Below are 44,108 nucleotides of genomic sequence, written 5' to 3'. Positions count from 1 at the left end.
CCGGGCGTGCGGCGATCTCGAGCCCGGCCTCGTAGCCGTGCTCGGTCGTCCAGCCGCCGCGGAACACCGGGGGGACCGGTCGACCGGCGGCCCCCGCAACGAGCAGAGGACGTCGGGCGCGAGCGCCCGACGTCCTCTGTGCTCACTCGACGCCCGCCGTGGCGTGCGCCGAGGCGCCTTGTCAGCCGATCGAGACGGCGGTCCAGGAGACCGGCGGGAGCTCGATCGTGACGGTGTCGCCCTCGCGGCGGACCGACTCGTTCGTGCGGAGCCCCACGCGCGAGGTGTTCTCCAGGTCGTTCACGGCGTGCAGGTCGTCGTCCCAGACGCCCTCGGCGTGGACGTCACCGGTCGCACCGATGCCGGCCAGGTCGATCGTCACCGTGGTCGGCTCGGACGGGTGGCGGTTGATCAGGAAGACCGCGGCCTTGCCGTCCTCGGACACGGTGGCGGCGGAGTCCACGACCGGGACCTCGCCGTGCTTGCCACCGTCGACCGTGTCACCCGAGGCCTTGACCTGCAGCGAGGTGCCCTGCGCCAGGCGCGAGGTGACCGAGAACGGGAAGAAGGTCGTCTGGCGCCAGGCCGGGCCACCGGGCTCGGTCATGATCGGGCCGATCACGTTGACGAGCTGGGCGAGCGAGGCCGAGGCGACGCGGTCGGCGTGGCGGAGCAGCGAGATGAGCAGGCCGCCCACGACGACGGCATCGGCGACGGTGTAGACGTCCTCGAGCAGACGCGGGGCGACGGGCCACTCGTCGAGCGTGAAGGTCTTGGCCTTCGCTTCCCACTTCTTGATCGACCAGACGTTCCACTCGTCGAACGAGATGTCGATGCGCTTGTCGGACTTCTTCTGCGCCTGGACGTGGTCGGCGGCCGTGGTGACCGTCTTGATGAAGTGGTCCATGTTGGCGCCCGAGGCGAGGAACGACGGCAGGTCGTCGTCCTCCTCGTAGTAAGCGTGCGCGGAGATGTAGTCGACGTCGTCGTAGGTGTGCTCGAGGACGGTGCGCTCCCACTCGCCGAACGTCGGCATCGACGCCCCGGAGGAACCGCAGGCGACGAGCTCGAGGTCGGGCTGGATCTGCCGCATGGCCTTGGCGGTCATGGCGGCGAGCTTGCCGTAGTCGTCGGCGTTCTTGTGGCCGAGCTGCCACGGGCCGTCCATCTCGTTGCCGAGGCACCACATCTTGATGGCGAAGGGTTCCTGGCGACCGTTCGAACGACGGTATTCGGACAGTGCGGTCCCGGCGTCGATGTTCGCGTACTCGAGGAGCTCGATGGCCTCCTGCGTGCCGCGGGTGCCGAGGTTCACGGCGAGCATGAGCTCCGAGCCGACCTGGTCGAGCCAGTGCTGGAACTCGTGCAGGCCGACCTCGTTGGTCTCGGTCGAGTGCCAGGCGAGGTCGAGGCGGCGGGGGCGCTGCTCGACGGGGCCGACGCCGTCCTCCCACTTGTACCCGGAGACGAAGTTGCCACCGGGGTAGCGGATGGCGGAGACGCCGAGTTCCTTGACGAGTTCGACGACGTCCTTGCGGAAGCCGTGCTCGTCGGCGGTCTCGTGGGTGGGCTCGTGGATGCCGTCGTAGACGTGGCGGCCGAGGTGCTCGACGAACCCGCCGAACAGGCGACGTCGCACCGGCCCCACGGTGAACGCGGCGTCGAGGACGAGGTGTGTGCGGGGCATGGATCTCCTTCGATCGTGGCAGTGCGGTTCGTGCGGGGAGCGGGTGGGGCCACGGACGGGAACCGAAGCGGGCCGTCACGAAAGTGAGCGCTCACCTGACCGAAACGCTACCGGGTTCCACGCCGTCGCGAAAGGGGTGGCGGATGCCGGGAGCGAGCGCTAATGTGAGCGCTCACGGAGCACCGAAGGTCGTTCCGTGTCCGGAGCAGCAGTGCTCCGGGTCCGGAGCAGCGATGCTCCGGCGGGAGCACCGACCCTGTTCCCGAGCCCGGCCCATCCCGATGGAGTGATGCCATGCCGATCCCACCCGCAACACCCGCGTCGCGCCTCTCGCGCCGGGGCTTCCTCGCCGCCGGTGCAGCGGCCGCGACGGTCCTGCCGCTCGCCGCCTGCTCGAGCCCCCTCGCCGCCGGCCTCGCCGGTAGCGCACTCAACCCCGAGACCCTCGTCTTCTGGAACCTGTTCGGCGGCGGCGACGGCGTCCGCATGCAGGCCATGGAGGACGGCTACGCGAAGCAGCACGGCGGCTCGAGCGCGCTGCAGGGCACCACGTTCGCGTGGGGCAACCCGTACTACTCGAAGCTGACACTGGCGACCGTCGGGAACAAGCCGCCGGACGTCGCGGTCGCGCACCTGACCCGCGCGAAGCCGCTCTGGGACGGTGACCTGCTCGACCCGATCACGTCCGACGACCTGGCGAGCGTCGGCCTGAGCGCCGCCGACTTCAACCAGAAGGCCTGGGCGGCGCAGAAGACCGACGGCAACAACATCGCGGTCCCGCTCGACACCCACCCCTTCGTCCTCTTCTACAACGTCGACGTCTGCAAGAAGGCCGGCCTGATCGACGGCGACGGCAACCTCGTCGACCTCAACGGCATGGACAACTTCGAGAAGGCCCTCGCCGCGGTCGCCAAGGTCACCGGCGGCACGGCGCTCAACGTGGCGAACGTCGTGCCGGAGACGGCCACCCCGTGGCGCTTCTTCTGGACCATGTACAACCAGCTGAAGGACGCCACCCCGTTCATCAGCGACGGCGGGTCGAAGCTCACCGTCAACGAGGACGCCTACAACGAGGTCACGAGCCGCACCCAGAAGTGGGTGAAGGAGGGCTGGCTGAACAAGGCGCTCGACTACGCCACCGCGCAGTCGCTCATGTTCGACGGCAAGGCCGGCTTCTTCATGCAGGGCGAGTGGGAGATCAGCACCGCGCAGTCGATCAAGGGCCTGAACTTCGGCATGGCGCCGATCCCCCAGCTCTACGACAAGCCCGCGACCCAGGCGGACTCGCACACGTTCGTCCTGCCGAAGAAGGACCGCACGCCGGAGCAGCGCAAGCAGCACATGCTCTTCATCAAGCAGATGCTCGAGCAGAGCCTGACGTGGGCCGAGGGCGGGCACGTGCCGGCCTACATCCCGACGTTCGACAGCGCGGCGTACAAGAAGCTCACGCCTCAGTCGAACTACGCGGCCGCAGCCGAGACCGCCGTGTTCGACGACGCCGCCTGGTACGGCGGGTCGGGTTCGACGTTCGAGGGCACGGTGGGCGCCCAGCTCGCCCTCGTGCAGCAGGGCAGCTCGTCCCCAGCGCAGGCCCTCAGCGCCATCAAGTCGCAGCTCGCGACGTACCTCAACACCCCGAGCCCCCTGTGACCCGGCACGCAACCACCCGGCCGGACCACGCCGGGCAGACGACTCCCGCGATCGCCGTGAACACCGCGCGAAAGGCACGATGACGTGACCACAGCACCTGTCCTCGACCGGCCGACCGACGCGGCCACCGCGCCGCGTCTCCGCCGGAACCGCTCCTACGGCTCCAGCGTGAACCGCGGCCAGGGCCGCAGCGGCTGGCTGTTCCTCGCCCCGTTCGGCCTGTTCTACGTGGCCTTCCTGCTCGGCCCGACGGTCTGGATGATCGTCACGAGCTTCTTCAACACCTCGACCGTCCGCACCGGGCTCGGCAGCTTCGCCGGGTTCGCGAACTACGCCGAGATGCTCGGGCGCAGCGACTTCTGGTCGTCGCTCTGGCACACGCTGCAGTTCACGCTGTACACGACCCCGCCGCTCGTCATCCTGGCGTTCGTGTTCGCCGTGCTGACGAACCGGATGAACCGCGGGCAGTGGTTCTTCCGTCTGGCGTTCTTCCTGCCGTTCATCCTGCCGTCGGCGACGATCTCGCTGATCTGGGTGTTCATCTTCACGCCGAGCACCGGTCTGTGGGCGAGCCTGCAGTCGGCGATCGGCATGACCCCCGGCTCCGGCATGCTGTCGAGCCCGAACACGGCGATGATCGGTGTCGCGATCGCCACGGTGTGGTGGACCCTCGGCTTCAACTTCGTGCTGTACCTGGCCGGTCTGCAGGAGATCCCGCGCGAACTGTACGAAGCAGCCGCCGTCGACGGTGCGTCGAACTGGCAGCAGATCAAGTCGATCACGCTCCCCCTGCTCGGCCGCACGACGACCCTGGTCGTCCTGCTGCAGATCATCGCGAGCCTGAAGATCTTCGACCAGGTCTACCTGATGACGAACGGCGGGCCGGGCATCTCGACCCAGGTCTCGCTGCAGCTCATCACCGGCGTCGGCTTCACCGACAACCGGCTCGGTGCCGCATCGGCCGCGTCGGTCCTCCTGTTCATCGTGATCGTGGCGATCGCGGTCATCCGGCAGCTCGTCGAGCGCGCTGCCGCCAAGCGAGAGATCGGGGCCTGACATGACCGCCACCGAGAGCATCACCACCGGCCGCAAGCTCCGCACCGGCGTCTCGTCCGCCGCTCCGACGAGCGCCGCGAAGATCGGCGTCAGCGGTCGCGGCTTCACGATCGCGTCGGGGATCGTCCTGACGATCTTCGCGATCATCTGGCTCATCCCGAGCGTGTTCGCCCTGAAGACGTCGCTGTCCGACAACGGCGTCGCCGCACTCGGCGCGAACGCGATCCTGTCGAACTGGAACCCGACGCTGCACTCGTACTCGTCGCTGTTCCAGGCCGGCGACATCTGGAACTGGTACCTCGCCAGCGCCATCACGAGCGTCGTCACGGCGGCACTCACCGTGCTGTTCGCGTCGATGGCGGCGTTCGCGCTGTCGCGGCTGGTGTTCCGCGGCCGCAACATCGCGTTCCTGCTCATCATCCTCGGGATCATGATCCCCACCCAGGTGCTGATCATCCCGATCTTCCAGGAGCTCAACGCGGTCGGCCTGCTCAACACCTACTGGTCGGTGATCTTCCCGCAGGTGCCCGCCGTGATCGCGGTGTTCATCTTCAAGCAGTTCTTCGACGGCATCCCGAAGGAGCTGGAAGAGGCGGCACGCATCGACGGCGCCGGCATCTGGAAGGTCTACTGGTCGGTCATCCTGCCGCTGTCGCGTCCGGTGATCGCGGCCGTGACGATCCTGACCTTCGTCGGGGTGTGGAACAACCTGCTGCTGCCGCTGTTCGTGCTGTCCAACCCGGACCTCATGACGATCCCGGTCGGGCTCGCCACGGTCCAGGGCAGCTTCGGGCAGCGCTACGCCGACATCCAGGCCGGTGCGATCCTCGCGGCGCTGCCGCTGATCATCCTCTACCTGATCTTCCAGCGGCAGATCGTGGAGGGCGTGACGGGCTCGGGCCTCAAGGGCTGACGCCACCCCACCACGGACGGGAGGCCCGGTGCCAGCTGGCACCGGGCCTCCCGTCCGTCCGTTGGTCGCGTCACGGGCGCGGCGCGGCTGGCGCTTTCGGGCCTACCTGGCAGAACCGGGCGTACCTGGTCGGCAGTTCTGTGGCGGTATGCCCGAAAGCACCAGGCATCGCGGGCGCCAGGGGAAGAACCGGGCGTACCTGGCGGGAACGGGCGTACCTGGCCGAACCGGGCGTACCTGCCGGAACCGGGCGTACCAGGGCAGAAGTTCCGTGGTGATACGCCCGAAAGCACCAGGCAGCGCGCACGCCAAGGGAAGGACCGGGCGCACCTGGCCGAACCGGGCATACCTGGCGGAACCGGGCATGCCTGGTTGGAAGTTCTGGAGCAGTACGCCCGAAAGGACCAGGCATCGCGCACGCCAAGGGAAGGACCGGGCGCACCTGGCGGAACCGGGCATACCTGGCGGAACCGGGCATACCTGGCGGGAACGGGCATACCTGGCGGGAACGGGCATACCTGCCAGGCAGCGCACGGGTCAGGCGGGGACGGAGACCTTCGTCTCGTGCTTCCAGAACCCGGAGAACGTGATGCGGGACTTCGGCAGGCCCGCACGGTGCAGGTGGCGGCGGCCCTCCGTTGCGAGTCGCGACTCCCCCACGACGAACGCGTACCCCTGGTCGTCGGACGGCACGTGCCGCTGCAGTTCGGCGAGGGCGCCGCTGCCGGGGACGGCGCCGGGCTGCCGGACGATCCAGGTCACCTGCACGCCGGTGGGGGCGTCGAGGTCGCGGATGTCGGCGGGGGTCGGGACCTCTTGGATGATGCGGCCGACGGTGTCGCGCGGCAACGAGGCAGCGATGCCGACGATGCCGGGCAGGCCGGTCTCCTCGGCGGCGACGACGACCTCGCTGGTGCCGGCGGGGACGTCGAAGATGCAGCCCTGGTCGAGCATCGCGAGCTCTTCGCCGGGGCGGGCGGCGCAGGCCCAGATCGCGGCACGGCCCTCGAGCTGACCGCGGTGGTCCAGGTGCACGACGAAGTCGATGTCGAGCTCGGCGGCGCCGTCGGCGAGCAGGCGGTACGCGGCGACTGTGTAGTTCGCGCAGTGCGGGCGGATGTCCTCGGGGATGCCGAGGAACGTCGGCCACCACTTCTTGCCGTCCAGGTCGGGCATCCGGAAGGCGTCCTGGTCGGGGCGTCGGACGAACAGGCGGAACCAGTGGTCGAAACCGAGGTAGCCGAACTCGTGCAGGTCGTCCCCGGTGACGGTGACGCGCTGCATCGAGGGGGTCACCCGCTGGGTCCGGAGGACACGGGCGCGGAAGAGCCGGGGGTTCGTCGGCAGGAGCCGCGGGGTCTTCGCCATGAGGCAAGGCTAACCTAAGATGACTTCCGTGCCAGCCCCCAATCCCGTTCTGGCTTCCGGTCCGGAGGCCCCCGAACCCGTCGCGTCCAGCGCCCGAGACGGCGACGCGTCCCGCGCCCTCGGTGTGCACCGGACCGCGATGCGGCGACGGACCGCGGTCATCATCGGCCTCGTCGTCGCCCTGGTGCTCGTCGCCGTGGCGAGCATGCTGCTCGGCAGCAACCGCATCGGTGTCGCGGACGTGTGGGCTGGGCTCACCCGCTCCGGGTCGAGCACCGACGAGGCGATCGTGTGGGGCTCTCGCATCCCGCGCACGCTCATCGGTGCTGCGGTCGGGGCAGCCCTCGGCATCGCCGGACTCCTCATGCAGGGACACACCCGCAACCCACTCGCCGACCCCGGCCTGTTCGGGGTCTCGTCGGGTGCGGGACTCGCGGTGGTGCTCGGCGTCTACGTGTTCGGGGTGACGAGCACGAGCGCGACCGTGTGGTTCGCCCTGGTCGGGGCCCTGGTCGCCAGCGTCGTCGTCTTCTCGGTCACCATCGCCGGCAGCGGCACCGCCAGTCCGGTGCCGCTCGCCCTCGCCGGGGCCGCGGTCTCGGCGCTGCTCGCCGCCCTGACCTCCTTCGTCGTGCTGACCGACCAGGCCTCGCTCGACGCGTACCGGCTCTGGGTCGTCGGGTCCCTCGCGGCACGTCAGCTCGACATCCTCAGGGCGGTGTGGCCGTTCCTGGCCGCCGGTCTCGTGCTCGCGGTGCTGAACGTCCGCGCCCTCGACGCCCTCGGGCTCGGGTCCGAGCTGGCGAAGGGGCTCGGCGAGAACGTGCTCGTCGCCCGGCTCGTCGGCCTCGGCGGGATCACGCTGCTCGCCGCCGGGGCGACCGCTGCTGCCGGCCCGATCGGCTTCGTCGGCCTGACGGTGCCGCACGTCGCCCGTGCACTCGTCGGCACCGGACACCGCTGGACACTGCCGGTGTCCGGTCTGGTCGGTGCCGCCCTCGTGCTGCTCGCCGACGTCATCGGTCGCCTGATCGGCGGGTTCTCCGAGGTCGAGGTCGGCATCGTGCTCGCCGTCATCGGTGGCCCCGTGTTCGTCGCCGTGGCCCGTCGCCGATCGCTGGTGTCGCTGTGAGCGGGGCAGCGGTGCGCAGCACCGGCAGCACGCCCGGCAGCGCGCCCGAGACCACCACGCCCGAGACCACCACGCCCGGCACGCACGCCCCCGCTGCCCGCACGCCCGGCCGCGCCGGCATCCGCATCGGCCCCGTCGGCCTCGCCTGGCGCCCCCGGGTGTTCTGGTACACGGTCGGGTCGCTCGCCACCGTCCTGGTGCTCATCGTCATCGGGACAGCGGTCGGATCGACGTGGATCGCCCCCGGGGTCGTCATCCGGTCCCTGCTCGGCATGGAGTCCGGGCCGGACGCCTTCATCATCACCACCCTGCGCCTGCCCCGCGTGCTCACCGGCGCACTCGTCGGCCTGACGCTCGGGGTCGCCGGCGCGCTCACCCAGACCTTCACCCGCAACCCCCTCGGCACCCCGGACATCATCGGTGTCACGGCGGGCGCGAGCGTCGGTGCGGTCGCGGCGATCGTCCTCGGCGGCGGGACGTACTCGGTGTCGTCCCTGGTGCTCGGTGGCGGGATCCCGGTGGCCGCGACGATCGGTGCCCTGGTCGCTGCGGTCCTGGTGTACGGCCTGGGCTGGCGCGGCGGCGTGCAGAGCTACCGGCTCGTGCTGGTCGGCATCGGCGTGAGCGCGACCCTCGACGCGGTGACGAGCTACCTGCTCGTCCGCGCGAAGATCACCGTCGCCACCGCGGCGTCCCAGTGGCTCGTCGGCAGCCTGTCGAGCACCTCGTGGGAGAGCGTCTGGCCGCTGCTCGTGGTGGCGGTCGTCGCGGTGCCGATCGCGCTCGCGACGAGTGCGGCCCTCGGCATCGGGCAGCTCGGCGACGAGGTCGCGACGGGCGTCGGACTCGGCGTCCAGCGGCACCGGCTGCTCGTCATCGCGCTCGCGGTCGTGCTGACCGCCGCCGCCGTGGCAGCCGCGGGACCGGTCGGCTTCGTCGCGTTCGTCGTCCCGCAGGTCGGGCTCCGGCTCGCCGGCACGAACCGGCCGCCGCTGCTGCTCGCCGGTGCCCTCGGCGCCGTGCTCGTGCTCGCCGCCGACCTGCTGTCCCGTTCCGCGTTCCCGTGGCAGGTGCCGGTCGGCATCATCACCACCGTGATCGGGGCGCCGTACCTGATCTGGCTCCTCGTCCGTCACCGCAAGGAGATGTCCCGATGACAGCACCACACCAGCACCAGCACGACAGCCCCGTCCTCGAAGCCACGGGCCTGTCCGTCGGCTACGACCGCCAGCCCGTGCTGCGCGACCTGGACCTGCGCATCGAACGCGGCACCGTCACGACGTTCCTCGGCGCGAACGGCTGCGGCAAGTCGACCCTGCTCAAGGCGTTCGGCCGCGTGCTCAAGCCGCAGGCCGGCGAGGTCATGCTCGACGGCACCCCGATCCGCAGGGAGCCGAACCGCCAGGTCGCCCGCAAGCTCGCGATCCTGCCGCAGTCCCCCGTCGCCCCCGCGGGCACCAGCGTGCTCGACCTGGTGATGCGCGGCCGGAACCCGCACCAGTCGTGGGCGAAGCCGTGGACCGCCGAGGACGCCGCCGTCGCCGAAGAGGCCATCGCCGCCACCGGCCTGACCGAGGTCGCCCACCGCGACGTCACGAGCCTGTCCGGCGGGCAGCGCCAGCGCGCCTGGATCGCCATGGTCGTCGCGCAGCAGGCACAGACGCTCCTGCTCGACGAGCCGACGACCTACCTCGACCTCGCGCACCAGCTCGAGGTCCTGCGGCTCGTCCGGCGGCTGAACCGCGAGCAGGGGTCGACGATCGTCATGGTGCTGCACGACCTGTCGCTCGCGGCGCGGTACTCCGACCGGCTCGTGGTGCTGCACGACGGCGGGGTCGTGGCCGACGGCACACCCCACGACGTCCTCACCCCGGCACTGCTCGAGCACGCGTTCGGTCTGCACGCCCGGGTGTTCCCCGACCCGGTGACCGGTGCACCGATGATCGTGCCCGAGGCGGACGAGCACGACCCCGTCCCGAGTGCCACGACGGGGCACACGGTCCCGAGTGCCCCGACCGAGCGCACGGTCCCGACGAAAACCGAAGACGTGCTGGCGAGTACCGCGAACTTAGGTTAGCCTCTCCTAACGTGAAGACCTCCCGACGTGGCCACCTGCGCGCCGCCCTCCTGACCTCCGTGACCGTCTCGGCACTCCTCCTGACCGGCTGCTCGAGCACCGGCAACTCGAACGACTCCGACGGCGGCACCGCCGCGTCGAAGGCATGGTCGTACGAGGACGCCACGGGCGCCACCGTGAAGGTCGACCACACGCCGAAGCGCGTCGTCGTGCTGAACGACATCGCCCTGTCGTTCATCGAGTACGGCCTGAAGCCCGTCGGCACCTTCGGGCAGCTGACGATGGCGAAGGACGCCCGGTTCACGGGTCTCGACACCGACGGCATCACGCAGCTCGGCACTGCCTACGGCGACATCGACCTCGAGCAGCTCGCCGCGCTCAAGCCCGACCTCGTCGTCACCTCGGTCTACCCGACCGACGCCAAGGGCACGCTCGACACGAAGCAGCCGGGCTACGGCTTCAAGGACAAGGCGCAGGAGAAGCAGATCGAGGCCATCGCGCCGGTCGTCCAGGTGAAGTGGGGCGGCAAGGGCGAGGACGTCATCGAGAAGATCGCCGAACTGTCCGAGTCCCTCGGCGCGAAGGAGTCGACGGTCGACGCCGCCGAGGAGCGCTTCGACACCGCGGCCGACGAGCTCGAGAAGGTCTCGAAGGAGCAGGACCTGTCGGTCGTCTCGATGTACGCCGACGGTGACGGCGCGTACGTCACCCGCCCGACCGACGAGCCGTCGCTGCAGATGTACGCGTCGTACGGGGTCGACTTCGTCAACCCGAAGCCCGAGGGCTTCTACTGGGGCATCTACTCGTGGGAGAACGCCGGCCAGATCACCGGTGACGTGCTGCTGCTGTCGCAGCAGGGCTACCAGGTCGCCGATCTGGAGAAGCAGCCGACCTTCGCCGACAACGCCGCGCTCGAGGCGGGCCAGGTCCACAGCTGGACGTTCCCGGCCCTGGACTACGCGTCGCAGGCCGACTACATGACCAAGCTCGCGGGCTGGCTCGAGGACAGCAAGAAGCTGTCGTAGGACGCAACCGAGAACCGGCCTGGAGGCGCGGTGCCAGCTGGCACCGCGCCTCCAGGCCGTTGGTGGTTGCGTTCCGGGCCGTCAGCCGGCCGGCAGCGCCGCGTTCACCGCGGTCTGCGCGTCGCGCCAGACGGCCGCGCGCGATCCCGCGTAGGTGCCGCCCTGACCGTTGGAGAACGACCGCAGGTTGTGCTTCGCGCCGTCCGTGTTGCCCTGCCAGTAGGCGGTGACGGCACGCGAGGTCCCGCCCACCAGCCACACCTGGTCGGCCGCGTCCGTGGTGCCGGTCTTGCCGAACAGGGTCGCGCCGTCGGGGGTCTGCCCGCCGCTCGCCGTGCCGCCGCGGAACGCGCCCTGCATGACGTCGAACGCGGTGGCCGCGGTCTGCGGCGACACCGCCTGCGTGCACGTGCGGGGTTGTCCGCCGAGTTCCTCGCCGTCGGGTGCAGTGACCTGGTCGATCACGACGGGTGCGCAGAACCGCCCGCCGTTCGCGATGCCGGCGTAGGCCGACGCCATCGTGAGCGGGGCGATGCTCTCGGTGCCGAGCAGGGACCCCGGGTTCCAGGGCAGCTCGCCACCGGTCGCCAGGTGCACCCCCAGCCGCTCGGCCACGTCGCGGATGTCGCACAGGTCGAGCTGTTCGGCCATCGACTGGTACGCGGCGTTCACGGACTGCGCCGTCGCCGACCGGACCGAGTACGGACCACGCTGCCCGGGTGAGTCGTTCTTCGGCTGCCAGAACGCCGAGGCGGGTCCACCGCAGGCGGTCCACTCGCTGTGCGGGTGCGGTGTGCCGTTGACGACGGTGTCCGGACTGCGGCCGGCCTCGATCCACGCCAGCAGGGTGAACATCTTGTAGGTCGAACCGGTCTGGAAGCCCGTCGAGCTGCCGTCCGCCTGGTCGGTGGCGTAGTTCAGCGAGGTCGCGGTGCGGGGCGCGTCGGACGACCGGTCGTGGTCGGTGTTCTGCGCCATCGTCAGCACACGGCCAGTCCCGGCCTCGACCGTGTTGAACGTGGCCCCCAGCGCCAGCCGCGTCTCGGTCTTCGGGTCGTACCGGTCGAGCAGCCGCTTCTGTTCCGCGTTCAGGTCGAGGTCGAGCGTGGTCTGGATCCGGTACCCGCCGGTGCGCCAGGCGTCCGCCCGCTGCTGCTTCGTCGCGCCGAGCTGCGGGAGCCGCTGGGCGATGGTCTCCGCGTGGTCGCAGAAGAACTCCGCGCCCACCTCGACCGCCTCGCACCCCTGCTGCGGGGCCGTCAGGTGGACGGAGTCGGCGACGCGGGACAGCCGAGCTGTGCGGTACTCCTCGGTCGACAGGTGCCCCTGCTCGTGCATCGACCGCAGGATCACGTTCCGCCGCGCGGCGTTGTCGCGGTGGTGGTCCGGCGTCGACAGGTCCCGTCGCTCCGGCCACTGCACGATCGCGATGAGGGACGCCGCCTCGGCCGGGGTCAGGTCGGTCGCCGACTTGCCGTAGTAGTGCTGCGCCGCCGACTGCACCCCGTAGGTCTGGTCGCCGAAGTAGGCGATGTTCAGGTACGCCGCCAGGATCTGCTGCTTCGTGTACTGCTTCGCCAGGCTGATGGCGAGCTTCATCTCGGCGAGCTTGCGCTGCGGTGTCCGCCGGGTCGCGTCCTCGTACGCGGCCTCGCGCTCCTCGGCCGTGGGCAGTTCGCTCGCCTGCTGGATCTTGATGTTCCGCACGAGCTGCATCGTCAGGGTCGAACCACCCGACCCGCCCTCGGTCCCGGACGTGGCGACGCTCACGAGCGACCGGACGACGGACGTCGCGTCGACACCGCCGGTCTCGTAGAACCGCTTGTCCTCGCCGTCCACCGCGGCGTGCTCCAGGTGGTCGCTGATCTGGTCGAGCGTGAGCTCCTGCCGGTCCTGGTCCCACACGTTCGCCAGGTGCACCGGCTCGCCGCCGCGGTACGCCCAGATCTGGTTCCGCTGCGGCAGCTGCCCGATCTCGATGTCCTCCGGCAGTGACTCGAACACCCCGATCGCCGAGGTCGTGCCGACGCCGGCGACCGCGATCACCGGCGTCACCCCGACGCTCACCAGCAACCCGGCGAGCACACTGCCACCCACGAAGCCGAGCGCGGCTCCCCCTGCACGTCGCATCGTCATGTCGTCAGTTCCCCCTCGACCGCACCGTCATCGGCGCGGTCCGGAGAGGCTCGCAGTCCTGCTCGGGCGGTCGCCGTGACTTCCCCGCGGAACACCGTCGTGTCCGCTGGGAAAGTGCCGGTGCGATCCGCTCCCCACCGCCGCGCTACGATCCGGGCATGACCCCGCTCGCGCCACGTGTGCTGCACATCCTCTGCACGGCGTTCCTCGTCGTGGCGTTCCTGGCATCGTTCGTCGGTGGGTACGCGAACGCGAACGACTCCGGCGAGGGCGGCGCGAACATCGGTGCCGGGGCGCTGATGTTCTTCGGTGCACTCGCCGGCGTGGTCGGCATCGGGCTCGGCGTCGCGGCGCTCGTCTCCGGCCTCGTCGCCGCCCGGCGCAGCGCGGACTGACCACCGGTCGCGCGCCGTTCGGAGCACCACGGTCGCGGTGGTGGCGGGATCGCCAGGACCGGAGGATCATCGGCCCATGGAGTACTCGACGGCGATGCTCACCGAGGAGACGTGGCCCGACTTCGCCGCGCTCGTGACCCGCAGCAACGGTGTGTGGGGCGGGTGCTGGTGCATCGGTTTCCACCCGGACGGCCCACGCGGGACGCCCGACCCGACGGTGTCCCACCAGGAGGCGAAGCACCGCCACGTGCGGAACGGCACGAACCACCAGGTGCTCGTCTACGCCGACGGCGCGGCGGTCGGCTGGTGCCAGTTCGGGCGGCCGGTCGAGCTGCCGACGATCCTGAACCCCGGCGCGTACGCCCGCGACGCCTCGACGCCGCCGGACTGGCGGATCGGCTGCGTGTTCGTGGAGTCCCGACACCGGGGTCAGGGGGTCGCACGTGCCGCGGTCACGACCGCACTCGACCAGATCCGGCGTGCCGGCGGCGGGACGGTCGAGGCCTACCCGGAGCAGACGGTCGAGCGGAAGCCGCAGCGCGGGGCCTACCTGCACACCGGGCCGGAAGAACTGTTCACGCAGTTCGGGTTCGTGCGCGACCGCCGCATCGCCAAGTGGCGGTGGGTGATGCGCACCACGGTGTGACCGGCGTACCCGCTCGACGTCGCGCTGCCAGCCCGGCGCGCGTACCGTGAGAACCGTGACACGCACCGCTCCGGTACGACCGCACCGCCTCGCCCTCATCGGCGCCGCCGTGGCCCTGGTGATCGGGGTCGGACTGCTCTTCACCCCCTGGGACGGGCCGGTCATCGTGCTCGCCTGGGCGCTCATCGTCGCCGCGGTCGTCCTCGGCGCCATCACGCTGTTCCTGGTGCGGGCTCCCCGCAGCTAGGCCGCGAGCCACGGCCAGCGCGACGATCTGGCGTGCCGCGCGACATCCCCGCACCAGCACCGCCCGCAGCAGCGCCGGATACGCTCGGCGCATGACGGACCAGGGGTGGCACGAGGACGTGCTCGGAGCACCGTACGAGCGGCTCGAACTGCCGCTCGGCACCGACTCCGAGGGACCCGTCGTCGCCACCCTGGTCCGCCGCCGGCACACCCCGACGGACCTGCTGCTGCACGGTCGCGGGCCCCTGCACGGGGTCGACGTGCTCTACGTGCACGGCTGGTCGGACTACTTCTTCCAGGTGGAGCTCGCCGAGCGCCTCGAGCGGCTCGGTGCCCGGTTCCACGCGCTGGACCTGCGGAAGTACGGTCGGAGCCTGCGCCCGTACCAGACCCCGGGCATGGTCGACGACCTGGCGGTGTACGACGAGGACATCGCCGCGGCGCTCGACGCGATCTCGGCCGAGCACCCCGGCTCGGACCGCCGCCGACTCGTCCCGATGGGCCACTCCACCGGCGGCCTGACCCTGTCGCTCTGGGCAGCCCGGCACCCGGAGCTCGTGCACGGCCTCGTGCTGAACAGCCCGTGGCTCGAGTTCCAGGCCACCGCGGTCGGCCGGGCCATCGTCGCACCGGTCATCAAGCTCGGTGCCCGTCGGAACCCCCTCGCGCCGATGCCCGCCGTCGACCCCGGCTTCTACACCCGCACCGTCTCGGCCGAGGGCGAGGGGTCGTGGACCTACGAGCAGCAGTGGCGGCCGGAGCGCGGCTTCCCCCTGCACCCCGGGTGGCTGGCCGCGGTGTTCGACGGCCAGGCACAGGTCGAGAAGGGCCTCGGGATCGGGGTCCCGACCCTGGTGATGCTGAGCGACAAGAGCATGCTCCAGCCGCGGTGGGACCCTGGGATGGCGCGGGCCGACGTCGCCCTGAACGTCGACACGGTGGCGCACCGCTCGCTCTCCCTCGGCGAGGAGGTCACGGTCCGCCGACTCGCCGGCGCCCTGCACGACGTGGTGCTGTCCGCGCCGGAGGTGCGGGAACGCGCGTACGACACCATCGGGCGCTGGGCGACCACACTCCGGTAGTCCCGCGACGCCCGCGACGCCCCACGACGCGGGCGACTCAGTCGGACAGCCCGGCCACCGCGGTGCGGGTCGCCGCGGCGACGAGCGCGTCCGACGACTCCGCACCGGGATCGGACCGGCTCGTCATCACCACGAGCACGACGGGGTCGCGCCCCGGCGGCGTCACGATCGCGATGTCGTTCCGCACCCCGTAGGACGCCGTGCCGGTCTTGTCGGCGACCCGCCACGACGGGTCCACCCCGGCGCGGATCGTCGCGTCCCCGGTCGTGTTGCCGAGCATCGCCTCACGGAGCACCCGCCGGTCGGCGGCGTCGAGCGCGTCCCCGAGCAGCACGGTCCGGAGGTCCGCCGCGAACCGCTCCGGCGTCGTCGTGTCCCGCCGGTCACCCGGGATCGCCTGGTTCAGGTCGGGTTCGACCCGGTCGACCCTCGTCGTCCGGTCCCCGATGCCGCGCAGCCACCGCTCGACGGCGCGCGGCCCGCCCAGCCGTTCCACCAGCAGGTTCGCCGCGGTGTTGTCGCTGGAGCGGAGCGCCGCGTCGATGAGCTCGCGCACCGTCATCCCGGTGTCGACGTGCTCGCTCGTCACGGGCGCGTACTCGAGCAGGTCGCCGCGGTCGTAGTGCACGACGGTCGCCAGGTCGGCGTCGGACGAGGCGTCGAGGACCGCCGCCGCGATGAACACCTTGACCGTCGACGCGAACGCGAACCGCTCCCCCGCACGGTGCGCGATCGTCCGACCGCTCCCGGTGTCGATCGCGGCGACCCCGAGCCGTGCGTCGTACCGCCGCTCCAGCGCCGCGAAGGCCCGCGCGGTGGCAGGGTCGGTCGACGGCGCCACGGACTCGGAAGCCGACCCAGAACCAGAAGCCGTTGCAGAAGCCGACGCCGACGCCGACGACGTCGGCCCGGTCGACGCCCCGCCCGGGCCGCCGGAGCACCCCACCAACCCGACCAGCACCAGGGCCGTCAGGGCCGCGGCCGTCGTCCTCGTCCCACCTCGCACGCCCCGAGCCTGCCCGACGACCGTGCAACTACCCTGAGCGGCATGCCAGCTCCCGCCGTCCGCCTCACCCGCCTGGACCCCACCGGCACCGACCGCCAGGAGTTGCTCGCGTTCCTGACGTCCGAGGAGTTCCCGTTCCACGTCCGACGCCGCATCAGCGCGGCCGACGCCGCGAGCGCCGTCGACTCCGGCGCCTACCGCGACGACGAGCACGACACCTCCTGGCTCGACCACGACGAGCACGGGCGGATCGGACTGGTCCGTCTCGAGGACCTGGCGGACCCCGTCCCCCTGTTCGACCTGCGCCTGGCCGGTCGCTTCCGGGGTCGGGGCCTCGGCGTCCCCGCCCTGCGTGCGGTGACCGACCACGTGTTCACGACGATGCCGGCGATCACGCGCTTCGAGGGCCAGACCCGCGAGGACAACACCGCCATGCGCCGGGTCTTCGTCCGTGCCGGTTGGGTGCAGGAGGCCCACTACCGCGAGGCGTGGCCCGTCGACGGCGGCCCGGCCGTCGGGTCGGTCGGCTACGGCGTGCCGCGCCGCGACTGGGAGACGGGCGAGACCACCCCGGTGCCGTGGGACGACGTCGCGCGGTGAGCGGCTGACGGTTCTGGTTCACGATCCTCGGGGTTCGCGAACCGGAACCGTCATCGCGCAGACACGAACCGCCGTCCCGCGCCCGTCACGTGGGCAGCAGGCGGACGGGAGGCCCGTGGCGGCGCCGCCACGGGCCTCCCGTCCGGAGGCCGGTCGCGTCTCAGGACCGTGACAGGCGCTCCACGGTGGCGTGCGCGCCGTCCGCGATGAGCCCGTCCAGAGCGTCGCGGTACGCGGCGACGAACCGTTCGTCGTCGACCAGGTCGCCGAAGACCTGGCGGTTCGCGATGAAGGCGAGGCGGTCGTCGCGCTGGGTCAGGGCGATGCGGTGCAGGGGCTCGGCGAGCCGGTCGACGATCTCGATGGGCTCACCGGACTCGTCGGTGCCCTCGTCGTAGCGGGCCCAGGACGCGACGATGCCGGCGGACAGCGTGACGGGTCGGCCGGCCGCCAGGTTCTCGCGCACGACGGGGAGCAGCCACTTCGGGATCCGGTCGCTCGACTCGGCGCAGAGCCGGGCGAGGGTGTCGCGCACCTCGGGGTTCTGGAAGCGCTCGATCAGGGTCGACTTGTAGTCCTCCAGGTCGATGCCGGGCACCGGGTGCAGTGTCGGCGTGCCCTCGTCGTCCATGTAGCGGCGCAGGAAGGTCGCGATCGCCGGGTCCTGCGTGGCCTCGTGCGCGTAGCGGTACCCCGACAGGTACCCGAAGTAGCAGAGCCCCTGGTGGCTGGCGTTGAGGAGCCGGAGCTTCATGAGTTCGTACGGCTCGACGTCGTCGACGAGCTGGACGTCGGCGTCCTCGTAGGGCGGACGGCCGGCGGGGTGGTCGTCCTCGAGCACCCACTGGAAGAACGGTTCGGCGACGACGGGCCAGGCGTCGTCGATGCCGAGCTCGTCGCGGACCCAGGCGCGGTCCTCGTCGGCGGTGACCGGGGTGATGCGGTCGACCATCGAGTTCGGGAACGCCACGTGCTCGTCCATCCAGTCCGCGAAGGCCGGGTCCTGCAGCCGGGCGTAGGCGGTGAACATCGACCGTGCGACGTGCCCGTTGCCCTGGATGTTGTCGCAGGACATCACGGTGAACGGGTCGAGGCCGCGGTCCCGTCGGCGGCGCAGTGCCGCGACCACCAGGCCGAACACCGTGCGGGGCGGGCCGTCGCCGCGCAGGTCGGCCGCGACGCCGGGCTCGTCGGCGACGAACTCGCCGGTGACGTGGTCGAAGTTGTAGCCGCCCTCGGTGATGGTCAGGCTGACGATCCTGGTGTCCGGGTGCGCCATCTTCTCGACGACCGCGTCCGGGTCGTCGACGGCGAGCAGGTACTCGACGATGCTGCCGACGACGCGTGACTCACGGGTGCCGTCCGGGTGCTTGAGGACGAGCGTGTACAGGCCGCCCTGCTCGGCCATCGCGGTCGCCATCCGACGGTCCTGCTCGAGCACGCCGACGCCGCAGATGCCGTACTCGCGGGCCTCGCCTCGCTGCAGGAGCCGGTCGATCACCATCGCCTGGTGCGCGCGGTGGAACCCGCCGACGCCGAAGTGGACGATGCCGGCGGTGATGCCGTCGCGGTCGTAGGTGGGCACGGCGACACCGCTCGCGGCGATCTCGTCGAGGGTCTCCGGGGACAGGCGGACGGGCATCGGTACTCCTTCGTACGGTGGCGGATCCGCGGGCGGTGACGCAGCGGTTCGTCCCGCCAGTCTGGCACCCGGCACCTCCGACTGAACAGTGGTGCAGCACAGACGTTCTGCGCCGGGGGACGAACCTGGGGATGCACTCAACCTAGTTGCACCGAGTGCATCGATGCACCTAGTGTTCCATCTCGTGACCATCGCGACCGACCGCCGTGCTGCCCTGAAGGCGAAGCACCGTGCGGCGATCCTGCAGGCCGCTCGCGACCTGATCGACGAGCGCGGCGGCCGGGACTTCAGCGTGGACGACCTCGCCGCCCGGGCCGACATCGCCCGGCGCACCGTGTTCAACCACTTCGCCTCGCTCGACGAGGTCCTGCTGGCCGTGTGCGAGCAGGAGCTGTCCGTCATCATCGACCGGTTCCTCGCCGACATGGCCCGGACACCGGTGGGCGACGGCAGCCGGGCGTCGATGTTCGACGAGCTCGAGTCTGCCGCCCGCGGTGCCGACCTGGCTCCGGCGATCGCCAGCATGTACCGGATCCTCGGCGACCCCGGCAAGGACGACCCGAAGGCCGCGGTGCTGACGCAGACAGCGTTCTCACGGGTGACCGAACGGCTCCGCCACGAGGTCGCCCGGCGCTACCCGGCCGCCGACCCCCTGGACGCTGCACTGCTCGTCGAGTCGCTCATGAGCGGCATCGTCGTCATCGCGGAGCACTGGCTGGCGACGTCCGGCCCCGAGCTCGACCAGCCGGCGCTCGACGCCTGGGACGACCTGCTCGCACGACTCGTGCACAGCGTCCGCAGCGGCTACATGGCCGACGACTGACACCGCCACACCTCCTCATCCCCCAGGGGTCCACCGGCGCACCCCGCACCACCAGCACCTGACACGAAAGGACCGCAGGCAACCGCATGGCCGGTCTCCTCTACCGTCTCGGACGGTTCTCCGCACGACGCCACTGGCTCGTGATCATCACCTGGGTCGTGATCATGGCCGTCGCGGGCGTCACGTACACGCTCTTCGCCGGCACGATCTCGTCGTCGATCACGATCCCGAACACCAAGACCAGTCAGGTGCAGGACCAGCTCGCCGACAAGTTCCCGTCGGCGAACGGTGGCAACGGCACGATCGTCTTCGAGACGAAGGACGGCAAGGCGTTCTCGTCGTCGCAGCAGTCCGAGATCGACGACTTCCTGACCAGCCTCGAGAAGCTCGACGGCGTCAAGGGCACGACGAGCGGTTTCGCCACCCAGGACCAGCTCGACGACCAGCGGCAGAAGATCGTCGACGGCCGTGACCAGATCGAGTCCGGTCGCGCGAAGATCGAGACCGGCCAGGACCAGCTCGACGCCCAGAAGGCGCAGCTCGAGTCCGGCAAGCAGAAGATCGAGGACGCCCAGGCGCAGCTCGACGCGCAGAAGGCCCAGGCGCAGGCAGCCGGTGGCGCAGCCGTCCCCGCCGCACAGGCGCAGGCAGCGGCCGCCCAGCTCCAACAGGCGCAGGCGCAGATCGACGCCCAGCAGGCCCAGATCGACGCCGGTGAGCAGCAGATCGCCGACGCCCAGAAGACGATCGACACGAACAAGCAGAAGCTCGACGACAACGAGCAGGAGCTCGAACAGGGCTCGGACCTGCTCGACCTGTCGAAGGACATCCGCTTCGTGTCGGACAACGGCAGCGCCGCGATCGGCACCGTGCAGTTCACGACGTCGACCTACGAGGTCCCCGCGGACACGAAGACCGCCATCGCGGACGACGCCGAGTCGGCGGACATCCAGGGCGTCAACGTGTACGTCTCGAACGACATCGCACAGGGTGTGCCGTCGATCCTCGGCCCGGGTGAGATCGGCGGTGTCATCATCGCCGCGATCGTGCTGCTCCTGATGCTCCGCACGGTCATCGGCGCCGCGGTCCCGCTCGTCAGCGCCGTGCTCGGCGTCGGCGTCGCCTCGCTCACCGCCCTGTCGTTCTCGAGCGTCGTCGAGTTCATCTCGGTCACGCCGGTCCTGGGGGTGATGCTGGGCCTGGCGGTCGGCATCGACTACTCGCTGTTCATCCTGAACCGACACCGGACCCAGCTGAAGCAGGGGATGCAGGTGCACGAGTCGATCGGGCTCGCCAACGGCACCTCGGGCAACGCCGTGGTGTTCGCCGGTGCGACGGTCATCGTCGCGCTGCTCGCGCTGAACATCACCGGCATCCCGTTCCTCGGCCTGATGGGCACGGTCGGCGCGGTCGCGGTGCTCTTCGCGATCCTCATCGCGACGTCCTTCACCCCGGCCCTGCTGTCGCTCATCGGCATGCGGATCCTGCGGAAGAAGGAGCGCGCGAAGATCGGCAACACCGACTCCACGCGGATCCCGAACAAGCCGATGTCGAGCTGGCGCGCGGTCATCACGCTCGTCCTCGGCGTCGCGGTGCTCGGCACCATCGCCCTGCCCGCGACCCAGATGCGCCTCGGCCTGCCGAGCGGTTCGTCCGAGGCCGTCGAGTCGAGCCAGTACAAGGCCTACAAGACGCTCGAGAAGGAGTTCGGCGCCGGGCAGAACGGCCCGCTGCTCGTCGTGGCGACCCTGCCGGAGTCGATCAGCAAGAGCGACGTCACCGCGACCGAGGTCACCATCGGCCAGGCGATCGCGAAGAACGACGACGTGAAGGCCGTGCTGCCCATCGGCGCCTCGAAGGACCGCGACATCGTCGCGTTCCAGGTGAAGCCCGCCGGCGGCCCGGACAGCGTCTCCACCGAGAACGTCGTGAAGGACCTGCGCGAGCAGACCGTCTCCACCGACGACGGCAAGGTCACCCTCGGCGTCGCCGGCAACGCGTCGGCGAACATCGACGTGTCCGAGAAGCTGTCGAACGTGCTGCCGCTCTACCTCGTGGTGGTCGTCGGGCTGTCGCTGATCATCCTGATCATCGTGTTCCGGTCGTTCCTCGTGCCGATCACCGCCACCGCCGGGTTCATCCTGTCCGTGCTGGCGTCGTTCGGTGGGCTGACCGCGATCTACCAGTTCGGCTGGCTCGGCTCGGTCTTCGGTGTGCACGACCCGGCACCGATCCTGAGCTTCCTGCCCATCATCGAGATCGGCATCCTGTTCGGTCTGGCGATGGACTACCAGCTGTTCCTGGTGTCCGGCATGCGTGAGGCCTACGCCCACGGCGCGAGTGCGAAGGTGGCCGTCCAGCGCGGTCTGCACGCGGGTCGCGCGGTGGTCACGGCGGCGGCGATCATCATGATCTCCGTGTTCGCGGGCTTCATCTTCTCGGACTCGTCCACCATCAAGCCGATCGGCTTCGGGCTGGCGTTCGGTGTGCTGATCGACGCCTTCGTCGTCCGCATGCTGCTCATCCCGTCGGCGATGCACCTGCTCGGCAAGAGCGCCTGGTGGTTCCCGAAGTGGCTCGACCGCATCGTGCCGGACGTCGACGTGGAGGGCGCGAAGCTCGAGCGCACCCACCCGGTCGCCGGCCACGAGGACACGCACACCGGCACCCACGCGCTCCCCGTGGAGCCGGACGCGAACGCGCACGACTCGGGCCACCCGCCCGCGCACCGCGCGTAGTCGACGCACCAGCGCCACCACCCTGGAGGCCCGGTGCCGGTCCACGAGACCGGCACCGGGCCTCCAGGCCGTTGCGCCCACCGCCCCGGGTCGCGACCACACCACTTCGTGCACGAACGAAGTACCCTGAACGCATGACCCAGACCGCACCGGACCCGCTCGCGCTCGACCGGCAGCTCTGCTTCGCACTCGCGGCGACGAGCCGCAGTGTCATCGGGCTGTACCGCGACCTGCTCGAGCCGATGGGCCTGACCCACCCGCAGTACCTCGTGATGCTCGCCCTGTGGGAGCGGGACCCGCGGTCGGTGCGCGAGATCGCGGGCGAGCTGCGACTCGACTCCGCCACGCTGAGCCCACTGCTCAAGCGGCTGGAGGCCTCCGGCTACGTCCGCCGCACCCGCAGCGCCGCCGACGAACGCCAACTCGAGGTGTCCCTGACGACCGCCGGGCACGCCCTGCGCGACCGAGCCGAGGCGGTCCCGCTCGCCGTCGCCGACCGGCTCGGGTGGCCACTCGCCCGACTCGAGTCCCTGAAGGACGAGCTGACCGAGCTGCTGGAGCGCGTCGACCAGGTGTGATCCGCGGGCCATCAGTGCCATAATGATTCGTGCACGAACGAAAGGATGCACCGTGGGACGCTTCGGCCAGTGGTACGAACGGTGGAACACGACGCTCATCAACAAGATGGGCCCCTCGCAGATCGGCGCCGGTCGCCCCGAGGGCATCGACGACCGGACGATCGACCGGGGCTGCCCCCTCTGCGGCAAGCCCCTCTCGCAGCACCAGGTGATCCGACCCGAGGGCCAGGTGCGCTCGTCGACGCTGGTGTGCCCGCGCGACTGACCGCGCTGCCTGAAGAAGTGCTCCGAGGTGGAATTGCATGGGACAACTCGTCGTTCGCCCTGACGTGAAGCTCTTCGAACCCGCCTCCATCGGCGCCCTGTCCCTGTCGAACCGCGTCGTCATGGCCCCGCTCACGCGCACCCGCGCCGGCGAGCACGGCGTCCCGAACGACCTGCTCGTCGAGCACTACCGGCAGCGCGCCGGACTCGGCATGATCATCACCGAGGGCACCTGGCCCGTGCAGGAGGGCCGCTCGTACCCCGGGCAGCCCGGCATCGAGACCGACGACCAGATCGCCGGCTGGCGCCGCGTGACCGACGCCGTGCACGCCGCCGGCGGCACGATCGTCATGCAGCTCATGCACGGTGGCCGCGTCTCGCACACCGACATCTCGCAGACCCCGCGCATCGTCGCCCCGTCCGCCATCGCCGCCCCCGGGCAGACGCACCTGGCCGACGGCTCGAAGGCCGACATGCCCGTCCCGCACGAGCTGACCACCGCCGAGGTGCAGGAGGCCGTGCAGGGCTTCGTGCAGGCCGCCCGCAACGCGATCGCCGCCGGGCTCGACGGTGTCGAGGTCCACGGCGCCAACGGCTACCTGGTGCACGAGTTCATGTCGCCGGTGTCGAACACCCGCACCGACCAGTACGGCGGCTCCCCCGAGAACCGCGCGCGCTTCGCGATCGAGGTCACCACGGCCATCGCCGAGGCCATCGGCGCCGACCGCACCGGCATCCGTCTGTCGCCCGAGCACGGGATCCAGGGCGTCATCGAGGACGACGCCGACGACGTCCGCGCCACCTACACCGCCGTCGCCGAGGGCCTCGCGCCGCTGGGCCTCGCCTTCGTCGACGTCCTGCACGCCGAGCCGACCGGTGACCTGGTGCAGCACGTCCGCCGTACCGCGGGCGCGCCGTTCATCGTGAACTCGGGCTTCTCGTCGCTCACCACCCGTGACGAGGCCATCGCGATCGTCGACGGCGACCACGCCGACGCCGTCGCCGTGGGCCGCGCCGCGATCGCCAACCCGGACCTCGCGCACCGCTGGGAGCACGACGCCGAGCTCAACGAGCCGCGTCCGGAGCTCTTCTACGGCGCGACCGCCGAGGGCTACACCGACTACCCGTCGCTGGCCGAGGCGCGCGCGACCGTCGCGTAGTCGACGCACCGACAGGTCAAACGGGAGGCCCGTGGCGACACCGCCACGGGCCTCCCGTCCGTACCGGGGCCACGTCGCAGGCGTGCGCCGACGGTCAGTGGTCGAGGACCGAGAGCGAACCGACCACCGCGACGGCCAACGGTCCGCTGTAGGACACGCAGACGACGCCCATCCACACGGCCCCCGCCCACGTCGCTCGCAGACGGCTCTTCCGCCGGTCGCGGAGCACGAGGCGACGCCCCGCGGCGGCGATCGCGTCGGCGTGCCCGTCCTCGAGCAGCGAGCGGTCGTCCTGGTACCGGGAGGCGGCGCGCACGACACGGGGCACGACCTCGCCCAGGACTGCCTCGACCTGCATCCACGGCGCAGGGCGCGACCAGTCCGCGGTCCCCGGCGCCGAGAAGACCAGCCGGTCGTCGACCATCTCGACGTTCCAGCCGGCCGCGTGGTCGACGAGCGCCGCCATCACGTCAGGGGTGAGGACGTACAGCGCGTCCCGGCCGTAGTCCTCCGGCGCCCACACCCGGAAGTGCCGGTCGAAGTCGCCCTCCAGGGACATCCGCTGCCGGTGGCGGAGCACCACCGGCAGGTCGCTGCGACGACCGTCGTTCGCCGTGGCGTCGAGGAGCAGGTGCGGCAACGTGCCGGGCAGCCGGACGGTCAGGTACGTCCAGTCCCGCGAGGCCATCCAGCGCCGCAGGACGCAGCCGAACTCGACGTCCGGGACGCCGTCGACGTGCACGGGGGCGGCGCCGAACCGGGGGTGGACGCGGATGCCGGAGTAGCGCGGGGTGATCATCGAGTCGAGCGGCTTCGGACGGACCGGACGCGCCGGGTACCCACTGGCCTCCCCCGTCAGCACTGCCCGAGCCTCGTCCGGACGCAGGGGCCGAGGTCGTTCGCCCCGGACCAGGAGCACGACGAGCCCGACCACACCGGCGACGAGCACCACGAACCAGGCCACCCAGTGGACGACGTCGCCGACACCCGCGCCGTTGTGGACGAGCCCGGTGCCCCAGATCACGAGCGCGGACGCGAGCCACGCGAGCGGGACCTCGATCGCCAGGAGCAGCGCGTTCCACCACCGCGGAGCCTGTCGCGGGCGGCGCATCCGCGGTCGTCGCGCCGCCTCCGCCGCGAACTCGTCGTCGGACGCGGTCAACCAGCGCAGATCCATCGGCCCCCCTCTGGAGAAGGATCGTAGCGTCCGCGTCGAGAACGCCCGGCGGAGCCGTCCACGTCTCCTAGGATCGACGCAGTGAGTACAGCAACGCCGGGCGAGCGGGGCCCCGCGCACCGAGCGCGCGACACCACGCGGTGGGACATCCAGGGCCTCCGCGCGTTCGCCGTCCTCGCGGTCGTCGTCTACCACCTGTGGCCGGGCGCCCTGCACGGCGGGTTCGTCGGCGTCGACGTCTTCTTCGTGATCTCCGGCTTCCTGATCACCGGGCTGCTGCTGCGGGAACAGCTCGCGACGGGCACGATCCGGCTCGGACGGTTCTGGTCGCGCCGGGCCAAACGCCTGCTGCCGGCCGCGTTCCTCACCATCGTCGTCACGGGCATCGCGGTGCTCGTCGCCGTGCCGAGCGCGCTGTGGGGGCAGTACGGGCGTGAGCTGATCGCCTCGACGGTGTACCTGCAGAACTGGGAGCTCGCGGCGAACGCCGTCGACTACCTGGCGTCGGCCGACGCCCCCTCACCGTTCCAGCACTTCTGGTCGCTGTCGGTCGAGGAGCAGTTCTACATCCTCCTGCCGCTCCTGCTGCTCGGCGTCGGGGCACTCGCACGCCGTCGGTTCACGCCGCTGGCGACCGCGCGGCTGCTGCTCGGCAGCGTCGTCGTGCTGTCCCTCGTGTGGAGCATCGTGCAGACCGCCACCGACCCCGGCGTCGCCTACTTCTCCACCGGCACCCGCGCGTGGGAGTTCGCACTCGGCGGTCTCGTCGCCACCGTGTACCTGCCCGAGGTCCGCACCGAGGTCGCCCGACGGGTCCGCCTGGTCGCCACCGGCATCGGCGTCGTGGCCCTCGCACTGTCCCTCGTCGTGATCACCCCGGAGACGGCGTTCCCCGGGATCGCGGCGCTGCTGCCGGTCGCCGGTGCGGCACTGGTGCTGCTGTTCGGTGCGGGGACCGAGTTCGAGGACGTCGGTGCGCTGCGGCCCGTCGCCTTCTTCGGTCGGATCTCGTACGCGCTCTACCTCTGGCACTGGCCCCTCGTCGTCATCCTGCCGATCATGCTCGGCCGTCCGCTCGACTGGGCGACGAGCTCGGCGGTGCTGCTCGTCGCGATCGGTCTGGCCACCGTGACGACGATCTGGTTCGAGGAACCGGTCCGGTTCTCGACGTGGCTGCGGGACCTGCAGCCCCGGGGCGTCGTCTCGCTCGCCGTCATCTGCAGCTTCACCGTCGTGACGCTCGGGGCAGCCACCCTGACCGCCGTCTACGTGCAGGAGGTCAACGCGACCACGGTCACGAAGCAGGTCACCGCGGAGCAGGAGGACGACGACGAGTCCTGCTTCGGTGCCGCCGCGCGCATCGGGTTCGCGGACCCCTGCGTCGACCCCGAGCTCGCCGACGTCCGTGTGCCCGCTCCGGCCGTGGCCAAGGACGACGACGACAACCGCGCCGAGTGCTGGAGCGGCACGTTCCGGCCCTGCGTCCTCGGCAAGACCACCGGCTGGTCGAAGCACCTCATCGTCATCGGCGACTCGCACAGCAACGCACTGCTCGGTGCGTACGAGAAGATCGCCGACGACAACGGCTGGCGGATCGACCTGGCCGGCGCCGGCGGGTGTTACCTCACCACCGCGCAGCAGGACTCGCTGAGCCCCTCGTCGATGCGGGGCTGCAACTCGTGGAAGCACGCCGCCATCGACTACGTCCGCGAGCACCGCGACGCCGACGCCCTGGTCGTCACCCACTCCACCACGCAGATGCCGGTCAGCCTGCCGCCCGGACCGGCCCGCGACAAGGCCACCCGCAACGGCCTGGTCGATGCGTGGGAGCAGGCGGCCGGTGACGAGCTGCCCGTCATCGCGGTCCGTGACAACCCCGTGCCCCGCCCCGACGTCGTCGCCTGCCTGAGCACGATGTCCGGGCCGACGACGGACGCCTGCGACCGGTCGCGCGCCGAAGCACTCGGCCTGACGGACTCGTCGGTCGAGGCCGTCGCCGCGTTCCGGGCAGCCGGGGGCAGGGCGGCGTCGATCGACCTGAGCCGCTACTACTGCACCGACACCACGTGCCCGGCGGTCGTCGGGGGCGTCCTGGTCTACCGGGACAGCACGCACATCACCGCGACGTGGGCGTCGTCGCTCGAGCCGTACCTGGAGCGTGCGCTGCAGGACCGGTTGGCGGCCTTCGCGCGCTGAGCCGGACGCCCCGGAACGGGCGGACTGAGCGCTTCATCAGACGATCGTCTGCCGAATTGCAGGACCGTCCCAAGTTGAGGGACGAAGTTGCTCGGACCATGCCGCGGCCATCAGCATCGCACAGTGCGATCAACGGCCAGCGGACGCTCGAGGCAACTGAAGGGGCACCCCCGTGCACATCTCGCGCCGAACTGCGCTCATCGGCATCACCGCCACCGTCCCGCTCGTCACGACCGCACTCGCGGCCCCGGCAGACGCCGCCACCCCGTCCGGCGCGGCTGACTCAACCGGATCGACCGGCTCCTCCGGTACCTCCGACTCGGGCGTGCTCGCCGTGCAGCGCTGGCTCAACACGACCTTCGGGCACCTGCACGGGTGGGTGCACGTCGACGAGGACGGGCTGACCGGCAGCGGCACCGTGCTCGGGATCGTGCAGGCCACCCAGTCGCTCCTCGGCATCTCCCCCGTCGTCGCGACGCTCGGGCCGACGACCCGTCGGAAGCTCGAGCAGCACGGTGACGTCGGGGCCGAGACTGGATCCGACGCCGCGACCTGGTGCCGGCTCGTCCAGGCCGGACTCGTCTGCAAGGGTGCGGCGACCGTGACGCTCACCGGCGAGTACGACGCGGCCACCGTCGCGGCCGTGCAGGCGCTCCGCTCCGACCTGGGTGCCGAGCCCGGCGCACTCCCGCTGTCGGCCCACCTGTTCGGCGCCCTCCTGACCGTCGACCCGGTCCGGCTCGCCTCCGGCGGATCCCGAGCGGTGCGCGCGGTGCAGCAGTACCTCAACCGCACCTACGCCGAGGCGTCCGGCGGCGCGTACGGCAGCACGAGCGGACTCGTCGACACGAGCACGTACTCGGCGGCGATCCGCGCGGTGCAGGTCGCGGTCGGCGTCACGGTCGACGGCGCCTGGGGACCGGGGACGGCTGCCGCGCTCCGTGCCGCGGGACCGAGCGTCGTCGGGGTCGGGGCCACTGGCGCTTGGGTGCTGCTCGTCAAGGCGCTCCTGGTGCTGAACGGCGAGCGCGTCGTGTTCAGCAGTGCCTACTCGGCGGCGGACGCCGCGGTGGTCCGTGCGTTCCAGCAGTTCCAGGCGTTCCCGCCCGCCGAGCAGACCGGGACGTGCGACGCCGGCACCTGGGCAGCCCTGGCGGCGAGCACGGGTGACCCGGACCGTGCGACGACCGGTGCCGACACCGCGGTGCGCCTCGACGACGCCCGCGCGGCCGCCGTCCGGGCGTCCGGTGCCACCAGCGTCGGCCGGTACCTCACGAACCACCAGCGTTCCGGGGCACTCGACAAGGCCCTGACCCCCGAGGAACTCCGTGTGATGGCGAGCGCCGGCCTTGGGCTGTGGCCGATCTTCGAGGAGGGCGGGTTCGCTGCCTCGTGGTTCACGGAGGAACAAGGCGTCCGCGACGCCCACCGCGCCCACGACGCGGCCCGGAAGCTCGGGATCCCGAAGCAGACCACCGTCTACTTCGCCGCCGACTTCGACGCTTCGGCGGCGCAGGACGAGTCGCTCGTGGTGCCGTACTTCCGTGGCGTCGCCGCCGGCCTGCGGGACCGCGGGAACCTGTACAAGGCGGGCGTCTACGGCTCCCGCGCCACGTGCACCGCCGTGAGCAGCGCCGGACTCGCGCACTTCTCGTTCGTCGCCGGGATGTCGCCGGCCTGGGCGGGCAACCAGCTCGAGCCCCTGCCGGGCAACTGGTCCCTCAACCAGATCCAGAACCGCACGGTCGGGTCGGGCAACGGATCCACCGAGATCGACGCCGTGGTGGACTCCGGGCGCGACCCCGGCGTCCCCGCGGCTCGGCTGGTCGGCTGACCGGCTGCCGACCGGGATCGAGCACCGCCGTGACCACCACGACCCCGCGTGACGACGAGCCGCACGCCGCGTTCCCGCACCGTGCCACCTACGTCTTCTCGAACTTCGAGGAGGCGATCTCGATGGACTGCTACTGCGACGAGGGCGCCGACCACTTCGGCGTCTACCCGTTCTACGACGAGGTCATCAAACCGATCATCGACGATCTGACCCGACGCGTCCGGCGCCGGTTCGGGAAGGAAACCCCGTGAACACCGCACACCCCACCACCCCGACCACCGCCCGGCACCGCAGCCGTCGGACCGCCGCGACGGCCCTGACCCTCGGGCTGCTCGCGGCGGGCATCGCCCTGCCGACCACGGCGGCGAACGCCGATCCCCTGCCCACGTCCGCCGAACCGACGGGTTCCACGATGACCATCTCCCACGACGGTTCCCGTCCCGCGGCGTCGACGGCAGAGCTCGACACCATCGGCGCGCTCATCCTCCGACGGCTGGAGCTCGCCGACCCGGTGGCGGAGTCGAAGTGGCTCAGCGGCAAGCCGGTCGCCGACCCGGTGCGCGAACAGGCCGTCGTCGACGAAGCGGTGACCCTGGCGGAGCAGCAGGGCGTCGACCCCGTCCTGGTGACCCGGGTGATCCGCGCACAGATCGCCGCGAGCAAGGTCGTCCAGCGCGGCCTCATCAACCACTGGACGCACAACCCGTGGACCGCACCCACGACAGCCCCGGACCTGACGACCATCCGCCCCCAGCTCGACGCCATCGACACCGACCTGGTGACCGCGCTCGGCCAGGCCCAGACCGTCGCCCAGGACCACCGGTGCGCACACCTGGTGGACGCGGAGCGGAAGCACCTCGACGTCGGACTCGACTCGCTGCACCGGAAGGGGATCGACGTGGCCTGGCACACGTTCTGCGCCGCCTGACGCGGGCAGGGGACGGGTCGTCATCGTGAGCGGCCCTAGGATGTGGTGTTCACTGATCGCTCAGCTCCGGGCGAGGAAGGACACCGCGCCAGATGAACCAGCGGCAGCTCGCCATGGAGGCCTCTCGACGAGCCATCATCGATGCCGCAGGGCAGCAGTTCGCCGCCTTCGGCTACGAGGCGACCACGTTCTCCCGCGTCGCCGAGGCGATGGGGAAGCCGAAGTCGGCGATCGGGTACCACCTGTTCCCGTCGAAGAAGGACCTGGCGACGGCGGTCATCGAACTGCAGCAGCAGCGCTGGCGTGCACTCTTCGACGCACTCCCCGCGCAGCCGGGCATCGAGCGGCTGACGGTGTTCCTCCTGACCACCGGGATGGACGTCCGCCGGGGCTCGGTCGCGGGCGGCGCGGTCCGGCTCCTGCACGAACTCGGCAAGGCCGGCGTGCCGGTGCCGCGCGGTTTCGACTGGTTCGAGATGACGCGGGGCGAGCTCGTCAGCGCCGGGGTCGCGGCGGCGGACGTCGACGCGGCCGCGGTCCAGCCGTCGGTCCTGCTGCTCCTCAACACGACGCTGGGCATGGTGGACGGTTCGACGCAGCTGACCGACGACGAGCTCGTGGCGCAGCTCAAGGCGCTGTGGGCACCGCTCTTCACGTCGTTCGGCATCGCCGGTGCGTCCGAGGTCATCGAGGCGGCCCAGCCGTACTCCCCCGGGTCCTGACCCGGGTCGTTCAGTCGCCCTGCCGCGGGACCTCGTCGCGGAGCGTCCGGCTCGGCGACCGCCCGTAGGCCTCGCGGTAGGCGGCGGAGAACCGCGTCGCGTTGCTGAACCCCCACCGCAACCCGATGGACGCGACCGTCGCTCCGGCGTCCGGATCAGCCACCAGCAACTCGAGGTGTGCCTCGGCCAGCCGCACCCGCCGGACGTAGGCTGCCGGGCTCACCCCGAGCTCGCGCTGGAACGCGGACTGCAGTCCGCGGGACGACACCCGGGCGGCCGTGGCGATGTCGGGGACCGAGATCGGTTCGGTGAGGTGGTCGTCGATGTACTGCACGGCGCGGCGCACGACCCCGCCAGCGGCCGCCGAGGTCGGGACGATCGCGTCCGGCTCGATGTGCACCGGGAACACCTGGAAGGCCGCTGCGGCGACGTGGCGGAACACCTCGGCGCGCACCAGGTCGTTCCCGAAGGCCCGCTCATCGCTCGTGACCGCGTGCGCGTGCCCGATGACACTCGCCCAGTAGTCCGCCAGTTCCGGACGAGGCGCCCGGCCGTCGACGACGAGCCGCCCTCGCTCCGCGCCCTGCTGCTGCAACCCGACCCCCAGCAGGACCGACACCGGCAGGCTGACGACGCTGAAGTCCACGTCGAGGGTGTCGTTGTGGACCATGCCGAGGCCGTGCAACGACCCGTTCGGCACCCCGCCCGTCCCGCGCGGGGCGAAGTCGCCACTGTGCACCTGGACCGACACCAGCGTGTCCGCGATCTCGGCGGTCGTCTCCATCGTGCCGCCGAAGTGGTGCCGTTCGACGGTCATCACGCCGTCGCCGCGGACGTGCTGCTCGTACCGGAAGAGCGGGCCGACGTCACGGATCTCCGGGCGGTCGTACAGCGCCCCCAGGGCCGTGGCGGCCACCTCGGCGTCACGGGTCGCGAAGTCGATGGACAGCACAGGCACCTCGTTCTCCGATCGGGCGGACCGAATCACCATCGTCACCCCGTCGACCGGGGAACGCCTGCGAAGACGCGCCGCCGGGGAACGACGAAGGGCCCCGGTGGAATCCACCGGGGCCCTTCGTCGTTCTGCTTGCCTGTGCGCTCGAAGGGACTCGAACCCCCAACCTTCTGATCCGTAGTCAGATGCTCTATCCATTGAGCTACGAGCGCGTGGCCTTGCGGCCGTGGAAGACTCTACAACAGGTGCGGCCCGGGCGCCAATCGAGGCCCTCCGGCCCCCGTGCTCGGCGTGTCGCGAACGGTCTCCGACGGCCGCACCGTCACAGCGCCGCGGGCTCCTCGTCGAACACCTCGGCCAGGAACACCCGGAGCGCCTGCCACGACCGGCGGTCGGCACGCTCCTGGTACTGCGCGCCGTGGTCCGGGGCGTCGGTGCCCGGCACGGCGAACGCGTGCATCGCGCCCGAGTACGTCACGACCTGCCAGTCGACGTCCGGCGCCGCCCGCATCTCGTCCTGCCAGGCGTGCACGGCCTCGTCCGGCACGACGGGGTCGGCGCCCCCGGTGAGGACGAGCAGCTTCGCCCGGATGTCCGCTGCGTCCGAGGGGTCGTGCGCGATGAGGCCACCGTGGAACGCCACGGCACCGACCAGGTCGGCCCCGGTCCGTGCGAGCTCGAGTGCGGTCGAGCCACCGAAGCAGTAGCCCATCACCACGACACGGGCGGGGTCGACGTCCGGGTCGGCGAGCAGTCGCTCGAACCCGGCAGTGGCGCGGGCGCGCAGCAGGGGCAGGTCCTGGTAGAAACCGCCGGCGACCTGGGCCGCGGTGTCGTCACCGGGCCGGACGCCGGCTCCGTAGATGTCCGCGCCGAACGCGACGTAGCCGAGCCGGGCGAGCATCGTCACCCGGGCCTCGACGTGCTCGTTCACGCCGTGCCAGTCGTGCACGACGAGGACGGCCGGACGACGGCCCGCGATCGCGGCGTCCTTCGCGAGCACACCGAGCAGTTCGGTGCCCTCGTGGTCGTAGCGGACGTCGTCGACACGGATGTCGGCGCCGGCGGGTTCGGGAACGGTCTGCAGGACGTCGTCGGTGGTGTTCACGTCGCCCGACGCTACGCCGCCGCTCGGGCTCAGGCCTCGATGTTGTCCCAGCCGCCGGGGCCGACGGACCCGGCGGCGTACTCGTCGAGGGGGGCCTTGCCGGCCTTCCACGCGTCGAGGAACGGCCCGACGACCTTCCAGCCCTGCACGGCGCTGTCACCGCGGACCGACAGCGTCGCGTCGCCCTCGAGCACGCCGGCCAGCACCTCGCCGTAGGCACTCAGGCGCCCGGGGTTGAACGTCACCTCGAGGCTGGTGTGGTCGATCGTGTACGGGTCACCGGCGCCGTTGACGTTGAGCTCGAGCTGCATCTCGTCCGGGGCGATCCAGATGCGCAGCCGGTCGGGCAACTCGGTGCCGGTGAGCCCCTCGGGCACGTGCGGGGAGTCCTTGAACGTGATGACGATCTCGCGGCGCTGTGCGGCGAGCGCCTTGCCGGACCGCAGGGTGAACGGGACGCCTGCCCAGCGCCAGTTCGCGATCTCCAGGGTGAGCTGGGCGAGGGTCTCGGTGCCGAGCGACGGGTCCACGCCGTCCTCGTCGACGTACGACGGCAGCTGGCGGTCCCCGACGGTGCCGGCGGTGTACCGGGCGCGCTTGCCCGCGGTGACGACGTCGCCGCCCCACGGTCGGACCGCCCGCAGCACGAGCTCCTTCTGGGTGCGCAGGTCGTCGGCCTTGATCGAGGCGGGGGCCTCCATCGCGACGACGGCCATCACCTGCAGCAGGTGGCTCTGGATCATGTCGGTGAGCGCCCCGGCCTTGTCGTAGTAGCGCGCCCGACCCTCGAGACCGAGGGTCTCGTCGTAGACGATGTCGACGCGCTCGACGTGCTGCGACGACAGCAGCGGTTCGATGATGCGGTTGGCGAAGCGCAGCCCGAGCAGGTTGAGCACGGTGGAGCGGCCGAGGAAGTGGTCGACGCGGTGGATGCGTTCCTCGGGGATGAACGAGTGCAGCAGGTCGTTCAGGTTCGAGGCGCTCTCGGCGTCGGTGCCGAACGGCTTCTCGAGCGCCAGGCGGGTGCCGGCGGGCAGGTCGAGGTGGGCGAGCTGCTCGCAGCTCTTCTCGGTGACCGCGGGCGGCAGCGCGAAGTAGATCGCGGGGTCGTGCTCGCACGCGGCGAGCAGTGCGCGCAGGTCGTCCGGGTCGGTGACGTCGGCCTTCCGGTAGGTCGAGGCGTCGACCACGGCCTGCAGCCGCTCCGGCAGCGATGTCTCACCCGAGGCGCCCTCGTCCTCCTCGTTCTTCGACGCCTGCGCGTTCTCGAAGGACTCGCGCACCTGCGCCTTCCAGTCGGCGTCGGACAGGTCCTCGACACCGGCCCCGACGAGCTGGACGTCCCAGTCGTCCTTCACCTGGAGCAGGGTGGCGAGGCCGGGCAGGAGCAGGCGCTTGGACAGGTCGCCGCTGGCTCCGAGGATGAGCAGGCTGGTCTGGAGGCTCGACATGCAGCAGACGGTACTCATCGGCCCCGGTGGATGACCGGGCCGCTACGGTGGTGTCAGTCCGGCGCGAGGGAGCACCATGAGCAGTGGGTACGAAGGGCGACGCCTCCGCGTCGCCGTGGTCGGGACGGGCATGATCGCCGGCGTCCACGCCCGGGCGGCCCGGGCCTCCGGCGCCGAGGTCCTCGGTGTGCTCGGCCGGAACGCCGCCCGGTCCGAGCAGGTGGCGGCGCAGCTCGACCTGCCCCGTGGCTACGCCTCCCTCGACGAGGTCATCGCCGACGCCCCCGACGTCGTGCACATCTGCACCCCGAACGACCAGCACCACCCGCAGGCGCTCGCGGTGATCGCGGCCGGCATCAACGTGGTGTGCGAGAAGCCCCTGGCGATCGACCCCGCGCAGGCCGCCGAGCTCGTCGCCGCCGCTGCCGAAGCCGGTGTCGTGGCCACCGTGCCGTTCGTGTACCGGTACCACCCGATGGTCCGCGAGATCCGGGCGCGCATCGCCGACGGGGAGCTCGGCCGGCTGCTCGCGGTGCACGGGCACTACCTGCAGGACTGGATGCTCGACGAGGACGCCTCGAGCTGGCGGGTCGACCCGACCTCGAGCGGGCTGTCCCGCGCGTTCGCCGACATCGGCTCGCACTGGTGCGACCTGGTCGAGTTCGTCACGGGTGAGCGCTTCGCCTCGGTGTCCGCCGCGACCGACATCGTCTACCCGACGCGGCCGGCGGCGTCCGGTCCGTCGTTCTCCGGCTCCCCCGACCCGGACCCGGTGGCCGACGCGGCCGAACGCGCCGAGGTCACCACCGAGGACACCGCCGTCGCCACCTTCCGCACCGCCACGGGCCGCATCGGGAACGTCGTGATCTCGCAGGTCGCGTCGGGCCGGAAGAACCGCCTGTGGTTCGAGGTCGACGGCACCCGCGGCAGCGCGGCGTTCGACCAGGAGCAGCCCGAGTCCGCGTGGTTCGGCAACGAGCGCGGCGCCCAGATCGTGGTCCGCGACCCGTCGCAGGGGTACCCGGACCAGCGCCGGCTGGCGATCGTGCCGGCCGGGCACCCCCAGGGGTACCTCGACGCCTTCGCGGCCTTCGTCGCCGACACCTACACCGCGGTCCGCACCGGAGTGGCCCCCGACGGACTGCCGACGTTCGTGGACGGCGCCCGCTCCGCCGACATCATCGAGGCCGTGATCGGCAGCGCGGCCGAGACGACCTGGCGGGAGATCCGGTGAAGCTCGGCATGCTGACCGCCTGCCTGCCCGGTTGGTCGCTCGACCGGATCGCCGGGTTCGCCCAGCAGCAGGGCTACGAGCGGCTCGAGGTCGCCGTCTGGCCGGGCACCGGCGGCCGCGACTTCGAGGCGGCGCACCTGCCGGTCGCCACGTTCACCGACGAGGACGCCCTGGCCACCCGCGCCCTGCTCGACCGCACCGGCCTCGAGATCTCGGCGCTCGCGTACTACGAGAACAACCTGCACCGGGACCCGGAGCACCGGGCAGCGGTGCGGACCCATCTCAAGCACGCGATCGACACCGCGCAGACGCTCGGCATCCCGTACGTCGGCACCTTCATCGGGCGCGACACCACGAAGTCCGTCCGCGAGAACATGGCCGAGGGGAACCGGGTCCTGCCCGAGCTCGTCGACTACGCCGGCGAGCGGGGCGTGCGGCTCATCATCGAGAACTGCGTGATGGAGGGCTGGCACCCCGACGGGTACCCCGGCAACATCGCGTACTCCCCCGAGCTCTGGGGCTGGGTGACCGGTCTGGGCTTCGGCCTGAACTGGGACCCATCGCACCTGACGTGGATCGGTATCGACCCGGTCGAGACGATCCTGCCGTTCGCCGAGCACATCGTGCACGCCCAGGCGAAGGACCTGGAGCTGTTCCCCGAGCGGCGCAACGAGTACGGGTTCTTCGGCAAGGTCGACAAGGGCGACGACCCGTGGGACATGGGCTGGTGGCGGTTCCGGGTGCCGGGCCGCGGTGTCGTGGACTGGCCGCGCGTCGTCGACCGCCTCTACGAGGCGGGCTTCGACGGCACGCTGAGCGTCGAGCACGAGGACCCGCTCTGGGGCGGCACCGACGACCGGGTGCTCGAGGGGCTGCGCATCGCGCACCGCACGCTGCGTCCGCTGATCGCGCAGGAGCAGTAGCGAGCACCCACCGGCAACGAGCACAGGGCCCTGGTCTGGAGGCCCGGATCACGTGACCGACGTCGGTCACGTGATCCGCGCCTCCAGTCCGGTGCCTGTGAACGGACCCGTGCGCGCCCGCGCACGCTGGTGCCATGAGCACGACCGTGAGCGACTTCGTCATCGACCGCATCAAGGCGTGGGGGGTCTCCCGCGTGTTCGGGTACCCCGGCGACGGGATCGGCGCCTTCGACGGCGCGCTCGGCAAGGCGGCCTCGAAGGGCGACGGCCTGGAGTACGTCCGCCCCACGCACGAGGAGATCGCGGCGCTGATGGCGACCGCGCACGCGAAGTTCACCGGCGAGGTCGGGGTCTGCGTCGCGACGTCGAGTCCCGGTGCCTTCCACCTGCTCAACGGGCTGTACGACGCGCAGATGGACAACCAGCCGGTGGTGGCGATCGTCGGCCAGCAGGGGCTCGCGGCGATGGGGTCGTTCACGCAGCAGGAGTCGAACCTGGAGCGCGTGTTCGCCGACGTCGCCTGCTACGTGCAGACGGTGGCCACGCCCGAAGCCGTCGGTGTGGTGCTCGACACCGCGTTCCGCACCGCGTCGCTGCGCAAGCAGCCGGCCGTCGTCGTGCTGCCCCACGACGTGCAGGCGATGGCGTACGACGCACCGCCGCTCGAGCACTGGGCCTCGCGGTCGAGCGACGTCCCCGCGTCGACCCGGATCACGCCGCCCGCCGACGAGGTCCGGAAGATGGCGGAGATCATCAACGCCGGGTCGAAGGTGACGTTCCTGGTCGGTGCGGGCGCGCGCGGTGCGACGGCCCAGGTGCTCGCCGCGGCCGAGAAGGCGGGTGCGGGGATCATCACGGCACTCCGCGGCAAGGACGTGATCCCGTCCGACGTGCCGTACCACTCGCAGCAGCTCGGGCTGCTCGGGTCGCTGCCGTCGCTGCACCAGATCCGCGACTGCGACACCCTCGTGCTGCTCGGCACGAACTACCCGTACGGCGAGTACATGCCGAAGACGGGGCAGGCCCGGGGCATCCAGGTCGACATCAAGCCGGAGCAGCTCGGCCTGCGGTACCCGACCGAGCTGAACCTGTGGGGCGACGTCGGCTCGACGCTCGACGCCGTGCTCCCGCTGCTCGAGCAGAAGACCGACAGGTCCTTCCAGCAGACCGTCGCCGACGAGATGCGCGAGTGGGAATCGGAGATGCGTGCGCAGTCCGAGGTCGCCTACGACGACGGGGTGAACCCGCGCCGGGTGATCCAGGCGGTGAACGACCGGCTGCCCGACGGCGTCACGGTCACCGCGGACGCCGGCACGACCGCCGACTGGTACGGCCACCACATCCGGCTGCGCGAGGGCATGCGCGGCGACATGTCCGGCCGCCTCGCGACGATGCTCGCGGCGATGCCGTACGCGGTGACAGCGAAGTTCGCGTTCCCGGATCGTCCGGCGGTGTGCACGATCGGCGACGGGGCCTTCCAGATGCTCGGCATGAACGAGCTGATCACCGTGAAGAAGTACCTGGCGGCCTGGCCGAACCAGCAGCTCGTCATCGTGGTCATGCACAACGACGACCTCGGCCAGGTGTCGTGGGAGATGCGCACCGAGGACGGCAACCCGATGTGGCGCGGCTCGCAGGACGTCGAGTCGATCGACTACGCCGGGTACGCGACGCTGCTCGGGTTCCAGGGCATCGCGGTGCACGAGGACTCCGAGGTCGAGGCGGCCGTCGAGCGGGCCTTCGCCCACCAGGGGGTCACCCTCATCGACGCGTACGTGAGCCGGAGCGTCCCGCCGCTGCCCCCGCACATCACGAAGGAGTACGCGATCAACACGGCGAAGAGCCTGCTGAAGGGTGACCCGGTCGAGTTCGACGTCGTGAAGGACTCCGCCAAGGCGATGGCGACCGAGGTCACCGAGCGGGTGAAGGGCGCCCTCGGCCGCGACTGAACCAGGTCTGCCGAGCGGAGGGGACGGCCGTGTGAACGTCGTGTGACGAGTTGCGCAGGGGTCTGGCGAGTCGCCTGTGCGTCTTCGTAGGTTCGACGGCGATGAACACTTCCCACACCACCGGAACCGCCGGTGCGACGACCCGACGACGCCTCGGCGCCGGCGCGGCCCTCGCCACCGCCGGGGTCCTGGTCGCACTGTCCGTCCCGTCCGCAGCCGTCGCCGCCGAGGGCGACACGACGATCGACATCATCGACGTCAACGACTTCCACGGTCGCATCGAGTCCGAGGGCACCGCCGCCGACAAGGCCGCTGGCGCCGCGAAGCTCGCCGGCGTCGTGCAGTCGTACCGCGAGGCCAACCCGAACACGATCTTCGCCAGCGTCGGCGACAACGTGGGCGCCTCGACCTTCACCTCGCTCATCCAGCAGGACTCCCCCACGATCGACGCCCTGAACGCCATGGACCTCGACGTCAGCGCGATCGGCAACCACGAGCTCGACAAGGGCCAGGACGACCTGACCGGCCGCATCGAGGACCGCGCCGACTGGCCGTACGTCTCGGCGAACATCGTCAAGGCCGGCACCACCGACCCCGCCTTCACGCCGTACTCCATCGTGGAGAAGGGCGGCGTCAAGGTCGGCTTCATCGGTGCCACCACCGAGGACCTCATCCCCGGGCTCGTCAGCCCCGGCGGGGTCGAGGGCCTCGCGATGGCCCCGATCGTCAGCCAGGTCAACCGGTACGCCGAGCAGCTCACCGACGGCAAGGACGACAACGGCGAGGCCGACGTGCTCGTCCTGCTCGTGCACGAGGGCGCCACCACGAGTGCGCTCACCGACGCCACCGGCACCGGCGCGTTCGGCAAGATCACCTCGGGCGTCTCCTCGAAGGTCTCGGCCATCGTGTCGGCGCACACCCACGCGACGTACAACCACTCCATCGCCGGCCCCGACGGCACGAAGCGTCCGGTGATCCAGGCCGGGTCCTACGGGGTGAACCTCGGGCACCTGCAGCTCACCGTGGACGCCGACAAGCAGCTCACCGGCATCACGTCCTCGGTCACCTCCGTCAACGAGGACAAGCGTGTCCCCGCCGACACCACCTCGGTCAACGCCGTGAGCGACATCGTGACCGCCGCGAAGGCCGTCGCCGACGTCAAGGGCGGCGAGAAGCTCGGCGAGATCACGGGTGACCTGCGTCGCGCCGTGCAGTCCGACCGCAAGGCCGAGAACCGCGGCGGCGAGTCCGTCCTGGGCAACTACATCGCCGAGGTCCAGCGCAGCGCCACCGAGCGGAACGGCTCGAAGATCGCCTTCATGAACCCGGGCGGGCTCCGCACCGACATGGTCTACGCGTCCAGCGGAGCCGGCGACCCGGACGGCACCGTCACCTACAAGGAAGCCGCGCTCGTCCAGCCGTTCGCCAACACCCTGGTGACCAAGGACATGACCGGCCAGCAGATCAAGAACGCCCTCGAGCAGCAGTGGCAGCCGGACGGCCTCGAGCGTCCGTTCCTGAAGCTCGGCGTCTCGGACGGTTTCGCGTACACCTACGACCCGTCGAAGGGCCGCGGCGAGCGCATCACCGGCATGACCCTCGACGGCAAGGCGATCGCGCTGACCGACACCCTCAAGGTGACCGTCAACTCGTTCCTGTCGACCGGTGGCGACAACTTCGCCGCCTTCGCGACCGGCACGAACGTCGCCGACTCCGGCCAGGTCGACCTGCAGGCCCAGGTGGACTACTTCGTGGCGAACAAGAAGGTCACACCCCAGGTCGACCAGCGCGCCGTCGGCGTCACGGTCACGCCGACCCCGGCCGGTGGGTTCCAGCCCGGTGACGCAATCGAACTCGACCTGTCGTCGCTCGTGTTCAGCAGCGAGGACCCCGCGAAGGCCGGCACCGTCTCGGTCAGCGCGGACGGCAAGGAGCTGGCGTCGTCGGCGATCGACCCGACGATCACCGACAAGAACGACGAGCAGGGTCGCGCGACCCTGACCGTCACGGTCCCCGAGATCGAGGCCCCGGCGGCACGCGCCGCCGCCCGCACCGCCGGCTCCGTCTCGCTCGCCGCGGTGGCCGAGCCGGTCGCCACGACGGACGCACCGCTCGTGATCACCCTGCCCGGCCAGACCATCACCCTCGCCGTGACGATCCCGGTCGCCGCAGCGGTCGACCCGACGGACCCGACCGACCCCACGGACCCGACGGACCCGACGGACCCGGTCGACCCGACCCCGGGCACGGGCGGCGGGGTCACCCCCGGCCCCGGCGCGGGTGGCGGTGACGACGCCGGCATCGGTGGCGTCGGCGGGACCGACGACGACCCGCGCGCCGGTGGCGACCTCGCCTACACGGGTGCGGACCTGACCGCTCCGGCGATCGCGGCGGGCCTGCTCCTGCTCGCCGGGATCACGGCGCTCGTGGTCCTCCGCCGCCGCCGCGCACGACGTGCCGCGACGGTCCTGACGGACTGACCCCGAGCCTGCGGGCACACACGCGAACGGGCCGTCTCACCCTGGTGAGGCGGCCCGTTCGCGTCGGCCAGGAGGCCCGGCACAGCTCCGGCGCACACCTCGCGCGACCCGGCGGTCACGGTTGCTGTCCCATCCCGGTCGATCACTGCGGATCCGCGGATCCGCGGGGTACTCTCGGGGTTGTCGCACCGCGACGCGTCGCGCCGGGTCGCTTTCAGCAAGTCGACGGTGGTTCCGTTCGGCGAGACTCCGCGACGCGGGCGTCCTCCGCCTCCAGGGAAACGGCGGAGGGCGCCCACCCCTTCGGGTCAGCGACTCAGGTCAGCGACGCAGCTCAGCGGAACAGCTGCTCGCCGATGTACGACCCCTTGCGCGGTGCCGGCGGCACGGCGAACACCGCGGAGCCGATGTGCGAGACGTACTCGTTCAGCCGGTCCGAGGCGCCGAGCTTCCGCTGCAGCCGCGTGAAGTGGTCCGGGTCGTTCACGTAGGCGATGAAGAGCAGCCCGGCGTCGAGCTGGCCGTACTCGTTGAGCCCGTCGGTGTAGTTGTACGGCCGGCGCAGGATCTTCACGCCGCCGTTCGCCTCGTGCGCGGCGAGGGCGATGTGCGACGTCGCGTCGATCTTCGTCGCACCGTCGTCGTCCTTGGCGTGGAAGTCCGGAGTGGTGTGCTCCTGCCCGCCGGAGAGCGGTGCGCCCTGGATCTTCGTCCGCCCGAACACCCGCTGCTGGTCGCTGACGACGTCCGCGTCCCAGGTCTCGATGTTCATGCGGATCTTCCGCACCACCTGGTAGCTGCCGCCGGCCATCCACCCGGCGTCGCGGTCGAGCCAGACGAAGCGGTCGTGGTCGGCGTCGGTCGTGATGTTCCGGGTGCCGTCCTTGAACCCCATCAGGTTGCGGGGCGTGCTCTGGTGCGGCCCGGCCGATGCCCGGCCGAAGCCGAGCACGGTCCAGCGGACGGTCGCGGTGCCGCGGGCCATCCGTGCCAGGTCGCGCACGGCGTGGTACGCCACCTGGGGGTCGTCGGCGCAGGCCTGCAGGGACAGGTCCCCGCCGGTCAGGCCCTCCTGCAGGTTGTCGCTCGGCAGCGTCGGGATGTCGGCGAGCGAGGCCGGACGGCGGTCGGCCAGCCCGAAGCGCTCGTCGAAGACGCCGGGCCCCAGGCCCACCGTGACGGTCAGCGACGCCGGGCCGAGGTCGAGCGCCTCGCCGGTGTCGGCACCGACCCCGTTGCCGTGCGCCGGCTCGACGCTGCCGACGGTCTTGCCGGCCTGCAGCTGGGCGATCGCGGCCGACCAGCGCGCGAGGAGCACCTGCAGCTCGGTCGTGACGGTCGTCGACAGGTCGAACGTCATGTAGACGCAGTACCGCTGCGGGGTGGTGCGGATCCCGCCCTGCGGCTGCCGGGCCGCGGTGGCGTAGAACGGCTGGCTCTGCGACAGGTCGATCGACTCGTCGCCGTTCGTCGCCGCCGTGAACGGGTTCACGCCGGTCGCCGCGGTGGCGCCGCCGATGCCCGCAGCCGCGCCGACCCCGGCACCGGCCACGGCCAGGCCGGCGCCGAACAGACCACGGCGGGAGACGTTCGCCCGGGGTGCGTCGTCCGCCCGCGGTGCCTCGTCCGGCTCGGTCACGCGGTCGCGACCTTCTCGGCCAGACGGGACAGCGGGTCCTGCAGCGCCTGGATCTGCTGCGAGATCGTGTTCGCGTCGGACTTCTTGGTGGCGGCGTCCCACGTGGCGAAACCGCCCAGGTCGTCGGCGTCGCGGTAGCCGTCCATCAGCGTGTTCGTGGCGTCGAACTGCTTCGCGATCTGCTTCGTCAGGGTCGGGTCGAGCTTGGTCAGCCCCGGCTTGAGGTACGCGAAGGCCTGACGGGCACCCTCGACGTTGGCGGCGAGGTCGACGAGGTCGATGTGGCTGTACGCCTCTTCCTCGCCGGTGATCTTGTTCGACTGCACCTCTTCGAGCAGGCCGGCGGCACCGTTCGCCAGGTCCTCCGGCTTGTAGTCGAGCGTCGGCACGAGCTTCGCGAGCAGCTGCACGTCCTCGGTCAGGTCCGCGGCGGTCTGCTTCGTCGAAGCGGTGATCTTCCCGGCCTGGAACAGGTCCTTCTCGACGGCGTGGAACCCGCTCCAGCCGACGGCGGGGTCGAGGTTCGAGGCACGCATGTCGATCAGGTAGTCGAGGTTGCCGGCGTTGTCGGTGGCCTTGAACCCCTTCTTGACGAAGCCGTCGACGTCGCTCTCGACGTGCTCGTAGAACGGACGGGCGTTCGCGTAGTCGGTCTTCGCCGCGTCGAGGTCGCCGGCGTCGATGTGCTCCTGCATCTGCTCGACCGCGGCGACCATGTCGGTGACCTGGCCGTCGACGTAGGTCGCGTACCCCTTCGTCCCGTCGCGGAGCAGGGTCGAGGCGCTGCTGTTCGCGGTCGACGCGGCCTTGCCGGTGACGGTGAAGTCCGTCAGCTCGGTCTCGGCGCCGGGGCAGTACACCTGGTACTTCCCACCGGTCAGCGTGGCGGTGAAGCGGACGGCGTCGAGGCCGGGCGCCAGGTTCTCCTTCTCGCCGAGGATCCGCTGGTCCTGCAGCAGCTCGACCTCGGTGATCGCGGTCGACGACTCGTTCTTCACCGTGAAGGTGACGGGGCCCGCGGGGACCTTCGTCGAGGACACCGCACAGGCGTCCTGCCCGTCGTTCGTGAGCGTGATGGTGACGCGGGAGACCTTCGCGTCGTCGGAGCCGGAGCCGTCGGCTCCGGTGGACCCACCGGCGCACCCGGTGAGTGCGAGGGCGGTGACGGCGCCGAGGGCGCCCAGGGTGATCAGGGGTCGGACGGGCTTACCGAAGGACATGGTCGGTGCTCCTTGCAGGGTCCGCGGCCGGAGGGCCACGAGCGGGGACGGGTTCGGGGGTGTCTCTT

The 44,108-nt window shown here is 71.1% G+C and carries 37 protein-coding genes and 1 tRNA gene; 26 read left to right on the top strand and 12 right to left on the bottom strand.

The window, feature by feature from the left end; genetic code table 11:
- Window positions 1–181 precede the first annotated feature (181 nt).
- Window positions 182–1,687, bottom strand: a complete 1,506-nt coding sequence (locus tag DEJ04_RS16235; protein WP_110865198.1) for an alpha-N-arabinofuranosidase — start codon at window positions 1,685–1,687, stop codon at window positions 182–184.
- Window positions 1,688–1,981: 294 nt separating this feature from the next.
- Between DEJ04_RS16235 and DEJ04_RS16230 the strand changes: the two genes are divergently transcribed.
- From DEJ04_RS16230 to DEJ04_RS16220, 3 genes are all read left to right on the top strand, one after another.
- Window positions 1,982–3,337 carry an extracellular solute-binding protein gene (locus DEJ04_RS16230; protein ID WP_111023535.1) on the top strand — a complete coding sequence of 452 codons (1,356 nt, stop codon included), beginning with the start codon at window positions 1,982–1,984 and terminating at the stop codon, window positions 3,335–3,337.
- 84 nt (window positions 3,338–3,421) lie between these two features.
- Window positions 3,422–4,393: a carbohydrate ABC transporter permease gene (locus DEJ04_RS16225; RefSeq protein ID WP_027466146.1), complete on the top strand. Its 972-nt coding sequence runs from the start codon at window positions 3,422–3,424 to the stop codon at window positions 4,391–4,393.
- Between the two features lies 1 nt (window position 4,394).
- On the top strand, window positions 4,395–5,306 hold the full coding sequence (locus DEJ04_RS16220; protein WP_027466145.1) for a carbohydrate ABC transporter permease: 912 nt from the start codon (window positions 4,395–4,397) through the stop codon (window positions 5,304–5,306).
- A gap of 537 nt (window positions 5,307–5,843) precedes the next feature.
- Here DEJ04_RS16220 and DEJ04_RS16215 read toward each other — a convergent pair.
- On the bottom strand, window positions 5,844–6,674 hold the full coding sequence (locus DEJ04_RS16215) for a siderophore-interacting protein (RefSeq protein WP_111047742.1): 831 nt from the start codon (window positions 6,672–6,674) through the stop codon (window positions 5,844–5,846).
- Window positions 6,675–6,702: 28 nt separating this feature from the next.
- Here DEJ04_RS16215 and DEJ04_RS16210 point away from each other — a divergent pair, with 28 nt between their 5' ends.
- The 4 genes from DEJ04_RS16210 to DEJ04_RS16195 are packed head-to-tail and all read left to right on the top strand — an operon-like array spanning window position 6,703 to window position 10,908.
- Window positions 6,703–7,806, top strand: a complete 1,104-nt coding sequence (locus DEJ04_RS16210) for an iron ABC transporter permease (RefSeq protein WP_258371407.1) — start codon at window positions 6,703–6,705, stop codon at window positions 7,804–7,806.
- Window positions 7,803–8,963 carry an iron chelate uptake ABC transporter family permease subunit gene (locus tag DEJ04_RS16205; RefSeq protein WP_258371406.1) on the top strand — a complete coding sequence of 387 codons (1,161 nt, stop codon included), beginning with the start codon at window positions 7,803–7,805 and terminating at the stop codon, window positions 8,961–8,963. Before DEJ04_RS16210 ends, DEJ04_RS16205 begins: the two co-directional genes overlap by 4 nt.
- On the top strand, window positions 8,960–9,883 hold the full coding sequence (locus tag DEJ04_RS16200; protein ID WP_111047741.1) for an ABC transporter ATP-binding protein: 924 nt from the start codon (window positions 8,960–8,962) through the stop codon (window positions 9,881–9,883). The genes DEJ04_RS16205 and DEJ04_RS16200 overlap by 4 nt, the downstream gene beginning before the upstream one ends.
- Before the next feature lie 11 nt (window positions 9,884–9,894).
- Window positions 9,895–10,908 (top strand): ABC transporter substrate-binding protein, encoded by a 1,014-nt coding sequence (locus DEJ04_RS16195; protein WP_111047740.1) that lies wholly within the window; start codon window positions 9,895–9,897, stop codon window positions 10,906–10,908.
- 81 nt (window positions 10,909–10,989) lie between these two features.
- Here DEJ04_RS16195 and DEJ04_RS16190 read toward each other — a convergent pair whose 3' ends face one another.
- Window positions 10,990–13,044, bottom strand: a complete 2,055-nt coding sequence (locus tag DEJ04_RS16190; protein WP_258371405.1) for a transglycosylase domain-containing protein — start codon at window positions 13,042–13,044, stop codon at window positions 10,990–10,992.
- 158 nt (window positions 13,045–13,202) lie between these two features.
- On the opposite strand from DEJ04_RS16190, the gene DEJ04_RS16185 reads away from it, so the two are divergent.
- From DEJ04_RS16185 to DEJ04_RS16170, 4 genes are all read left to right on the top strand, one after another.
- Complete coding sequence (locus DEJ04_RS16185; protein ID WP_111047739.1) at window positions 13,203–13,439, top strand: hypothetical protein; 237 nt, start codon at window positions 13,203–13,205, stop codon at window positions 13,437–13,439.
- A 76-nt stretch (window positions 13,440–13,515) separates the two neighbouring features.
- Complete coding sequence (locus DEJ04_RS16180) at window positions 13,516–14,085, top strand: GNAT family N-acetyltransferase (protein ID WP_220035579.1); 570 nt, start codon at window positions 13,516–13,518, stop codon at window positions 14,083–14,085.
- Between the two features lie 55 nt (window positions 14,086–14,140).
- Window positions 14,141–14,332 (top strand): hypothetical protein, encoded by a 192-nt coding sequence (locus DEJ04_RS16175; protein ID WP_111023553.1) that lies wholly within the window; start codon window positions 14,141–14,143, stop codon window positions 14,330–14,332.
- 91 nt (window positions 14,333–14,423) lie between these two features.
- Window positions 14,424–15,413, top strand: coding sequence for an alpha/beta hydrolase (locus tag DEJ04_RS16170; RefSeq protein ID WP_111047738.1), 990 nt, complete (start codon window positions 14,424–14,426; stop codon window positions 15,411–15,413).
- 37 nt (window positions 15,414–15,450) lie between these two features.
- Here the strand turns inward: DEJ04_RS16170 and bla are convergent, their stop codons facing one another.
- The gene (gene bla / locus DEJ04_RS16165) at window positions 15,451–16,359 is read right to left on the bottom strand and encodes a class A beta-lactamase (RefSeq protein ID WP_375334741.1); all 909 of its coding nucleotides are present in this window, start codon (window positions 16,357–16,359) and stop codon (window positions 15,451–15,453) included.
- Window positions 16,360–16,461: 102 nt separating this feature from the next.
- On the opposite strand from bla, the gene DEJ04_RS16160 reads away from it, so the two are divergent.
- Complete coding sequence (locus DEJ04_RS16160; RefSeq protein WP_111047736.1) at window positions 16,462–17,019, top strand: GNAT family N-acetyltransferase; 558 nt, start codon at window positions 16,462–16,464, stop codon at window positions 17,017–17,019.
- A 160-nt stretch (window positions 17,020–17,179) separates the two neighbouring features.
- Here the strand turns inward: DEJ04_RS16160 and DEJ04_RS16155 are convergent, their stop codons facing one another.
- Window positions 17,180–18,661, bottom strand: coding sequence for a mannitol dehydrogenase family protein (locus tag DEJ04_RS16155; protein WP_111047735.1), 1,482 nt, complete (start codon window positions 18,659–18,661; stop codon window positions 17,180–17,182).
- 184 nt (window positions 18,662–18,845) lie between these two features.
- Between DEJ04_RS16155 and DEJ04_RS16150 the strand changes: the two genes are divergently transcribed.
- From DEJ04_RS16150 to DEJ04_RS16130, 5 genes are all read left to right on the top strand, one after another.
- Window positions 18,846–19,484: a TetR/AcrR family transcriptional regulator gene (locus tag DEJ04_RS16150; RefSeq protein WP_027466131.1), complete on the top strand. Its 639-nt coding sequence runs from the start codon at window positions 18,846–18,848 to the stop codon at window positions 19,482–19,484.
- An 86-nt stretch (window positions 19,485–19,570) separates the two neighbouring features.
- Window positions 19,571–22,222 (top strand): MMPL family transporter, encoded by a 2,652-nt coding sequence (locus DEJ04_RS16145; RefSeq protein ID WP_111047734.1) that lies wholly within the window; start codon window positions 19,571–19,573, stop codon window positions 22,220–22,222.
- Between the two features lie 134 nt (window positions 22,223–22,356).
- Window positions 22,357–22,800 carry a MarR family winged helix-turn-helix transcriptional regulator gene (locus DEJ04_RS16140; RefSeq protein WP_071406464.1) on the top strand — a complete coding sequence of 148 codons (444 nt, stop codon included), beginning with the start codon at window positions 22,357–22,359 and terminating at the stop codon, window positions 22,798–22,800.
- A 52-nt stretch (window positions 22,801–22,852) separates the two neighbouring features.
- Window positions 22,853–23,065: a hypothetical protein gene (locus DEJ04_RS16135; RefSeq protein ID WP_027466129.1), complete on the top strand. Its 213-nt coding sequence runs from the start codon at window positions 22,853–22,855 to the stop codon at window positions 23,063–23,065.
- 37 nt (window positions 23,066–23,102) lie between these two features.
- Window positions 23,103–24,224 carry an alkene reductase gene (locus tag DEJ04_RS16130; RefSeq protein ID WP_111047733.1) on the top strand — a complete coding sequence of 374 codons (1,122 nt, stop codon included), beginning with the start codon at window positions 23,103–23,105 and terminating at the stop codon, window positions 24,222–24,224.
- A gap of 94 nt (window positions 24,225–24,318) precedes the next feature.
- Here the strand turns inward: DEJ04_RS16130 and DEJ04_RS16125 are convergent, their stop codons facing one another.
- Entirely contained in the window at window positions 24,319–25,401 is a 1,083-nt protein-coding gene (locus DEJ04_RS16125; RefSeq protein ID WP_111047732.1) for a hypothetical protein, read from the bottom strand.
- 81 nt (window positions 25,402–25,482) lie between these two features.
- Between DEJ04_RS16125 and DEJ04_RS16120 the strand changes: the two genes are divergently transcribed.
- From DEJ04_RS16120 to DEJ04_RS16100, 5 genes are all read left to right on the top strand, one after another.
- Entirely contained in the window at window positions 25,483–27,597 is a 2,115-nt protein-coding gene (locus DEJ04_RS16120) for an acyltransferase family protein (RefSeq protein ID WP_146248744.1), read from the top strand.
- A 172-nt stretch (window positions 27,598–27,769) separates the two neighbouring features.
- Complete coding sequence (locus DEJ04_RS16115) at window positions 27,770–29,431, top strand: glycoside hydrolase domain-containing protein (RefSeq protein WP_111047730.1); 1,662 nt, start codon at window positions 27,770–27,772, stop codon at window positions 29,429–29,431.
- 29 nt (window positions 29,432–29,460) lie between these two features.
- A complete protein-coding gene (locus DEJ04_RS16110) occupies window positions 29,461–29,682 on the top strand; it encodes a hypothetical protein (RefSeq protein WP_027466125.1) in 222 nt (73 codons plus the stop codon).
- Window positions 29,679–30,359: a gamma subclass chorismate mutase AroQ gene (aroQ, locus tag DEJ04_RS16105; protein ID WP_258370525.1), complete on the top strand. Its 681-nt coding sequence runs from the start codon at window positions 29,679–29,681 to the stop codon at window positions 30,357–30,359. The genes DEJ04_RS16110 and aroQ overlap by 4 nt, the downstream gene beginning before the upstream one ends.
- A 92-nt stretch (window positions 30,360–30,451) precedes the next feature.
- Window positions 30,452–31,081 carry a TetR/AcrR family transcriptional regulator gene (locus tag DEJ04_RS16100; RefSeq protein WP_111047729.1) on the top strand — a complete coding sequence of 210 codons (630 nt, stop codon included), beginning with the start codon at window positions 30,452–30,454 and terminating at the stop codon, window positions 31,079–31,081.
- 10 nt (window positions 31,082–31,091) lie between these two features.
- Here DEJ04_RS16100 and DEJ04_RS16095 read toward each other — a convergent pair whose 3' ends face one another.
- From DEJ04_RS16095 to DEJ04_RS16080, 4 genes are all read right to left on the bottom strand, one after another.
- Window positions 31,092–32,039 (bottom strand): AraC family transcriptional regulator, encoded by a 948-nt coding sequence (locus DEJ04_RS16095; RefSeq protein WP_181437862.1) that lies wholly within the window; start codon window positions 32,037–32,039, stop codon window positions 31,092–31,094.
- 136 nt (window positions 32,040–32,175) lie between these two features.
- Window positions 32,176–32,248 (bottom strand) — tRNA-Arg (locus DEJ04_RS16090).
- A 110-nt stretch (window positions 32,249–32,358) separates the two neighbouring features.
- Window positions 32,359–33,144: a dienelactone hydrolase family protein gene (locus DEJ04_RS16085; RefSeq protein ID WP_111047727.1), complete on the bottom strand. Its 786-nt coding sequence runs from the start codon at window positions 33,142–33,144 to the stop codon at window positions 32,359–32,361.
- 29 nt (window positions 33,145–33,173) lie between these two features.
- Complete coding sequence (locus DEJ04_RS16080; protein WP_111047726.1) at window positions 33,174–34,595, bottom strand: glucose-6-phosphate dehydrogenase; 1,422 nt, start codon at window positions 34,593–34,595, stop codon at window positions 33,174–33,176.
- A gap of 76 nt (window positions 34,596–34,671) precedes the next feature.
- Between DEJ04_RS16080 and DEJ04_RS16075 the strand changes: the two genes are divergently transcribed.
- The 4 genes from DEJ04_RS16075 (at window position 34,672) to DEJ04_RS16060 (ending at window position 41,181) form a co-directional block, all read left to right on the top strand.
- Window positions 34,672–35,829, top strand: coding sequence for a Gfo/Idh/MocA family protein (locus DEJ04_RS16075; RefSeq protein ID WP_181437861.1), 1,158 nt, complete (start codon window positions 34,672–34,674; stop codon window positions 35,827–35,829).
- On the top strand, window positions 35,826–36,752 hold the full coding sequence (locus DEJ04_RS16070) for a sugar phosphate isomerase/epimerase (protein ID WP_111047724.1): 927 nt from the start codon (window positions 35,826–35,828) through the stop codon (window positions 36,750–36,752). The genes DEJ04_RS16075 and DEJ04_RS16070 overlap by 4 nt, the downstream gene beginning before the upstream one ends.
- A 134-nt stretch (window positions 36,753–36,886) precedes the next feature.
- The gene (locus DEJ04_RS16065; protein WP_071406478.1) at window positions 36,887–38,701 is read left to right on the top strand and encodes a thiamine pyrophosphate-requiring protein; all 1,815 of its coding nucleotides are present in this window, start codon (window positions 36,887–36,889) and stop codon (window positions 38,699–38,701) included.
- Between the two features lie 101 nt (window positions 38,702–38,802).
- Window positions 38,803–41,181: a bifunctional UDP-sugar hydrolase/5'-nucleotidase gene (locus tag DEJ04_RS16060; RefSeq protein WP_181437860.1), complete on the top strand. Its 2,379-nt coding sequence runs from the start codon at window positions 38,803–38,805 to the stop codon at window positions 41,179–41,181.
- Window positions 41,182–41,515: 334 nt separating this feature from the next.
- Here DEJ04_RS16060 and efeB read toward each other — a convergent pair whose 3' ends face one another.
- Together efeB and efeO are read right to left on the bottom strand one after the other, a co-directional pair.
- Window positions 41,516–42,820, bottom strand: a complete 1,305-nt coding sequence (efeB, locus tag DEJ04_RS16050; protein ID WP_111047723.1) for an iron uptake transporter deferrochelatase/peroxidase subunit — start codon at window positions 42,818–42,820, stop codon at window positions 41,516–41,518.
- Complete coding sequence (gene efeO, locus DEJ04_RS16045; protein ID WP_111047722.1) at window positions 42,817–44,040, bottom strand: iron uptake system protein EfeO; 1,224 nt, start codon at window positions 44,038–44,040, stop codon at window positions 42,817–42,819. Before efeO ends, efeB begins: the two co-directional genes overlap by 4 nt.
- Between the last annotated feature and the right edge of the window lie 68 nt (window positions 44,041–44,108).

The sequence above is a fragment of the Curtobacterium sp. MCLR17_044 genome (assembly GCF_003234435.1).
Taxonomy (GTDB): Bacteria; Actinomycetota; Actinomycetes; order Actinomycetales; family Microbacteriaceae; genus Curtobacterium; species Curtobacterium flaccumfaciens.
Note: the sequence above shows the minus strand (reverse complement) of the source record. Positions and strands in the feature narration are given on the sequence as shown.

What these genes read in the sequence shown, in the direction of transcription:
- DEJ04_RS16235 (WP_110865198.1), bottom strand. Translation starts at nt 1,687, where the DNA reads ATGCCCCGCACACACCTCGTCCTCGACGCCGCGTTCACCGTGGGGCCG.
- DEJ04_RS16230 (WP_111023535.1), top strand. Translation starts at nt 1,982, where the DNA reads ATGCCGATCCCACCCGCAACACCCGCGTCGCGCCTCTCGCGCCGGGGC.
- DEJ04_RS16220 (WP_027466145.1), top strand. Translation starts at nt 4,395, where the DNA reads ATGACCGCCACCGAGAGCATCACCACCGGCCGCAAGCTCCGCACCGGC.
- DEJ04_RS16215 (WP_111047742.1), bottom strand. Translation starts at nt 6,674, where the DNA reads ATGGCGAAGACCCCGCGGCTCCTGCCGACGAACCCCCGGCTCTTCCGC.
- DEJ04_RS16200 (WP_111047741.1), top strand. Translation starts at nt 8,960, where the DNA reads ATGACAGCACCACACCAGCACCAGCACGACAGCCCCGTCCTCGAAGCC.
- DEJ04_RS16190 (WP_258371405.1), bottom strand. Translation starts at nt 13,044, where the DNA reads ATGACGATGCGACGTGCAGGGGGAGCCGCGCTCGGCTTCGTGGGTGGC.
- DEJ04_RS16185 (WP_111047739.1), top strand. Translation starts at nt 13,203, where the DNA reads ATGACCCCGCTCGCGCCACGTGTGCTGCACATCCTCTGCACGGCGTTC.
- DEJ04_RS16180 (WP_220035579.1), top strand. Translation starts at nt 13,516, where the DNA reads ATGGAGTACTCGACGGCGATGCTCACCGAGGAGACGTGGCCCGACTTC.
- DEJ04_RS16170 (WP_111047738.1), top strand. Translation starts at nt 14,424, where the DNA reads ATGACGGACCAGGGGTGGCACGAGGACGTGCTCGGAGCACCGTACGAG.
- DEJ04_RS16160 (WP_111047736.1), top strand. Translation starts at nt 16,462, where the DNA reads ATGCCAGCTCCCGCCGTCCGCCTCACCCGCCTGGACCCCACCGGCACC.
- DEJ04_RS16155 (WP_111047735.1), bottom strand. Translation starts at nt 18,661, where the DNA reads ATGCCCGTCCGCCTGTCCCCGGAGACCCTCGACGAGATCGCCGCGAGC.
- DEJ04_RS16145 (WP_111047734.1), top strand. Translation starts at nt 19,571, where the DNA reads ATGGCCGGTCTCCTCTACCGTCTCGGACGGTTCTCCGCACGACGCCAC.
- DEJ04_RS16140 (WP_071406464.1), top strand. Translation starts at nt 22,357, where the DNA reads ATGACCCAGACCGCACCGGACCCGCTCGCGCTCGACCGGCAGCTCTGC.
- DEJ04_RS16130 (WP_111047733.1), top strand. Translation starts at nt 23,103, where the DNA reads ATGGGACAACTCGTCGTTCGCCCTGACGTGAAGCTCTTCGAACCCGCC.
- DEJ04_RS16125 (WP_111047732.1), bottom strand. Translation starts at nt 25,401, where the DNA reads ATGGATCTGCGCTGGTTGACCGCGTCCGACGACGAGTTCGCGGCGGAG.
- DEJ04_RS16100 (WP_111047729.1), top strand. Translation starts at nt 30,452, where the DNA reads ATGAACCAGCGGCAGCTCGCCATGGAGGCCTCTCGACGAGCCATCATC.
- DEJ04_RS16080 (WP_111047726.1), bottom strand. Translation starts at nt 34,595, where the DNA reads ATGTCGAGCCTCCAGACCAGCCTGCTCATCCTCGGAGCCAGCGGCGAC.
- DEJ04_RS16075 (WP_181437861.1), top strand. Translation starts at nt 34,672, where the DNA reads ATGAGCAGTGGGTACGAAGGGCGACGCCTCCGCGTCGCCGTGGTCGGG.
- DEJ04_RS16065 (WP_071406478.1), top strand. Translation starts at nt 36,887, where the DNA reads ATGAGCACGACCGTGAGCGACTTCGTCATCGACCGCATCAAGGCGTGG.
- DEJ04_RS16060 (WP_181437860.1), top strand. Translation starts at nt 38,803, where the DNA reads ATGAACACTTCCCACACCACCGGAACCGCCGGTGCGACGACCCGACGA.
- efeO (WP_111047722.1), bottom strand. Translation starts at nt 44,040, where the DNA reads ATGTCCTTCGGTAAGCCCGTCCGACCCCTGATCACCCTGGGCGCCCTC.